Genomic DNA, 57,671 nt, shown 5'->3' with positions numbered 1-57,671 from the left:
TAAAGGCATGATCGAACGAGTTTGAAGTAAAACTGCCAACAAAGCAGAGAAAACCAACACACCACCTGGTAAATAAAGAGGAGCAAATGAAACTTCAATGCCCGTTTCGCCAAATAGGTCTTTAACAGCGATATTGACGGAGAGTAATAAAGCTTTAAAGTCTGCATTAACGCGACTTGCAACAAGCATCCCAGCTAATAAAAGGTAAGGAAACCAAGCGGTGATCAAGCCCATTGACTTACCCTTGTTGTTGTCGTCATTATCGTCCAAATTCATTTTTAATGACCCCAGCCACTCGCTTGGCCACGCTTTTTCAGGTTGAAAGTCCCAACTAGAGTTTGGCACTAAAAAGCCTTTTTTAGCCGCAGTAACCACCAATGCCAGTCCAATCAGCCCACCCACCAGAGAAGGAAACTCTGGCCCGAGAAATACCCCCGTAAGAGCATAAGGCACAGTAAACGCCACGCCAGCAAAAAGCGCAAAGGGAAGAATAGTTAAGCCTTCTCTCCAGCTTTTATTTTTACCAAAAAAGCGTGTCAGCATGATGACCATGAGCAGTGGCATCAATGTCCCTACGACGGCATGAATAATGGCCACATTGGAAGTAATCTGCTGTAAATAAACATCCCAAGTCGACCCATTGTTTAACAATGACTCAGAGATTTTATGAGTATCGAGACCTTTGCTAACTCCGACCAAAATAGGCGTGCCCACTGCACCAAAAGAGACGGGGGTGGATTGAATCATCATCCCCATCACCACAGCAGCTAACGCTGGAAAGCCAATGGCCACCAACAAAGGCGCTGCGACCGCTGCAGTCGTTCCGAAGCCTGATGCGCCTTCAATAAAAGAACCAAAGCACCAAGCGATAATAATGGCCTGTACTCGTCGATCAGGCGAAATATTCGTGAACCCATTGCGTATGATTCTAATCGCGCCCGTATGCTTTAGTGTGTTCAATAAAAATATCGCGCCAAATACTATCCAGAGAACTGCCACCGTGATACCTAGACCTTGTACCAGAGAAGCTAACACGCGAGTAACAGACATATCCCAAAACAAAATGGCAATAGCAATGGTTAATAAAAGTGGGATTGGCATGGCTTTTTTAGCAGGCCAATTAAAGCCAACAAGCAATAATGCCGCCACTAAAATCGGAGAAAATGCGATGAGTGCTAGAAGAGAATCGCTCATAAACTGTCCTTTTTATGTTGGCTCATACAAGGTGAATTAGACTCACTGAAAAGCACCGAAGTACCATAAAAAGTATAGCTATTTATTTATGATTATTTTTAAGATGAGCAAATGTACTGGTTTATTTTTTAGGATATCAGTTGATAGCGAAAAAGATTGACGTCAAAAATGGCATATTAAGATAAGAGCAAGGCAGGATCAGGTTGCCGTAATAAGCAGACTTGTTCGTACCTTCCCTAGCGACCCTAGGGGGTTATGCCATCTATCCACTTAGCAAACCACTGTCTAATAAGGTCAAGTCGCCTATCGCACCTATTCGTACTCGTTACCTGACCATATCTCACTATTGATAACGGCTCAAAAAATGAGACAGAATGAAAGAAGTGGCTTATTCGCCACGCCATGTTGGAGAAAGTGCCACCTCGCCCAACTCCCCAGACACCCACATCTCGCTGTCTTGAATGGTTACATTCAGTTGCATTGAGCGCGCACAAATGTTGGCTAATTCCACCACCTGATGTCCTGGAAAATGCAAGACGCGCAAATTATCAAAACGACTGTTTTTGCCTTTATTCTGCTGCCACCAAATATCGGCTTTGTCGTTGTAATTCACCACCACCACTTGCTGAGCGCGACCGCAGGCTTTACGCAAACGTTTTTCATCAGGCTGGCCCAATTCCACCCACAACAAAATCTCATCTGAGAAATTCTTCTGCCACAAATCGGGTTCTTCTTCCGTGCTAAGTCCTTTCGTAAAACTCAGCTGCTCATCCCCTACTTTTTCATCCGCCAACAGAGCAAAAGCGGCTAAACGCACCATCATACGCTCCTCCGTTTCCGATGGATGCAATGCCAAAGTGACGTCATAACCTTGGTAGTGATGTCTGTCCATGTCCGACACCTGAACGGACGCTTTATAAACCGTTGCTTTAATTGCCATAATTACTTCTCAAACAATAAGATGGAAAACCGCGCGCATTGTACAGCAAAATGACAAAACAAAGGGCGTCAAACCAAAAATTAAATTTTTGTTATTTGCATATAAGTGTTTGACATAAAGAAAATAATCAGGCTCAATAAAGAAGCTCAACGAGCACAATTACATCATTGGACTAAACAGAGAAAAGGAGAAGCAAGATGACACAATTCTATCTGAATAATCACCAAACTTCTCCTATGGCGACGACTTGTATTAAACAAGTGCGATCAACCTCTATCTGTACGCGTTCAATGTCTGTGTAATTGCATCATTGACCGCGGAATTTACGCGGTCACCTCTTTTAAATCCTCGTAAGTTCCGCTTTAAATTTTCTATTTGGAGAAACTTATGAGTATTATTGCCCTATTTAACGCCGCTAAAGATTACTTTGAAGCTCGTCGTACCAACCAAATATTTCGTCATTTAGACGACCATTATCTAAAGGACATTGGTTTTTACCGCGATAACGGTCGCATTCGCCCTCTCTCTAGCATCAACCATGACGACAACGAACTGCCGGTAAAAGCACCAATACCGCCGGGAGAGCAACCGAGCGACAGCTAACAAGATCGTCATCTGACCCCCATTCAGGTGACGGTAAACAACAGGCCATGATGGCCAATACGCCTTTCCTCCTTCATGATTAAGGAACGAAAGGCGTTTTTGTTTTGCTATTTTTTTTGCACTTCATGATCCATCAACAAATCCACTTCCGTCACTTCACCATTGGTCGCAAGGGATGTTTGTCGGATGTATTTTGCGGGGCACCTGTGATGCAAATGCATCCAATTCCAAACATGGGATTGATTTACCCCTAACTGCTTGGCCAATGCAGTTTGACTTCCAACGATAGCAACAGCTTTTGCAATGGCTGACATATAACCTCCTTATTTACAACCTTTGTTGTATCTAAAAACAGTTTTTATTGTTTGTCAAATACAGATAAAGTTGTAATCATCCTATTTATGAGTATTTCAAAACGTGTCAAGGACAAACGAATTGAATTGGGACTAACTCAAGTTGAGTTAGCAAGTCGTGTCGGTATTACACAACAGTCCTTACAGAAAATAGAAGATGGTCGTACCCAAAATCCACGAAAATTACTCAATCTCGCTAAGGCTTTAAACTGCGAGGCTGATTGGCTCTTAAATGGACAGCAAAACAAGATTCGCGAAGCCACAAAACACTACCAAAAGAGCATTAAACGACCATTACTTGAAGCCGCTCAACTTATCCATACCGATGACCTAGAAGAGCCATTATCCATTGCCAAACACTTCATCGAAGCGCCCGAAACCTCTAGCAGCAATGCATTTTGGTGTAAAGTTATTGGTGACAGCATGAACAGCCAAACTGGTTTATCTATACCAGACGGTTATCTGGTATTGATAGACCCAGAGCTGAACCCAATTCACGGAAGCTTTGTGTTGGTGAAAATCCATAAGGCACAAGATGTTACCTTTAAACAACTTGTTATGGATGCGGGCCAATCTTACCTAAAACCTCTTAATACCCACTATTTACCTGTTTCTTTAAGCCGCGACGATAAGATTATCGGAGTCGCTCGAGAAGTAAAACGATTGCTTATTGATTAAATAGAGTCTCATCAGAAATAAAAATGTCATAACGGTTGACTTAAATACAACTTAGACTGTAAATTATAGGACGTAAATTTACAAATCTAAAGAAACTAAAAGGAATTACACCATGTTAGTAGTGACTCGACGTCCAGGTGAAACCATCATCATTGGTAATGATATAAAAATAACGGTACTAGGTGTACAAGGCAATCAAGTGAGAATTGGTGTGAAAGCACCACGTCAAATCAGCGTACACCGACATGAGATCTATAAACGCATTCAAGAAAACCAAGCCTTAGAAGAATCAAATGAACCCTCATCAAACATTCCAGCCAAAATAGAATGACCTTGCAATTTTATTTTTTGCCTTCTAAATTAAAATAGCCCCAGATGTAGGGGGCGTATTTTCATTTTTGAAGGATTAAAAGATGACAGACTTAACACAATGTTTGAAAAGGAACCTCCCAATTTGGCCAACCCTGCTTGTCAGTGTGCTTCTAACAGCCTGCTCAACGTCACAACAACCCACTTCACTTCCAGCACCCGACATTGAAGGCAACTACACGGATAACTACAACACCCGTCAAGATATCAAGGCAACCGAATGGATCATTGCCGGTCAATCGGTATTTGATTATCAGTTAGTTAACAATGCAGAAGCTTATCTCACAGCAAAAAACAGCCCTGCAAACCCATACTATGCTGATAAATTTAGCCGTTTTGAATGGACCTATTATTTAGGGAATACTTGGTATTGCCAGCAGGTTTATGATGCTAATACGGCAGCCGATGCCAATAACTTTACGCTTTACCCTAAAGCAGACAACAGCAACCCAACCACTGGGGGATGTGGTCTAAATGGCTATAATTTTCCATGGAGTAAACTGATACCAAATTGATTCAGCAAACATGACGTCAATTTGATCAAGGTTGTCCAGCCCAAAAAACTTGAGCCAGACAGCCTTTTTTATGGTTGCGCTTTAAAGAGTTAACAAGGCATCATGACCCAAGCAATCACATCATTACGATAGCCATCATCACGTTTATACTCACGATAACCTGTCGACTGAGCAGCCCCTATTAAAAAAGAGTGGCCAGAGATAGTTAGCGCACAGGCCGTGGCACCTTCACTTTTCAGCTGCGCAACATCAATTTCTGGCATGAAGTGCTGACCAATAACATACGCGTCTGACGTACTAGAAAGTATCTCGCCTGTTTCCGTTGTAAACAAGGCAAAGCTGCCCTCCTTCACCACACCATTTTCCTTGGGCAGAATATCTTGCAAGATGGCTTTAAACTCCACACTAGAGTCAAATACAATCCCTATCCCCCCAACAATGTTCGCCGAATCATTGCTATCACGGATGGCGGCATTGTAAATGTAGGTTTTTTGTTGGTCATAACAATCAAATGGCACAAAGTCTGACACCCGATACGCGTAAATATCATCCAACTCATATACCGACTGTCCTGCAGACTGCGGCTCAATGGCTTGACCAATACGCTCTTTATATTGATCATCCGAAAACGCCACATAACGGCCTTGCTGATCAAACACATAAAGCGTGTGATATACCGTATAAAGAGAATGAATTTTCGCTAACGTGTGTTCAATGCGCGTTCGATCGACCGTTTCTGATGACAATTCTGATCTCAGTAATGAGTTCAACCCCCACCAACGACAATCATTGGCTCGTTCATACAAATTGCGGTCCATAATGTCTACCGCCAAACTGGCTTGTAAACGCATGGCATTTAACTGACCTGAAATAATGGTAGCGAACAAGGAACTTATCGAGTCAGCAAACACGCCATCTATATCGCGACCTATTTTCTTAATGGCCTCAAGCACTGGCATGAATTCTACCGCTTCCTTACGCGCCGCCGTTATAATGCCATTCAAAACGATTAACTCAAGATCATCATTAATCGCAGTGGAACGGTTTCGAATGTCCAATAAGTCATCCGATACAAGCCCAGTGATGATGTCGGCATCTGTGCCCATGGATGATGCCATTTCTTCCTCAGCGGAATTGGGCAAAGTTGCTCGGGTGTTAGACTCAATCTCATGAATGGAGACCAAGGAACTCATCAGCCAATCTTTTGGACCTGCATAGTCTTGATAAGATGTACCCTCGGCACAAACCTGCACCAATTCCTTTCCATTGGCCGTCACTAATTGTGGTTCTAATGCAACAGATAAGCGATCAGGCAAGTCTTTTTGGTAATTAAATGGCGCAAAAAGCACATTTCCCGCACCATTTAAGAGCAAGAAATGGTTCACTTCGTCTTCCGCTAATAAGTTATTGATGATGCCTTCTAACTCATTTTGAAAACGAAAGCTGAGCACAATCACACCAATCACAACCCCATTGTCCACCACAGCATTAGCGTACAAAAGATTGTCTTCATGACCCCCCATCAATTCAGAAACACCAAAATACTCCACATAATCATCAGGGTTATCTAGGGCTTGTTGGATAAAGGCGTCATTGACCTTGCCAGTTCGACTTGGCTGGCTTAATTCAAACACCACCTCTCTTTGCGGGGTTAATAAAAGTGCATTGTGATAAACAGAATAAATATCAATATAGGCTTGCAATCGCTGCTGCATAAACAAACGATCTTCTTCCTCGAGATTGGCTTTTTTCAAGTAGCGTACCACATCGTCATCGGTCGCTAGAAAGCCGATGTCGGCGGTACGTTCGAACAAGTTACGAATCAAAACATCAATCGCAACCTGACATCTTGACCAGTTCTGACCGATCACCTTGCGGGCATGCTCGCTGACCAAACTTTCAATAAGTTTTTCTTGCAAGCCATGAAACTGTTCTAGAGTCGTTTCCATATCCTCTAGAATGGTTGAAGCAACATCTAAGCTGTTAATTTTCCCAATTAACGCAATCTTTTCCCACCAAGTGCTCAGCGATTTCAGATCTCGATCATATTGATCTACTTCTTTAATAGCACGCTTCATCGCATCCTGGTGTTGAGCGAGAAATACATCCACAACTTTGGCACCTTATGAACAACTACAACTACAACTAAGTCATTGTTTAAGCAAATATATTGCCAATTACGTATATTTAAAATTGCCAAAAAGGCATATTTAATTTTCCAATTAGGTATATTCACATCTTAAAGACGCCTTGCTTCTAATACAATAATGAAATTGAGAATTTTAATCGCCATTCTTTCTCAACATACCTAAGACTACTACAGCCAGCCACAACAGCATGCACCATCTTCTTTACCTAATTATTTGATTTTCGCCACCCAAGACTTACATTGCACAAGACTAAGTATCTCCAATAAAAAACACACCTCACCACTGTTTACTTAACTAAACAAAATATAACAAAAGTTTAAAAAAATAGAATTATTTGTTGATTCTCTACACAAGATTGTTATAGCATTCATTAATGAATACCACATGTTTTTTAAAATTTCATTTTGAAAATACGGAAATGCTTTATGATTTATCTGCCCATCTTTTTTAGCCCTGCTCCCAACGAAATATTTTAGTTCTATTTCTTCGACATATTTAAATGATCTAATCAAATATAAAAGGAATAAAAAGTGAATAAATATTTCAAAATTATTTCAGTGCTTGTTTTGTCGCTCTCTTTGGTCGCATGTGGAGAACCACAGCTGGATACATCGTCCAATGAAGCCATGAAAAAATCAGCAAACGAAATAATGTCAATCTTATCTCCTGAAGACAAAAGTCAGTTTCAGAAAACCGTCACTGGTATCTACATGATGGCCAGATTTTCTGCTATGGAAAGTAATGTCTCAGCAGATGCAGTTGATGAAAAAGTAAATGAAATGCTAGATGGAAAAACAGCCGAAGAAATATTTGCACTGGCTGATGAACTTAACAAAGCCAGTCAGCAATAAATAGGTGATTATGAAATTATTTTATATTATTCCTGTGATGCTATTATCTTTATTTATTCCTGTGATGCTACTGTCTTTAATGACTGGCAGTAAATCTATTGTAGAAACAGAGATACAATTATCGGATTTGTTAAGTTCATCTAGTAAGAAAATCACAGGTGACCTGTATGTTAGTGTTGCAGCTTGCTCCTCTTATGAAGACTCTAGACTGGAATCAGAATCAGTAAAAAAATCTAAAACCACTGTCAATAAACTTTTTTTCGAAGCACAATACATAGAATGCCTTCAAAAGCAATTTGATTCATTTTCGCACTTTACAATTCCGATTACATTAGACAAAGACGATGACAGCCAATTGGCCTCAAATGATAGCCTCAATATTATATCAAACAAAAAAGAACTGTTGAAAATTGGCATTCCCCCATCCATAAATAATCGCATTAATAAAATTGAAAAGAATAGCCTTGGTATGAGCGATACTGATTTTTCAATCCATATCAAAATAGACAATGACCTAGCCGTTGATTATCCTTTTAAAGTGGTATCTGCTTATATTAATGATACTCCATATGTTTATGGAGTTTTGTCTGTCAAAGCAGGCAGTTATTTCGAAATAAAATTATCTGATGTTTCCGTTGGTCAGGCAAGATTGAACGGAGATCCACTCGTGTTACTTCACTAGATTGAATCACTACCAAACCAAACTATAAGGAAATAATCAAAACGAAAGCTCTTTCAATGATCGCATTAATATTTGGATCATTATCCATATATACCAGTAGGTGGTCTATTTATCGCTATGCTATGTACTGTGATGGCGATGGCGATGATTTCGTTCTGAATCGACTTTTATGTGGAATAACTTTTGGTATTAATATTATTAATACTGCGTTTTTAAGCCCCAGCATTTTAATTAGCCATGCGGCATCCTCTCAAACCACAGGTTTTAACGGTGTAGCAAACAATGCACCAACTGAACCGGGAGCCGTTTATTGCTTCTATGTTGGATTCCATATTGTTTTGTTTTGTGCTGCTATTGAATGGCGTTTTTTCCGAGGTGCTGCCAAACAAGCATCTGTGAGTGAATAAAATACAGATTTGTTTTATAAGCTTGCTTTGAAAGGTGATTATAAGCTATTTAACGCGAATTCAACTCCGAAGTGCACCACTCCCTAAATTATGCTGCGCTTCGTAGTTCGTCGAATACGACCGCTGATTATCTATAGATAAGCCAATTCATTATAAAATCAATTTCATTTACATTTTTCACTTTCTTCATACCACACTTATCACAACAAGGCCTTAGCTATCAAACTGCTTTCCCTAATTACCCGTTTCTTCGACAAGACTGAAGCTCAGAAGACTTGTCCGTACTTTCCCTCAATACCCATCCGAACCATCGCCTTCGATTTTTCCAATTTATCAAAGCCTCTTGGAAACGAGCTTGGCGTTTCACTATTTAACTTTTTAAGGAATAACTAAGGATTGTTGCCTTATTAGATTGTTTTTTTGACTTAAAACCCTTCTAGTTTTCACTATGGAACACGATGAAGGGAACAAATTGTAGCTCCATTAGCTCTAAGTTGAGGCTTGATGATGTAGTAGACATGACGGAACAAAGAAAAGGCGAGGTAGATATGAAAAAAGTAAGGTTGTCTTTGATCATAGTATTCAGTTTTTTGTTGAGTGCTTGTTCTACGTCCTTTGTTTATAACAATTTAGATTGGCTACTCTATTGGTATTTAGATGATTACATTACTCTAACGGCGGAGCAAAAATCCCAGTTAGATGATAGTGTGGAGACATGGCAATCATGGCATCGCACGGTAGAGTTACCCAAATACCATCAACAAATAGATCAACTCAGAAGACAATTAGAATCAGGCCCGCTGGATCAACAAGCTTGGCTGCTTGTGTTTGATCAAGTACAGCAAAGCGCTAAACGTTTACGCGAAAGAATTGCACCAGAACTCGCCGTGCTTGCCAAACAGCTCTCACCAGCACAAGTTGAAGAATTATTGTCAGAATGGCAAAAGAACACCCAAGAAAGGCGTGAGAGACGCGCCAACAGCAGTCCAGTAGAACGTTTGACCGAACGTCAAGAAGAACGCATCGAAGAAATCGAAGACAATCTAGGCATACTGACCCCAGAGCAAAAAGACATAGTTCGCACACATATAAAAAATTTAACCTCCACCTTTGAGTATCGAACCGCTTACCAAACTAGACTGCAACGTATTGTTAAAAATCTCTTTGAGCACTCAACTGATGAAGCATTCAGTGACAAACTCAGCGCCTTGATCATAGACCCAAATCAATACAAAACGACCGAACATATCGCTATATCAGTACAAAATAAAATCCAATATGCGCAAATGATGGCCGAGCTTAACCTTACGTTAAGTGCGCAACAGAAACAAAAACTGGATGAAAGCTTGGCTGACCTTAGCCAGACAATTCAAACTTTGGTGGAAGATTAAGACAATTTCCATTATTCCTTCAGTTATTACTAAAGCTATTTTTTGGTTTTCTGTCTTGGTTTTCTGTCTTGGTTTTATGATACGACAAAATCGGCAATTGGCATCATTTGGCGCATGGGATAGCTCATTTGGTGGGGATACCTCATTTGGTGGGGATAGAAATGAAAAAGCCCATCGAAGGATGCAATGCTGTTCACTTAAGGGGAGCAGCGTTGCGATCCACCGGATAACAGGTCTTGTCTATTTTTACCGTCCTAGGTCTAGAAGGCCTAGAACGGTAGTTTATACACAACTCTCCAATACCTGATCTTAGGTGAGCCAAGCGAGTTCCTGTCTTTGATACTGGCTATGCTTGAGCCATCACAATGAGCTGACTCGCAATATAGCAGTATGCCGCCTTAAAGCTTATTTCACTTGGGATTTCTGATAAGCAATGGCTGCCTGCCCAGCTTCACGCCTTATAACATTGTAGGCCAGCAATAAACTCCAAATCTCTTGATATATCAGTTCTACTTTCTTGCTTCTAAGTGTCAGAGCATTATTGTTCATAGAGCTTTTGATATCTCTAAAGCCTAATTCGATTTCCCAGCGTTCATGGTATAGCTTACTCACTATTTCCGTATCAAATTTCGCATAGGGTAAAGAGGTATAAAGCGTCTTCTCAACCTCATTAATTTTATAAGTCACAGCGCGGACATCCCAGTATTCAGGTAGGCTTGAATTGCGTTTTCTAGCCTGATCTGAGACCTTCATGCGCAGTAATTTATCTCGTGAGTTGTACTGTTCGACCTCCTCATAACCTCCCCCCCTTACGGGCAGGAATTAACCAATGGCGATTGTGATTGTGATTGTGATTGTGATTATTACGATTGATGCTGAGCAACAGATCGGCTCCCCAAAAACCTTTATCTAGTAGTGTTACAGAGTGGTCAGGGATACGAGACACAAAGTTCTCAGCCATTCGAATTTCACCTTTGCGATAGGAGCTAATCTGGGCATCAAGCATGATGTGAGATCTCGTATTCATAAGACAGACTAACCTTAGTATAGGATAAGGTGTTTGACGGTTAGTCGAGGTGTTACCAGACCCAAAGTGTTCTCGTAACTCGGGCGTGTCAGGTGTTCGGAACAACGCACCATCAACAGCGAAAACTTGTAGCCCATTCCAATCATCTGCTGGGTAACGCTCACTTCCCCAGTGATAACCTGTTTTACGAAATAGCCACTCAAGTGGCTGGGGGCCGAACCGCTGACGAGCGGAAGAAATACCGCTCTTAGCTAGTAAACAGTCATTCGCCAAGCCTTGCGAACAGATATTTAAACGTCGCGCCACATCTGCAATAGGCTCATCTCTGAAAAGTGACATACCTAACACTAACCAAAGTACCTGATCTGACCGTAATCGCCGCCTACGAATGGTTGCACTCTGAGTGAGCGTAAGAGCTGACTCGACCCATTCAACAGGAATGTTTTGAGTAAAAGTACTTTGGTCTGACAATTGATGTAGATCGTCGATTTCAAGCAAAGTTTGGTGAAGAGACATAAAAAAATCCAGTAGCCTGATGGTTACTGGATTTTAACTAATTATGCTGATTTTTTCTTAAGTGAACAGCATTGCATCAGGGATGGGCTTGGGGGTGTTTGGTTTGGGATTAACGAAGTTAAGGGCTAATTTTCATCTGACCCCAAATTCACAAATTTATAGCGGTAGCCGTCAGGTTTCACTTTTTATACCTTTTCGAGTTAAAGGCGTAAATTAGAAATGTAAATACTACACAACCTGGCACGAGTAATATAAAAACGAGATACTTCCACCAGGGAACCTCAACTATCAAAGCCGACTCTCGTGGATTTTTAGCTGAGTAGTACATGGTAACGGTTTTACTTTTAGCGAAATCGCTTACGAATTTTTTGGCACCAAGTTCTGATAAAAGGCACGGTGTAGTTTTGTAGTGAGTAGTATGACCTTTGTAGGCATACCCACCAACTTGATACTCGTACACTATATTGGGGCAATAGCTAGTCCCATTTGTTCTTTTACTAACTTTATAGCTAGATTCAATAATATGGGCTTTAGCTTCTCTCCATTCAATTGATAATGTAGTGGATATTGACTGAAAGATGGAAAAGGCTAGTAACCCAAAAAAAATTAAACAAAATAAGCAAAAAGCTGTTAATGCTATCCGTTTAAATAAATGCATGAAAAATTTCCTAGGTATAACATCTTAATACGAGTTTACAAATTCATTGATACTAAAAGACTTTCTCGTTTCCTACAAGTCCAAACAACAACTAAAGCCAATATCGGGGCTTTAGTTGCTTTTGGCTTAGAAGTCTACGAAGTTGCGTTGGGCGTAGTCTTTGACGAGGGTGATGTTGTCGTTTACCCAGTCGGGGGTACGGAGCTGGGCGATTTGGGTTTGGTAGAGTCGGATGGCTTGGATAATGTCGGTGACTTCACTCGCGGGTAGAACGACGACTTTAACTCTTTGAATCTCTATTTAATTATATTATTTTCAATTTCTTGATATGAGCCCCAGCCACCTTGAATAACTTCTTCTAAATCACCTGACAAGATGTTAAATGATACGATATATCTATCGTAAGCATATTTAGATATTTCATCCGAGTATAAAGATCCTTTATCTACTAGGCTAATTTCAAAATAGCTTTCATTTAGTTTTTTGCTTTTGACGTTTACATCTAAGTCAACAAGAACGAGGTTGTTTTTTATAATTTTAGGATATAATTTTATTATTTCGGCTTTCGCTCTTTCTGTAAAACTACTAATATCAATTCCTTCACCTGCTTGTGAAGTAAAAGAGAGCAATGAGGTCAATAAAAAAATAAGATTTTTCATAATCATTCTTAAATAGTAATAGCTTAACAGTGTATTTCGCGTTTACATATTCGCTGATACTAAAAGATTTTTTCGTTTCCTACCAGACCAAACAACAACTAAAGCCCACGATTGTGGGCTTTTTACTGCTTGAAGATTTGAGAGGTGGTTGTCCTGTTAAGCGAAATGGCGCAGATTTTGGAACAAAAGGCGGGACGCTCTTCTTTCTAGGGTGCTTCATGTCTTTGACTTCAACTGTGCCTTCATCAAAGTTCACGTCTTCCCATTCTATTCGGCAAATTTCACCTAAACGCCGAGTCGAAAAAATGGCGAACAACACAACCTCTTCCAATGGTGTGACATGCTTACTATTGCAGCCTCGGCCAGTCTTGGTTCTTCCACTGTAAGAACAAATTGCCTTAACCTCATCCAGAGTGGGTCGTCGTGTACGCTGAGTTGATCGGTCAACCACTCCCATTTTGGTACCAAGATCGATTGCATCATCAATTTCTTGAAGATCAACAGGCGTGGACCATGCAACACGAGCATATTTGGCTAGTACGCGAATATAGCTGGCATCTTGCATAACGGTGGCAGGCGCAGCGCCATCTTCATGGTAACGCTTGCGAAAATAAAGCAGTAAATCAGCGGCTTTCATATCCGATAAAACCACCTCGCCCAACATTTCTTCTTTACTCATCAGAAGCATCGTATTGTGTTTGGTTTTACCAAGAGGGTTTGGTGCATTCTCATGCTCAGCCAAATAGCGCGACATACCTTCAGCAACAGATAACTGAACAAGAGATTTGCCGCTGTCTAGTCTACGCTTGATTTCAGATTCACGAACATCGGCCCACAATTTAGCATCGCGCTGGGCATTACGACCTTCAAATGATTCACTTTCGCTGAATACTACATTGCCCTGTTTTTTGATCCGAATTTGGGCATAAACAACGTCTGTACCGTCTTTCTTTTTTCTCTTCCTGAAACTAGCCATATCACAATCCTGTAATTTTATGACATAATTGGGAATCATATTTATTAACGGTATTTAAGAAGGCATTTCGATGCCAGTGCTAAAAAAATAATTTTAGCACTTTGTTAGCACCGGACTCCTTAAAACGCCTATTTACACCCCAAATTGACCATATAAATGCTAAACAAAACCACCGACATTATAGCTTCTAAGCCAGAGAATACAAAGGATACACTGGATAGACGCTTCTGCGTTGCACCCATGATGGATTGGACGACGTCCGATTATCGGGTGTTTGCGCGCACCTTAACGAAGAACACCTTGTTGTACACGGAAATGGTAACCTCGGGGGCTTTATTACATGGCAATCATCCAGAGCGTTTTTTGCATTATGACGAATGCGAGCACCCTATTGCTTTGCAATTGGGTGGATCAAATGCCAAAGAGTTAGGTCAATGCGCGGCCATGGCCGAGCAGTTTGGCTATGATGAGGTGAATTTAAACGTGGGTTGTCCGAGCGATCGGGTACAAAACAGTTTGATTGGCGCTTGTTTAATGGCGCATCCTGACAAGGTCAAAGACGCCATGAAAGCCATGCAAGATGCCTGTGATATTCCTGTCACCATCAAACATCGCATTGGTTTAGACGATCAAGAAGATTACAGTGTGGTGCGTGACTTTGTGGGCGACATCGCCACAACGGGTGTGACCACTTTTATCGTCCATGCCCGTAATGCCATTTTGCAAGGCTTGAGCCCGAAGGAAAATCGTGAGATTCCCCCTCTCAAGTATCATTATTTGCATCAGTTAAAAAGCGATTTTCCAGACCTTGAAATCATCCTTAACGGTGGCATTAAAACCCTAGAGGAATGTCAGCAACACTTAACTGGATTAGAAGGCACAAAATTAGACGGCGTCATGGTGGGTCGTGAGGCGTACCATAACCCTTGGTTGTTGAGCCAGGTAGATCAAGCCATCTATGGTAATGAGGCACCGGTAAGTGATCGCTTTGCCGCCTTAGCGGCCTTTATTCCTTATGTGGAAGCAAGGTTAGCGAAAGGCGAACGCTTGCTGCACATGACGCGACACATTTTAGGTATTTTCCAAGGGCAAGCTGGCGGCAAGCAGTTCCGTCGCTACCTATCGGAAAAAGGTCACAAAGCTGACGCACAGGTTAACGTATTATTAGAGGCCATTGAATTGGTCAAACAACATCAACACAAAGGATAAGAGCAATGAGCAACAAGTTATCGCAACTAAAAGAGTTCACGACCATTGTGGCCGACACGGGTGACATCACGGCAATCAAAGACTTTTTGCCAGAAGATGCAACAACCAACCCTTCCCTAATGTTAAAAGCCGCTCAAATTCCTGAATACGCGCCTTTTCTAGAGCAAGCCGTGGCGTGGGCAAAAACACAAAGCGATGATAAAGCGCAGCAAATTCTAGACGCAGGCGACAAGCTTGCGGTGATTGTTGGTACAGAAATCCTGAAATACGTACCAGGTCGCATCTCAACGGAAGTAGACGCACGTTTGTCTTTTGATAAAGAAGCTACCTTGGCGAAAGCGCGTAAATTGATCGCACTGTATGAAGAAGCGGGCGTGTCTCGTGATCGTGTATTGATCAAAGCCGCTTCTACTTGGGAAGGCATCAAGGCCGCAGAAGAGCTTGAGAAAGAAGGCATCAACTGTAACCTGACTTTGTTGTTCTCATTCGCTCAAGCACAAGCCTGTGCCGAAGCCGGTGTTTACCTGATTTCACCGTTTGTTGGTCGTATCCTTGACTGGTACAAAAAATCAACTGGCCAAGACTACACAGCAGAAACCGATCCTGGTGTCTTGTCTGTGACAGAAATCTACAACTACTACAAGCAACACGGCTACAAAACCGTTGTGATGGGCGCCAGCTTCCGTAACATCGGTGAAATCGAGCAGCTTGCTGGTTGTGACCGCCTAACCATCAGCCCAGCCTTGTTGGAAGAGTTGAAGAAAGATGAAGGCAAGCTAGAGCGTAAATTGCTACCAGCGACTGACGTAACGCCAGCACCGGCCTCAATCACAGAAGCGCAATTCCGTTGGGCAATGAACGAAGATGCCATGGCAACTGAGAAATTATCAGAAGGCATTCGCAACTTCGCAGTTGATCAGCGCAAATTGGAAGACACTTTGGCGTCTATGCTATAAGCCAGATGTGATTTAGAAACGCGACTTAGGTCGCGTTTTTTGTTTGTCTCCATAACGCTGCTGATTATTGCTCTTCTGGCTATCAATGCCTTATTTTCCATATAAAACATTATAAAACAGGCCCAGCACACAGATGACGGAATTTGAAAAAATGCTCTCTGGACAGGCGTTTAACAGTCTGGAGACTGAGTTGAGATTAAAGCGCGAAGCCGCCCGCCTCGCTTGTGCAAAATACAATGCTCACCCCAGCAAAGGCAATCTTAGACACATTACTCGCTTGTTCGCACAATCCGAACAGGCCATCATTGAGCCTGGTTTTCAGTGCGACTATGGCAGTCAAATTCATTTGGGTAAAAACGTCTACATCAACTTTCATTGCGTGATGCTCGACAGCGCACCCATTTATATTGGCGATCAGGTGTTGATTGGTCCAGCGGCGCATTTTTATACCGTGGATCACCCAAGAGACGCAGCACAACGCGCTTCTGGCGAATGTGTTGCTCAGTCTATTAGGGTCGGCAATCGTGTATGGATTGGCGGAGGGGCTAAGATTTTACCCGGTGTCGAAATCGCTGATGACGCCATTATTGCTGCCAATGCCGTGGTGACACGCCATGTTGCACAAGGCGAGCGTTATTTCGGCTAAATTGCACAAATATTAATCAATTGTTAGCATATTCATTCAATTAAGCACCGAGTCCTGAACACTACTTCAAACTGGGTAAGTAATCAGTAATAGCAAAGGAAATGTCTTTTCAGCCGCTGTTTCTTTGACTATTTTCTATATACTGAACGAAAATTTTCAGGGGGCCAAATGCCATATTGGATCATTCTTTTCATCAGCTTATTATCATTCAATCTCTATGCAGACAGTCTGCATGAAAACAGTGATGATACGCCACTTAATGTTTCGCAAGTTGCCGAATTCAACGGCATACCTTGGGGCATTAGCTTGCTTGATGACCAATTTGCCATTGTCACCGTCAAACAAGGTGAAGCCTACAAGGTTAATCTGAATACGGGTGAAAAACAGGCATTAAGCAATTTGCCAAGCGTTGATAGCCGTGGTCAAGGTGGTCTATTGGATGTGGCAAAATTACCAGACTTTCAAGCAAACGATCCATCGTCTGCAAACAACTGGTTGTATTTCACTTATTCCAAATCGACGGATAAAGGCTCAGTAACCACACTGGCAAGAGCAAAGCTTAGCGGCACTCAATTGGTCAACTGGCAAGACCTATTGGTCAGTGATTCCGCTACCGACACCAGCAAACATTACGGTGGACGCATTGCCTTTGATGACCAACAACATGTGTTCTTCAGCATTGGCGATCGCGGTGTGCGTAAAAGCGCGCAAGACTTAAGCAATCACGCGGGCAGCATCATTCGTCTTAACTTGGATGGCAAGGTACCGGCAGACAACCCCTTTGTTTCTCACGCCAATATTCGAAATGAAATCTGGAGTTATGGGCATCGAAACCCGCAGGGATTATTCTATGACCAAGACACTCAAACGCTTTGGTCCAATGAACATGGCCCACGCGGTGGTGACGAGATCAATCTGATTCGCCCAGGCGCTAACTACGGCTGGCCAATTGTCTCCTATGGTAAGGAATATTGGGGGCCAATCAGCGTTGGCGAAGGCACAGAAAAAGACGGCATCGATAACCCAATCAAGGTGTACATTCCTTCTATTGCGCCTAGCAGCCTGATTAAGTACCAAGGGTTCTTGTTCTCAAACTGGAATGGCGACTTTTTGTCCACCGCTTTAGCGTTACGTCATCTTAATAAAATTCATGTTGAGCAAGATGGCAGCACCAAGGAAACGCGCTATTTAGAAGACTTGAATGAACGTTTACGCTGCATTGCGCAAGATTCAAAAGGCGTGCTTTATTTGGGCACAGATTCAGGTAAGTTGTTGAAAGTCACTGTTCAGCCCTAGCCAACTCAGTAACCAACTCAATAACCAGCTTTGTCTTTCCAAGTCTTTGGTGGAATAGCAATACTTTCCACCTAAAGACGACAGAGGCTTAAAGAGACTGTCCTGCTATTAAGATTTATCACAACCACCTTAGATTATTGCGACCAGCTGCTGCTGTCGTCGCCCCAGCTATCACCAGCATCGTCGCCCCAGCTATCCGCTGAGTCATCTCCCCAACTAGAGTCATCTCCCCAACTATCGTCGCCAGATTCATCCCCCCAACTAGCAGCTGAATCACTGTCCGGCTTGGCTTGAGAAGATGGCGCTGGAACCTGACCATCGTAAATTTCAAACTCACGATTTTGTAAGTAGATGTCACGAATGAAACTGTAGCGATCACCAATGATAAGGGACTCAGTACTCAGTAGCCCGGCTCGTGTTTCCACTATATCGAGCACGAATAAACCCGTTTCTTCATCCGAGTTCACATTCAAACGACTGATGCCATCATCGTAAGTCAAGTCCACCGCAAGACCAGCACCGTCACGCACCGTCGATGGCCCAAAGAAAGGCAACACCAAATAAGGCCCAGAAGACACCCCCCAATAGGCGAGTGTTTGCCCAAAGTCTTCATCGTATTTTTTTAACCCCATTTCACTGGCAACATCAAAAATGCCAAACCAACCCGCGGTACTGTTGATGATGAAACGCCAAGTGGAAGAGGCTGTTTGATCCCATTTTCCTTGCAACAAATTATTGGTGATGTTGCCAATTTCCCCTAAATTAGAGAAGAAGTTGCTTACCCCTTTCTGCACCGGGTTCGGCGTAACCCTTTTATAGCCCTTGGAAAGAGGTTTTAATACCGCACCATCTACCGCGTCATTAAAGGTGAACATGGCACGATTAAAGCCTTCCCAAGGATCTTCTTCTGTTGCCGCCCATAGTGATTGGCTAAGCAATAACAAACAACCAAAGATCAACACATTGATACGATTAAGCATGTTTCCTTCCTACTGATGAAAATACAGGCCAGAGCCTACATTCTAGTCAATTCTTATGACACTAATTTTTTGACGTCTTGCCATTGTTTGGCAAGACGTTTTGCCGAAATGGGTTCCAAGGTTCCGACCGATTGCGCAAATAATGAAATCCGATACTCTTCTAACATCCAACGGTATTTCATGAGTTCGGGATCATACAAGGCTTTCTCATCATGAGCCTTTTTCTGTTTTGCATAGGTTTGCCACAAGCCTTCTAACTCAGACACAAGCTGATTCTCTTTGTTTAAGTGGTTTTGAAAGCGCTCCAAGCGCACTTCAATGCCTTTGAAATAACGTGGCAATTGCCCCAACCAAAACAGTGGCGTATTGCCGATAAAACCGGGGTAAATCAACTGCCCAAGCTGGAACTGAATGTCACCGTAAATGCGTGTCCAAGGCAAAGGAATATTGCCTTTCATGCGTTTCGCTACGCCTTGATAAGAAGACAAGACACGATACAGCTGTTCTGCCATGTCATTGGCGACCGCAATCAAATTGCCTTTGTGGTCGGCCACGCTCTCTACAAACTCCTGCTTCTGTCGAGGCAAAGGACGTTGATCCAAAAACACCTTGTTCAGAATGGCATCCAGCAGATCTTCCAACAAAGATTCTTTGGGTCCCAAGGGGGCAAATATCAACATGGACTCTTTGAGTTTAGGCAGATTCTTTTTCAAATAACGCATTTCTTTGTTCAAGGTCAGCTTGAGCAAGGTAATCACACCCTTACGATGGGTTTCAATAGCGGTACTCTGGTCATCAAACATTTTCAACGCCACGGTTTCACCCTGCGACACCAGTGCAGGAAAGGCGGTTACCTTAATACCCGCTTGCTTGATTTCTTGCCGTTCTGCAATGCCCTGTTCCGGCCATTCGGTAAGACCTTCCTCTTCATGGGCCTTGGTGCCGAATTTCGCAAAACTCTCTTCGACCAGATCGCTAAACTGGCTTTGCAATTGCGCCAGATCTTTACCTTGTCCTAACACCTTGCCACGCTCGTCAACCACTTCTAGATTAAGCGTCAAATGAGAATCCAGTTTATCGACATTCCATTCGTTTAGAGGAATATCAATCAAGGTTTCGCGTTTAATCTGCAAACTGAGTTGTTCTAGCAAATCCCCTTTTTCTTTCGATAAATTAGGATAAATGCGATCCACAAACTGGGGAATCGGCACAAAGCGACGGCGCAGCACTTTCGGCAAAGCGCGAATCAAGGCTTCACAACGCTCCTTGATGTAACCCGGCACCGCCCAGCCTAAATCTTCAATACTTAACTGACGTAATAAGCCAACAGGCACTTTAAGTGTCGCGCCATCCGTGGTTTTACCCGGCTCAAATTTATAATCAATCGGCAGAGCTACGCCATTTAAACCAAAAGAGTCAGGAAAGGCTATGTCATCCACCGCCACCTGTTGATTGATCAAATCCGCTTTGCTCATTAACAAAGCATCGGGCTGAGTTTTCACAAAATGCTCAAGGCTTTTCAGATTACGTACATTCTCTGGTAAACGCTGATCATAGAATTGAAACACCGCTTCGTCGTCGACCAAGATATCACGCTTTCGCAGCTTGGCTTCCTGCATTTCCACATCATCGATCAGGGCTTTGTTGTGACGATAAAACGCCAGCTTAGTCCGCAATTCTCGCTCAACCAAACCTGAACGAATGAAAATCTCACGGGCTTCTTCAGGCTGCACATGACCATAATCCACCCGGCGTTTTGGCACTATAATCAGTCCATACAAGGACACTTGTTCATTGGCCATGACACGGCCTTGATTACGCTCAAAATGCGGATCGAGATACTGACGCTTCACAAAAGCCCCCGCGTATTCTTCAATCCAGGCAGGGTCAATGCGCGCCACCACACGGGCATAAAGCTTACTGGTTTCCACCAGCTCAGCCGCCATCACCCATTGAGGCGGCTTCTTAAACAAGATGGAACCCGGAAAAATAGACAACTTACGCGAACGACAGCCCAGCATGTCTTTGCTGTCGTCCATCTTGTTGGCCACCTGAGTGAACAAACCAGCCAACAAAGAGCGATGAATGGCTTCGTAATTACGCGTATCACTGGCTTTGTCTTTGAAACCCAGTTGCTTACAAGCAATCATGATCTGACGATGAATGTCACGCCATTCACGCATGCGCATAAAATTTAAAAATTGTTTACGACAGAATTGGCGCAATTGATTTTGCGATAAGGCTTGGCGCTGAGTTTCAAATCGCTCCCAGAGATTTAAGAAAACAGCAAAATCCGAATCTTCGTCCTTGTCTTGCGCGTGAGCCTGATCCGATTGAGTTTTCTTATCTTGTGGACGTTCTCTTGGGTCAGCAATGGACAAGGCACTGACAATAATAGACACATCAGATAACACACCATAATGCTCGGCCGCGATCAGAATACGACCTAATTTTGGATCAATCGGCAATTTCGCTAACTGGCGGCCAATGGGCGTTAAACGATCTTTTTTCAGGACGCCTAATTCGGTTAACGCACGATACCCATCATTGATCATGCGTTTTTCTGGCATTTCTACAAAAGGGAATTTCTCCACAGCGCCCAGTTTCAGGTTGGCCATTTGCAAAATGACCGAGGCCAAATTGGTACGAAAAATTTCCGGATCAGTAAACTCAGGTCGATTGTTAAAATCCGCTTCATCGTACAAGCGAATACAAATCCCTTCTGCCACACGACCACAACGGCCTGCCCTTTGGTTGGCACTGGCTTGACTGATTTTTTCGATGGGTAGCTGCTGAACTTTGGAACGCACACTGTAACGACTGATACGGGCTAATCCTGGATCAATCACATAACGAATGCCCGGCACGGTCAAGGAGGTTTCGGCCACGTTAGTTGAAAGTACAATTCGTCGCCCTGAGTGAGGTTTAAAGATGCGTTGCTGCTCGCTGGCGGTTAGTCTGGCGTACAAGGGCAAGACTTCGGTAGAGCGCAGTTCAGCACGGCGTAAAATCTCAGCGGTTTCGCGGATTTCACGTTCTCCTGGAAGGAACACCAAAATATCCCCCGCGCCACGATAACCTGAGCCTTTTTCTTCAGCGATCAACCACTCCACCGCATCTAAGATGCCCTGCTCCATACTTTGATCTTCGTCCAGCTCGGAGTCGGCTTTGCTCAACAAGGGCTGATAACGAATTTCCACCGGATAAGTTCGGCCAGACACTTCAATAATGGGCGCATTATCAAAATGCTTAGAAAAACGTTCCACATCTATGGTGGCCGAGGTGACGATGACTTTTAAATCAGGACGCACCGCCAACACTTGTTTAAGATAGCCCAACAAAAAGTCAATGTTCAAGCTGCGTTCGTGAGCTTCGTCTATGATGATGGTGTCGTATTTATAGAGGCGTTTGTCTTGCTGAATTTCCGCCAGCAAAATACCGTCTGTCATCAATTTGATCAGGGTATTGTCACTGCTTTCATCGCTAAAACGCACCTGAAAACCCACTTGTTCTCCCAATTCCACTTGCAGTTCATCACTGATGCGTTCCGCTACGCTGCGCGCTGCTAGGCGTCGTGGTTGCGTATGACCAATTAAGCCAGCTTGACCACGGCCAGCCTGCAAACACATTTTTGGTAATTGAGTGGTTTTTCCCGAGCCTGTTTCCCCCGCGATGATGACCACTTGATGCGCTTCAATGGCGTTGATGATTTCATCGGCACGGGCGGCCACAGGTAAGTTTTCATCGTAACGGACGTCTGGCATCGCGGCCAAACGAGCGTCATAACGTTCACGGGATTGCTCAACTAGGTCGGCTAACTCATTGGCCAGTTTGTCGAACGGCAGTCCGTCTTTTTGCCGCTTGTCTATTTGCTCTTGCTTACGGTGAATACGATGACGATCTTTGGTCATCACAAGATGATTTTGCATGGTGTCCAAACAAAGTTCCTAATTGATTAGGTGTTGTCAGTGCGCAAAGAAAATGAAAGGCGCACACATTCTATCGATATCGTTGGAAATTCTAACATTAATCCCTATGAAGAGGTTATAGTGAAGCAGCGCTAAACCGCTTACATAACAATTTTGACACAAGCAGTACTTCTCAATTCACCAAAACAAAAAGGATAATGCTATGTCTCATCAAGTATTCGACGACAATTCTCTGACCATAGGCAATACACCGCTGGTTCGATTAAACAGAATTGGTAATGGCAACATTTACGCCAAGTTGGAAGCGCGTAACCCAGCCTTTTCCGTGAAATGTCGTATTGGCGCTAACATGATTTGGGACGCAGAAAAAAAAGGTCTACTCACCAAGGGCAAATCCATCGTCGAACCGTCCAGTGGTAACACAGGTATTGCTCTGTGCTTTGTGGCGGCCTCTCGCGGCTACCCTATTACCATTACCATGCCAGCCAGCATGAGCTTGGAACGTCGCCAAGTAATGAAGGCCTTGGGGGCCAAGATAGTATTAACGGAACCTGCCAAAGGCATGAAAGGCGCGATTGAAAAAGCGCAAGAAATCGCCCAAGACGACAACTTTGTGTTGATGCAACAGTTCGAAAACCCTGCCAACCCAGAAATTCACGAACAAACTACTGGCCCTGAAATTTGGCAAGACACCAACGGAGACATTGATGTATTTGTGGCGGGTGTCGGTACGGGCGGCACCATTACGGGTGTGAGTCGTTATATCAAACACACACAAGGCAAAGCCATTATCAGTGTGGCAGTCGAACCGACCAGTTCCCCGGTAATTACACAGACCTTAAAGGGTGAAACACCCACCCCTGCACCACATGAAATCCAGGGTATTGGCGCAGGTTTTGTGCCGAAAAACCTAGACTTATCTGTGGTCGATTTAGTGGAACAAGTTAGCAACGAAGACGCGATTGACATGGCCAAACGCTTAATGCGCGAAGAAGGCATTTTATGCGGTATTTCTTGTGGCGCCGCTGTGGTTGCCGCTGAGCGTTTAAGCCAGCAAGCAGCATACCAAGATAAGAAAATCGTTGTGGTATTGCCGGATTCCGGCGAACGTTACTTATCAACCGTCCTGTTTGAAGGCGAATTCGGTGACAATGAGTTAGTGCAATAATGAAATGCATGCCCCCTGTGTGAATCCTTTTCAAACAGGGGGTAGGTCGTCTTTGCTGATGATCTTTAAGGCTCAAACTGCATCACTCTGTTGTTCTGCATAAATCTGCGCCACCACTTCACCACCGTCAAACACACACAATTCGCCTTGCTGCATTTGTTGCCAAGTTTCATCCTGTGTCAAAGGCTGTGTGGCAATCACAGTGACCACATCTTTGTCTGTGGTCACTTCTTTGAAATCCACTATGACATCTTCGTCAGAGAGACTGGCTTTTTTAAATGGTGCACGACGAGTAATCCAATGTAATTTGGTGGTACAAAAGCAATAAAGACGCTGGCCATCAGACAGCATCATGTTAAACACACCGCGCTCTTTGAGTTGTGATGCCAATGCCGATAATGCCCGAGCCAGACGTTCTACATCCGGTTCCCCCTCGTCAAAACGCCTTTGCAGTTGCTCAATAATCCAACAAAACGCCCGTTCTGAGTCTGTGTTGCCCAGTGGATGGGTTTTCTCGATTGATAATTCTTGTGCCTTTGCCAATTGTCCATTATGGGCATAAGACCAGGTCTTGCCCCATAACAAGCGGCTAAAAGGGTGGGTATTAAGCAAACAGACTTGGCCCACATTGGCCTGACGAATGTGAGTAATAACGATGTCACACTTGAGTGAGGTTTGACTCATCACTTCGGCCATATCGGAATCGGCACTGGGTCTTGGGTCATGAATGGCCCAGACATCCCCATCTCGATACATGGCCATACCCCAGCCGTCTTTATGGGGGCCAGTACGACCACCACGGGCACGCAAGCCCGAAAAACTAAAACAAATATCCGTCGGCACGTTGGCACTCATGCCTAACAATTCACACATCTTGGTTTATCTTCACTCTCTTTCAATTATTGTTAGACTTACGGAGACGGCGATACAATAGTATACCGCCGACAATAACAGCAAGACCCCCTAGGTTTAACGCAGCGTATAAAATCCAATCGCTGGACGTCATTTGCTCAGCATCTTCTTTCAGTGTCGCCTGCAAATCTTCGTCAGATGCTGTTTCCTCGGCGCTTTCCTCAGCCATAACTTGATCCACTAGGTCATCGTCGTCTTCAACCACGGACACTAGAGGAGCGACAGCGACGGCCATGGCTTCACGATTTTCAGAATTGATTGGCGTCACCAATAAACTCGGCAATCCTGACTGTCCGTCTTGCGATACATTGGCTTTCGCCCCCCCATGACGGTCAAGGTGCCATTGCGGCGTGGTGTATTCAAAACGTAATCCTGTTTGTGTCACAGCCAACAAGCTTGCTTGCACCAATAAATGATCATCAGGGGAAACCGGCATCACCTTTTCCCAGTAACCTTGACCAATTAACGGCATCTCTTCACGACGCTGCGAGCCATCCTGCTCAATAAATTCTAACATCACGCTAGAGCGCAACAGATTCAATTTCAAATTCACCGGCTTAGCCGTCAATGCCACCAAATCGTCACTGGGTGTGGAACCGGTAAATTCAATGGCTGGATGCACAGTAAAGAACTGACTCAACTGGCGTTTAAACGTCTGCCCATCCACCGAGCTGACCAATTCATAATTACCCGGCTCAGAAATGCCTTCTAGACGTACTTTAAATTGGTTGTTGGTCATCTTCAGATCGTAACTTACAACAGGTTCTTTTTGCTCACCATTCAGACGATACAAAGTCTGTTCAACCTTTAACAAATCCAACAACTGGCGATCTTGCACCAGTACCCCCTTTTGGAATAAGCCGATAGAGGAAAAAATTGGTTCATTGACAAAAATCACCGGGGCAATCTTGGTGGCTTGCGCGCCCAGATCCGTGATCACTCGGACACTGCTTCGTGCCAAATCCACATTCTTCACTTGCCAAATGCCGGGCAGTGGATCTTGCACACTAATGAGGGTGTAATGATCTGCTGCCGACACAGCGACCTTTTCTCCCCCTACCAGAGGCAAGGTAGAATCATCCGGCAATATTACTTGTGGCTGCTCACCTTTTTCATGGAACACCACCAAGGTCAGTTCATTAATCGCCTCATCCACCGCAAACTGATCCCCTTCAAATGGCAATTCATCAGAGGGTGAGGCTTGTGAAAATATGCGCTCAAAGGTGTCCAGCAAATCTTGCGGCACCGCCACTTCGGTATGTGTAGCGTTAGTACGTAAGGACAAATTTTCGAGCAACAATTTATCTGTGTAGCCCGTCATAGAAATAGTATGTAAATGGATATTAAGCGACTCAAGTTGCTGTGCTAACTCGTTCAGAATACGTTCACGGGAGGCTTTATTTACCGCTTCGTCTAAGCTGATGTCGACCATGCCGTCGGTCACTAGGATCCAATGACGATCAAAACCCGGTGCTAACTCGCCAGAATCCGGTGTTTCTAACAAGAGTTTAATGATGGCTTCAAGATCGGTTTTGACATCTTGCGTGACATAACTGTTGACGTAACTGGCTACCCGTGCTTTGGTTTGTGCATTGACTGGCGCTTCAGGCACTAACACACGTGGTGCTTCACCAAACAGCCAAATGCCCAAAGTGGCTTTGTCATCGGGTGCAAGATTGGAAATGAGACGTAATGCCTCGGCCGTAAGCTTATCAGGATCACTGATCAACATACTGCCAGAGGCATCCACTATGACACGAAATTGCGCATCAGCATAGACAACAGGTGTTGCTAGACCTAACCCAACCATTAACAACAGAGCACGTATTTTCAACCATTTCAAAACGCTGAACTCCTTTAATCACACTGCTGTCATCTAGGATGTTATGCCTAACTCAAATCATAAGGCTCCGGCATACCGTGCACCCATTTGATAATATGAGTGTCCCAGTCTTCTTCATCCACCGTATTTTCATTAACAGCATAGTGTTGAACAGTCAGCCCCTGACGGAGCATTTCTTTGTTGCTACCGATGAGCAAAGGATGCCAGTTAGGCAGTTCCTTCGTTTCATGCAAAACACGATAACTGCATGTGTCTGGCAGCCAGTGAAACTCATCAATCTGATCGGGTGTCAGCGTAATACAGCTTGGCACAATAGTCTGTCTTGTTTCGTAAACCTTGCACTGACAACGGGTAATATCTAACTGATGACACGAAAGATTAGTGTAATACACCTCTTCCGTGTCTTCGTCCTGTAACTTTTGCAAACAGCATTTGCCACACCCATCGCAAATGGATTCCCATTGCTCAGAAGACATTTTTGCCAATGGCACTGTCTTCCAAAAAGGCTCGTAACGCTTGGCGATCATAACTAATAAACGGCCTCAGTTGGCGTTTTGTATAGATCCAACAAGTAATCGTCTTTCACAGGTGGCAATTGCAGATAAAAGCCTTGCTCACGAATGGCGTCAATGACCGTCTGCGCCTCAGCGCGCGCCAATTTTTTTTCAGCGGTCAACAGCATGGTCATGGCACTGACGCCTTTACCAAAACGCTCCATCAACTCCTCAGGTACTTTTGACAATCCACTTGTCTTTTCAACATAAATGTACATTTCATCGCGCTTTGAGGAGCGAAATACTTCAATAATTAATGGCTGTTTCATAGGTTTCTCTTGGTTGCTTGAGCAACCCAATTAAGCGTTTTTAAACTTGTCTAATATAGGATTCACAATCACTTCTTTGCGCCAACCTGTCATGGCTGGATTCTGCCAATCCATCGCTGAACCATCAAACAAATGGCGCACGATTGGCTCCAGTAACTTACGTTTCATCATAGCTTCTGGCGCAATTCCCAAGGTTTCAGCACGACCTCTCACGTAGGCTTTTACCGCTTTGGTCAACTCCCCCGCCTGTGAAGGCAAGGGCGCTTCCAAAGCTTGCTGAAATTCATCAGTCGATAACTGCTTGACGAGAGCCACCTTCTCTAGAATGGTATCACCGTACAATCGCTGCTGACGACCCGTTATCTCTTCTGCATTTGACATGGCTTTGTGATGCATCGGCATGCTTTTCGCCAAGGCCCACAAGGTGCGATCTTTCAAAACTTGACCTTTTGGCACGTTTTCTTGACGGGCTTGCTCATCACGCCAGATAAACAACAAACGCAACAGTGTCAAACTTTGTGGTGTGAGACGCCAAGCTGTCTTGATACCTTGCCAGTTTTGCTCTGGGTCGGCATTTAGCTGGAACTGCCACTTTAAGGATTCACAATCTTCCATAACCCATGCAAGCATTTTTTTGTCTTGCAAACGCGCCACTTGCAGCGGATAGACTTTGGCCAAATACACCACATCCAACGCTGCGTAGCGTTTTTGTGCATGGGTAAGCGGTCGCTGTGTCCAATCCGAGCGTGTTTCATCTTTTGCCACTTCAATGCGCAAGTATTCGTGAATCAGTTTCACATAACTTAATGACCATTGTGCACTGGCATAGGCTTCCCCCACTTGGGTATCGTAGAAGGGGCTTGGTAAGACACCTAACAAACGCTCAAACACATCCAAATCTTCAGAGCAGGCATGGAACACCTTCATCACGGAAGGCTTTACCATTAAATCTTTCAAGGGTGACCAATCATCAATACCAAGTGGATCGATCAGTACCGCTTGCTCCCCTTCACTGATTTGAATCAAACCCGTGATAGGAAAATAAGTGGTACGACGGATGAATTCCGTATCCACCGCAATAACAGGCAATTGCGCCCAATAGTCACACCAACGGGCTAAGGATGCATTATCCTCGACCCAAACAATATTCAATGTCTCTTCGAGATCATTCATTTTAGAGTGTCTTCCGTCCCTCTAACGCGAGCGCCAGAGTATTACCATCAACGTATTCCAGCTCACCACCCATTGGCACACCATGAGCAATACGACTGACATTAATGTTCAATGCTTTTAATTTCTCGGCGATGTAGTGACAAGTCGCCTCACCTTCTACCGTCGAATTCGTGGCAATGATGGCTTCTTCCACCTGATTTTTCACCACCAAATCTTCAAGACGATCTAAGCCTAATTCTTCGGGGCCAATGCCATCTATGGGTGATAAATGCCCAAGCAACACAAAATAACGCCCCCGATAGGCCCCCGCAGATTCAATGGCGACCACATCAGCAGGTGTTTCAACGATACACAAGCGTGTCGCATCACGTTCTGAGTCTTGGCAAATTTCGCACTCCGACTCTTCCGTCAAAGTACGACAACTGCTACAGCGCCCCACTTTGTCCAAAGCGTCACGAAGTGCTAACGCAAGCTTATCGGCGCCTTGATGATCACGCTCTAAAAGATACAAGGCCATTTTCTGCGCCGAGCGCGGCCCGACACCGGGCAAACAACGCAAGGACTCAATCAATTGTGAAATCAGCGGACTAAACAAGTTGTCGGCTCCTAGAAAGGCATTTTAAAACCGGGTGGTAAAGACATTCCTGCGGTCGCTGCTTCCATTTTTTCTTTCTGACTTTGCTCTATATTGCGCACCGCGTCGTTCATGGCGGCGGCAATCAGGTCTTCCAACATTTCTTTGTCATCTTCGAACAAAGAATCGTCAATGGACACACGTTTTACATCGTGACGACCCGTCATGAGTACTTTCACCAAACCCGCACCGGCTTGGCCTTCGACTTCCATGTTGGCAATTTCTTCTTGGGCCTTTTGCATGTTTTCTTGCATTTTCTGCGCTTGGCGCATCATGTTACCCATTCCACCTTTAAGCATAGTTTTCTCTCCAAATTAAGCTTTAACTTTTACCGAATCATAGACCAATTGTGCTCCCATCGCGGACGATAAGGCTTGCACAACGGGATGTGAATTCAAATGTTCAATGGCTACCTGCAACGCTTCTGCGCGTTTGCTGGCGGCAAATTCTTCCGCCGTCACCCCTTCGGTGTCGGCCACGGTATCAATAATTAAGGGCACTGACATGGCGAAAAAGTCACTCAGCGCCCCTTGGATTTGTTCATAACGGACTTGATTCAGCATGTGTCCATATTCTAATGGCACCTGCAAACGAATCCCCTGATCACTGGCGTCCACCATGCTGGAATTCATCAGAATGTTTTGCACCAAGCCCGTCAAAGGCAAACGTGGTGCAACTAGCCACCAGGTCTGCATGGTCAACTCATTATAATGATTCAAAGGCGGTAATGGCATACCTAAAGCAGGCTGCGCTATGGTGTCCGGCACCTTTGCTAAACGAGGATCTGACGGTGATTCCGTTTCAACTTGCGTATCCGCAGCATCCGTCTCGGTAATTAAGGCTTCGACCAAATCCGCAGCGGGGTTAAACGGATCTTCCACATCCGCAATCGCTCGCTCTTCGGCTTCTTCTTCGTCTTCTTCCTCATCTTCGTCCACCGCTTGATTCATGGTGTGCGACGTTTCTAATAAAGACTCCACTCTTGCCGAGGTAGCCTGCTGTTTTGCTGGTGGCAAGTCTGTCGCTTCGGATTCATTAATATGAGCAGGCTCATCCGCCACTGAACTCACTAAAGCTGAATCCGCTTCAGCCGTTTGTACCTCATCGCTAGGCGCCTCTTCCCAAGGTGGGCGCTCGGCAGCAGACAAAGCTTGTTCAGCATGCGTCTCTTCACCAAGCTCTGCACTCGCCTCTGCATTCAGATCGTCTTGTTCACTCGGCTTGTTATCCGCTTGGTTGCGACTGTCTTCTGTAAGCGCTGCTGATGAAGATTCGGGATCAATCTCTGGAATTTCTTCTGTCGGCTCTACCGCCACAGATTCCACACGCGTTGCTGTCGCGGATTCATGCTCGGCTGATGAGCTTGCTGAGCTTACGTCAGTGGGTTCAGGTGTTTTTTTTTCTGCTGTTATCGTTTCTGCAGGCGGTGTCTCATGACTCACTGTCATAGGCGGTGCAGGGCGAAAGGCAATCAAACGCAACATCAACATTTCAAATCCTGCACGAGCAGAATGCGCCAAATGCAAGTCACGACGACCAATCAACAAACTTTGATACATCAGCTGAATTTCTTCCGGACGAATGCTTTGTGCTAATTGTTGAATGCGCGCTAAATCGCCAAGCTGATCCGTCAAAGCGTCTGGCACTTGCTGCTCAATCGCCACACGATGTAATGAATCCAGCAAACTGCCACAAATGGCAGTGAAATCCGGTTGGTAATCGGCTAAGGCTTCAATACGGGACAAGACTTGAGCAGCATTTTTTGCTGCAACCGATTCCAACAAATCCAGTATTTGCGCTTGATTGACCAAGCCCAACATGGCGGTCACACCCGACTCAGAAATATTACCGTCACCAAAAGCAATGGCCTGATCTGTTAAACTCAAGGCGTCACGCATACTGCCATTCGCGGCTTGACCAATTTGCCAAAGCGCTGGCTGATCAAAACGGATTTGTTCGCTGTTCAATACCGTTTGCAAATAATCCACCACGCGCTGCGGTGACATGTTCTTCAAATTAAACTGCAAACAGCGTGACAGAATGGTAACCGGTAGCTTTTGGGGATCGGTCGTGGCGAGCAAGAACTTCACGTGCTCAGGCGGCTCTTCCAAGGTTTTCAATAAGGCATTGAAAGAGTGAGTCGACAGCATGTGCACCTCGTCTATCAGATAGACTTTAAAGCGCCCGCGAGTAGGCGCGTATTGCACATTTTCCAGTAGCTCACGGGTGTCTTCGACTTTGGTTCGAGACGCCGCATCGACTTCGATCAAATCAACAAAGCGACCTTCAGCAATTTCTCGACAACTGTCACAAGTCCCGCAAGGTTCAGGGGAAATGCCATTGGTTTCACAGTTTAAGCACTTTGCGAAGATACGAGCAATGGTGGTTTTGCCCACACCACGCGTACCTGTAAACAAATAAGCATGGTGCAAACGCTGCTGTCGCAAAGCGTTCACCAAAGCTTGAAGAACATGGTCTTGCCCCGCCATTTCAAGGAAGGTCTGGGGGCGCCACTTACGTGCTAAAACTTGATAACTCATTTTGAATTCTGGCTATTAAAAAGCGATTTTTCATTGTACGGCAGTCGACGCCATTGGGAAACCACTGATACACGAAAGAAAGCCCAAATAGGCATTTTTCATTCGCTTAAGTTTGCTTAAAGATCAAGTGTTTGCAGTTAAACAAAAGGCCTACTGAATCAGTAAGCCTTGAGTGAACAACAAACTCGACCTTTAAGAATTCGCTTGTTTCGCTTCGCGAATCTTACGCTGACGCTCTTTCTCAGCGGCTTTTTCTTGGCGGTGTTTTTCAACCGCATCCAATACTTCTGCGCCAATATGCTCTTCACCACGCTGACGCGCCAATTGCACTTGGCGCTCACGTTCGATAAAACGCTGTCGTTGTTTGTCTGTGTACTTATCAAAACAATGTACGCAACTGACGCCTTGTTGGTATCGCTCGTCCTGCTTCTCTTCTTCCGTAATCGGCATACGACAAGCATGACATTGATCGTACTCACCCTTTTCTAGATCGTGATTAACCGACACACGATTATCAAAAACGAAGCACTCTCCTTCCCATAGGGTGTCTTCTTTTGGCACGTCTTCAAGGTATTTTAGAATGCCACCTTCCAAGTGATACACTTCTTCGAAACCTTGCTCTAGCATGTAAGCAGTGGATTTCTCACAACGAATCCCACCAGTACAGAACATAGCCACTTTTTTCTGTTTTTTAGGATCCATGTTTTCTTCTACATAAGCAGGAAACTCACGGAAAGTATCAGTTTTAGGATTGACCGCATTCTTGAAAGTCCCAATCTGTACTTCGTAATCGTTACGCGTATCCACCAACACCACATCTGGATCTGAAATCAACGCATTCCAATCTTGCGGTTTAACATACGTTCCCACCACACGCTTAGGGTCAATGCCCTCTACGCCCATGGTGACGATTTCTTTTTTCAGTTTTACTTTAGTGCGGTAAAACGGCATGTCTTGGTCGTATGACTCTTTATAAACGATATTTTCCAAACCCGGTTGCTGATCCAACCAAGCCAACATGGCATCAATGCCTTCGCGGCTGCCCGCTACGGTTCCGTTGATGCCTTCGCTGGCCAACAGCAAGGTGCCACGCACAGCATTGTCTTCAAGGACGTTCAATAAAGGTTCACGAAGGGATTCGTAGTTCGGTAACTCAACGAATTTATAAAGGGCACAAACAACAATGTTTGACATGTTTTCTATCTCCTATGCGATCTGGAACGTAAAACCAGAGCAATTAATAACGGCGCGCATTATAGAGAGTTATCTCACCTATTTCGAGCTTAGCAGGCTAAAAACTGCATAGATTTTAGAGAACAATCGGCCTCAACCTATCTCTATTGACCCGGATCAACACACTGCCCTGTAGAATTATTGACGCGAAACCACCCTGCAATACTGTGACGAGTGCGCTTGGCCGCCAACACCTCATGAGGAAAAGCTTCGCTGAGAAAGATGGCCAAACGGCCTTGTTGAGGTAAAAAACGTCCTAATTCATACTTTGTATCACGCTCATCATACAAAACGAACTCGCCACCGTCTTGTTGTTGCCAATCTTGATTCAAATACAAAACAGTCGACAAGACTCGATTGCTGCGCCCATGAAAAGCGTCCAGATGCTTTTCATAAAATGCTCCAGCCTCATAACGAGCAAAATGCGCTTCATAGTCAAACAAGCCCAAAAACAAACGACGATTCAACACCACACGCAAGGCTTCCATTGCGCTGAGAAAATCTCGACGAATGGGCCGATCCGCATCAATCCATTGAATGCTATCGCGACGCGCATCCAACCTCACTTGGTGATCTTGCTGACGACCAACCCCAGCTTGCAACATGGCCGCATTTTCAATGTTCTGCGCTTCGGCCATCAAAGCTTGAGTAAAATCACTAGCAAAGAAATCATCTTGCACACTCCAGCCTTGAGTTTGTATATCCTGCAACACATTGGCAAAAGGCTCTTCTCGACTGAAAATCGGAATCGAATTTTCAACGTACAAGGTAGAAGCAGATAAAGTTTCTTGGGGCATGGATTAATCACTTTCAAACAGGCAAAATGGCCAATCGCCCTATAATACGTTAGCAAGGCCATTAACACACCCAAATTTGTTTGCTATGAGTCAAGCTTTTCAACTTCGTGATTATCAAGTACAAGCCGTCGATGCAGCCCTAACGCATTTTCGTCACTCAGACGATCCTGCGGTCATCGTACTGCCAACAGGCGCGGGCAAGAGCTTGGTAATTGCCGAACTCAGTCGCCTCGCCAAAGGGCGCGTGATCTGCTTGGCGCACGTGAAGGAACTGGTAGAACAGAATCACGCTAAGTTTATCGCCACTGGCGCAAACGCTGGCATTTATTCTGCCGGTCTCAAGCAAAAAGTCAGCGACGACAAAACCGTGTTTGCCAGCATTCAGTCTTTATCTGCCAATCTGCAGGCGTTTGATCAGCCCGCCAGCTTGGTCATAGTGGACGAGTGCCATCGTATTGGCATGGGCGACAAAGGACAATATTTAAAGACGCTAGCGCATTTTCAGACCTTAAACCCAAAGGTCAAAATTCTTGGTTTAACTGCCACCCCTTATCGTCTTGGCAGTGGTTGGATTTATCACAAGCATTACCATGGCTATACGCGACCTGTAGACAACCCCTTTTTTACGCACTGTATTTACGAACTCCCCCTGCAACACATGGTGAAACAGGGTTATTTAACACCGCCTATTCACTTTGACGCCGCCATCGCCCATTACGACTTTAGCTTGCTCACAGAAAGCCTTGATGGCGAACAGAGTACCGATGACATTGCGCTCAACGAACTAATACACAAATACCCTCGCGTTACCCAAGCCATCACAGAGCAAATCTTACAGCTCAGTACCGATCGACAAGGCGTGATGATATTCGCGGCCACCATTGACCATGCAGAAGAAATTCTGGGCTATTTACCTACAGAACAAAGCGCTCTGGTAACAGGCAAAACCAAACAAAAACAACGGGATCAAGTGATACAAGCCTTCAAAGCCAAACAGGTTAAGTACTTGGTCAATGTGTCTGTGCTCACCACAGGTTTTGATGCACCTCATGTGGATGTGATTGCCATTTTGCGCCCGACACAATCCATTAGCCTGTTCCAACAAATTGTCGGACGTGGCCTGCGCTTAAGTCCTGGCAAAAAAGATTGCTTGGTATTGGATTATACCAATAATGGTTACAACATTTTCCAACCGGAAATTGGCGACAAACGCCCTACCAATGATTCTGTTGCTGTGCAGATCCATTGCCCTGAATGCGATTTTGCCAACACCTTCTGGGGACGAAAAGACAGTGATGGTAATATCATTGAACACTTTGGTCGTCGCTGTCATGGCTTGCTCGACACACCTGATGGTGAACAGGAATGCCAATATCGTTTCAAGTTCAAGCGCTGCCCCCATTGCAATGAAGAAAATGACATTGCTGCTCGCCAGTGCCAACATTGTGGTGAAAAACTGCTCGATGCTGACGATATATTAAGAAGTGCACTGAATCTAAAAGACAACAAGGTGCTGCGTTGCGCCGGCATCACACCAGAGCTCAATCGCGCTGACAACAGCATCAAAATCACCTATCACGATGAAGACGGCTTAACCCTAGCGGAAAATTTTAAATTCCAGTACAAAAAGTCACGTCAGTCTTTTAATGAACTGTTTGCTCGTCGAATTGCCAGCGGCAGCCAAGTGGTTGAGTTCGATAAAGCAGAACAAGTGGAAGCTTTTTTTGACTATTTGCCGACGCCGGATTTCGTCATTGCCAAAAAGAAAAAACAGCATTGGCAAGTCACCGAGCGGCTATTTGACTATCAAGGCCCTTATAGAAAGGCCAATCAACTTATTTGATACAAGGCCAATCTTTATTTAACAAAAGCCAATCAGCTTAGTTGATACAAAGCCAATCAGCTCGGTTAGAAAAAAAGACAATCAGCTTAGTTGATGCAAAGCCAATCAAGGCCACTCTCTATTCAACAAAAGCCAATCAACTTATTTGATACAAGACCAATCAAGGCCACTCTCTATTCAACAAAAGCCAATCAACTTATTTGATACAAGGCCAATCAAGACCACTCTTTATTCAACAAAAGCCAATCAGCTCGATTAGAAAAAAGCCAATCAAGGCCACTATTTATTCAACAAAAGCCAATCAGCTTAGTTGATACAAGGTCAATCAAGGCCACTCTCTATTCAACAAAAGCCAATCAGCTTAGTTGATACAAGGCCAATCAAGGCCACTCTTTATTTAACAAAAGCCAATCAGTTTAGTTGATACAAGGTCAATCAGTTTAGTTGATACAAGGTCAATCAAGGCCACTCTCTATTCAACAAAAGCCAATCAGCTCGGTTAGAAAAAAGACAATGAGCTTAGTTGATGCAAAGCAACTCAATTGGGTTAGCGAAAAGCCAATTAATTGTGCTCACTTTAGCCCGCCGTTTTTCGCACCGCATTCTGATAGGAGACCTCAAAGGGTAAGTTGAGGCTGTTGATTTGGTCCAGAGCTACTTTACCCAACTGCCCTTTTGGCAAGCTTTCCAATAACACAAACCAATAATTCGCCACCATATTTTGGGCGAAAATGTGAGCCGTTTTGTCATCCACTCCCACTTGCAAAAAGCGTTTCACAATACCATCGGTAATCACACTGATTTGCTTGGTATGAAACCCACCTGTCACCACACTGTCCAATAAGACTTCACGGGTGAATTCCGCATACTCATCGTAAAAAGAAAACAAGACTTGCGCCATTTGCGTTAAATAGGCAATGGGCGAAATACAACTTGATTGTGCTTGCGCTCCAGCACGCAAAGCCGCATCCATTTCATCAAAAAAGATGTCTTTGACCAAGGCCATTTTATCGGGAAAATGAACGAACAAGGTGCCCACCGCAATGCCTGCTTGCTGACTTAAATATCGGGTACTGGTGGCCGAAATGCCTTGAGAAAGAAAAGCCTGCTTGGCAATGGCTTTGATTTTTGAACGGGTTTGCTGTTTTTGTTGCTGACGAAGACTCACTGGATCATGCCCTTCAATGAATGACTCAACAAGCCTAGCCTATCTGATATTTAATGACGAGCAGATTTTCATTTATAAAACAGGATTAACGCACAGTATTTACCCTAGGCATTTTGCTGCGCTCTAAGCGGGCCTCTAAATCTTTCATAAAAGACTCAATTCGCTCTGCATTGACACCATAATCACCACGCCCTACACGAGAAGACGAACGCATATCAACCCGCACTTGGTCGCTGTCCATTTGTAAAATACGAATCGCTACATCATCACGGAAACCAAAAATCGGTGTACGTGCCGTCGCTTCAATCATACCGGCGGCAGGGTATTCAGCGACCACCTCCCAATCACGATCAGACACAATATCCTCAACCACGTAATACACCTGCTCTTTGCTCAGATCGGTAAAAACAGGCTTCACCTCGGGATAATATTTGTTCTGAATGGGTGCCCAGTCAAGGTTATAAGCGAGGTCATTTTCGTTGGAGCTGCGGATAAAATTTACATTGAGGAAGGCGGGAGGCATTTCTGTGTCTGTGGTAATGTCATGAATGTTTGGCAAGCCTGAACGTTTTAGGTAAAAACCAATCCACATAAAGCTGTAAACCAGCGACACCGTCAAGACTAAACAGAAAAAGCGCTGGGTGCCGACATTTCTCTCTTTACGACAAGCGCATAAGGAGACGATCGCCAAAACAGACAACACCAAAGAAGCGTACACACTTTCACGCAACATGGAGAAGCCAGTTATAGGCTCAAAAATTCCTACCCTTACACCTGCGATTGACACAAATGCCATACACCCAACTAGCATTAGAAGAATATACAACACTGGAGAGATATAACGACTCATAAATAACTCTGAAACATTAAAATAATATCTCACACCTTAGCGCGCGAATGAGACAAGGAACAGCAAGAAAATACAGCTTCCATTTCATTCCTCTGTATTTGCATATTTTTCTTCAAGCTTTCTTAAAGAAAGTGTAAATTTCCTTATACTGTATTAACTTAACCACTACAAAAAAGGCATTGCAAGCACACTTTTTAGCATTTTCACTAACCAATTCGCTCACTTTTATCTGTGCTTATCCACTCACCCTCTATCCCAAAGCGCCCCATCGCAAGATAGACAAATCAGTCAAAAACTTCATAATAGCGCAGCATTTCAGACTGGAAAGCTTATTCATGAAATCCCTTTTTCCATTTCACGCGGTGGATCGTCTCAGGCAAGATTGCCAAGTGAACGCCATGCGACCTTTTATTGCCCGTGGCGCCAATGCTATTCGTTGCCCATCCTGCCTAATGGCAGAATCCGCTTGTTTCTGCCATAAAAGAGAAGCTCTTGAATCCCCGGTGGAATTTATCTTGCTTTATCATAGAGATGAAATTCACAAACCCACCAACAGTGGACGACTCATTGCCGATCTATTTCCGCAACACACCAAGGCATTTCTGTGGCACAGAACCGAGCCAGAGCAGGCTTTATTGGATCTATTAGAGGCGAGACAACACAGCATCAGCGTACTCTTCCCTAATACCAGCACGGCACAACAACAAGGCAGAACGCCACGCCCAATGGCAGACATTCAAGACCCAACACAGCAACCACATACTTTTGTCTTGCTCGATGGCACCTGGAAGCAAGCCAGCAAAATGTTTCATCAAAGCCTATGGTTACACAAGATACCGCATTTTGAGATTCAGCAAGCCGCACAACGCTCTTTCCTGGTTCGTCATGCCAAACACGAGAGGCAATTTGCCACTGCCGAAGTCACCGCCATGTTGCTGCACAACCTAGGATACGAAGACCATAGTCTGGAATTATTGCACTATTACCAAGCTTTTAACCAAGCTTGTTTAAGAAGCCGCAAACGCGGTAATGAAAATGAATAAGCGTAAAGCAATCATGCAAAGAGAAATGTAATTAAATTACAGCAATGCCGCACCACTAACTGATCGTTTTCTAACCAAAAAACCTAACTTATCACTGCCTCATCAATAAAGTAACCCACCCATTTGAATGGAATTGCAGTGCCTGTTTTTTCTTTTTACCGATCAAAATGGGACCATTGTCCAAGAACAAAAAGGCTTTCCATGTGCGCTTGAAAACACCCCAGTTCAATTCAAAAATCAGCTCATTATGACAACAAAAATACACACTCGTGTCTTCTCCCCAATGGCCACAATGTGCCAACGCTTCCGCTGGCAAGTCTGATGCCTCACTGTCCCAAATTTTTTCCCACTGAACCTTATTAATTTCAAGGTTTTTTGGTGTTTTATTCGGCCAATCCTGCTCCGTAAAATGCTCCGGATGCAAATGCTCTTGGCTAATGTAATCACGCCAAATTTGCTCCGCTTTCGACTCAGTTAAGTAGTGAATTTGCGCCAAATCTTCAGGCTGTACCTTGGGGTCTTGACGATGAAAAATCCAACGTTTGGTGAACTGAGATAATGCTTGGTACAAGACAAGATTCCTTACAAAAATAAATAGATGAAAAAAACTAAACAATCAGGTGAAAAAGGATCGTTTGTTCAATTGATCAGGGTTCACTAGTATTACTCTTGTTGTAATAAAACAACATTTTTTATTAACGACATTCCATTAGGAATGTTTAATCAAGCATAGGAGAATATTATGGACTCTCAAAAACAATACGAAGCACTACTTGCTCAATGGGGCTACAAAGACACCACAGTAGAAGATTACGCTCGTCGTCAAAAACGTGCTCGTCAAGCCAAAGCGCTTGTTGCCTTTGTTAAAGCCACGCTTGCTTCTATCAAAAAAGTCAGCCTGCGTTCTCATTCCCTAGGCCAAGCTAATTAATAGCCGCTTAGGTTAAACCTCATATAAGAAATGCCATTAGCGTAAGATTATACCTTAGATATTTTCTCTTAAGGGGAGAAAAATAATAAATCCCCCCTCCCTTCCTTTCTTGCCAATGTGTTCTCATCTTACCTTTTTCCACCAATATAGATTTATTGCTCTGTTCTACTTTCTTCATAACAAATAAATTCGTTATCATCGCACTAGATTCATAACCTAAATAAGTTGTTTTATGACCTATTCTTACAAGGCTGTTTTATTTGACTGCGACGGCGTCATCGTCGATACGGAAAACCTCTCAAACGATTTATTGCGTGCCATGCTGAAAGAGCAAGGTTTAGAGTTAGACGACCAAACGATGCACGATCAATTCACTGGTTTTACCAATCAGGAAAACCTTCGTCATGCCGAAGCCATGCTGGGCAAAGCCTTGCCCGCCAATTTTGATCAAGACTATCGAAACACATTTCAAGCCTTAATGGATGAAACATTAGAACCCATTCAAGGCGTGCCAGAACTACTCAATAAAATTCAAGTGCCCATTGCCATGGCAACCAACGCCAGACGGCAAGAAATGAACTTCAAACTCAACAAAATAGACTTAGCAGAACGCTTCAAAATACGTTTTTGCGTAGAAGACGTCGACCAGGGCAAGCCAGCTCCAGATCTTTATTTAAAGGCCGCGGCTGCCGTCGGTGTCGCACCAGAAGACTGTATTGTAATAGAAGATTCGGTGGCGGGGATTCGCGCGGGTCGTGCTGCAGGTATGCGCGTATTTGCTTTCAGTGAAAGCGTACCGGCCGACCTGCAACTGGCCGCAGGCGCAACAGAAGTATTCGACACCATGCAACAACTGGAAGCCTTACTCAATCTAAGTTAGCAAGGCTTCGTCATTGTCAGTGCATGGGTCTATTCGGCAAACGTCGCAACTTAACCAGACACAGCTTGCAACTGCTTAAGCAGACTCTTAGGCAACTCTTTAATTACGAGCGTGCCTGAGTCGGCATCAAACTCGATGGATTCACCCAATAAATCACTGTCAAAACTCAAGGTCAAAGCACGAGAACTGCCCGACAAACGGGTTAGCTTTTTCAACGCGGCCTTCTCAACGAAGATTTCCTTCTCCATTTTGAAACTGTCAGAATCAGCAATCTCTAAGAATTTATTGGCTTGCTCTATGGAAAATCGTGATTCCACTTGCGAGACAATCTCCTTGATCTCCAGGGGCTCGCGCTCTTCTGCTTTCGCTTGACAATGCTCAGACACCTCTTTTTTAAAGGCATTCGCTTGCTTTGCTGGAATGCCTTCGGCCTGACAAAAGGCCGATGTCAAATCCACCAGCTTGCGGGTTTCTTTGGCCGCCGCTTTTGGCTCATCACAACCAATGAAATGGGTAAAATACTCACTTTCAAACTTAGGCGCGCGACCAAAACGAAACGCAATATAACGTCCTTCATCAGCTGATTGCCAAGCGGTGAGATTAATACGCAGCGCCATGTGCAGTTTTTCCATCTCGATTTGCTCAATCTGCGACAAACTCAAATCCGCATTTAAGCCAATGCCTTTCTTGCGTTTTAGCATAACGATGTACAAAAAATGCGTGTCGTGCAATTCATAATGATTAAACCACAACAAGCCCCCTTCCGCCTCATCCACTGGCTCTAAATGCCGCAAATACTCTGCCGCACAATCTTTGGTGAAGGCAGCAAAATCCGCAAAGTCATGGTCTTTAAAATGCTTGTACAACAGACCGGGCAACTGTGAACCCTCTTCACTGCCTAGCGGATTGGCAAAACGACCCGTATTCATACCGGAACGATTGAATAAATTGGTCACTTGTGCCGACAAGGCCTCGGCTTGGCCGTCTATGGGGTTTTCATTTGGGCGCGCAATCAAAATCGCCTTGCGTTCCCCTTCGTGCTTTTGAATCTCATGCACAATTAAGTTGCTAATAGACACCCGCTACCTCTTACGTTTAATATGACTGTTTGATGATTTGTTCATTGAACCTGTAACGCCTTAATTAACAAAGAAATTTTTCATAACGCAAACACTATGATAAAGCCTAAAACTACAAAAAAAGAGACACGAAAAGAACTCGAGTCCATGGTCGAGGAATTTATCAGAGCCAAAGGAAAAATTCAGCAAGTCGATATGGGCGAATCCGGCTTGGTTGATGGCAAGTATAACACGAGTCATATCGGCTTTAATGAGCCAAAGCAAGAACGCACTCCACTTAACCACGTGGTGGCTGCCATCCAACAGAAAAAACAGCAGAACACCTCACCAAACACCACTAAGCCTGGCAAAGCTAAGCCAAAGAAAAAAATCATTTACGACGATTTTGGCGAGCCTTTGCGCTGGGTTTGGGAAGATGAGTAAAAAACAAGAAAGCCAATTAAGCCTTTTGTGTTTCCACTGTCTTATTGCCATAATGCAACCCATAGCAGATTCCAAAAGGAGAGAGTATGTCGATTCGTTACTTACACGCCATGATTCGTACCGATAAACCTGAGCAAAGTCACACCTTTTATACTCAAGGTTTGGGCCTGATTCAAACACGCCGGATGGACAGTGAAAAGGGCCAGTTTTCATTGATCTATTACGCCAGTGAAGAAGGTGCCCCTGAAATCGAACTCACACACAACTGGGACGACAGAAGCTACTTAGGCGGTGATCAATTTGGTCATCTGGCTTTTCAAGTAGACAATATTTATCAAGTGTGTGAGACCCTACAGAAGATGGGCGTCACCATTCTGCGTCCACCCCGTGATGGTCACATGGCCTTCATTAAAGACCCCAATAATATTTCCATTGAACTCTTGCAAAAGGGTGAATCCCTAGCGCCAGCGGAACCTTGGTCGTCTATGGAAAATACCGGAAGCTGGTAGACAATCCTCTAGTTGATGAAAACGGTAGAAGTAAAAAAACAGACGGTATTTGCCGCCTGTTTTTTTTACATAAGATCACAAAGAAGCGGTTAAATCGAACAAAAACACCCCTCACATCATAACACTGATACAAAAGCCACCTTTAACCAAAACACTGATACAAAAGTTGCCTTTAATCAAAAAAACTGACACAAAAAGCGCCTAGAGACGTACCTTTTATTTAACTACTCTGAGAATAACAAATTTCAAGAGTAATTATTTTATGAAAAAATTAATCGTCCACATCACCCTAGCAGTTAGCCTAATTACCTTTGGCCATTTCGCAGTGGCAGAGAGTTTGTACGCATCAAATGTTAAGGCTCGCCTTTACGACGCTGATCGTGACGGCGTGATTGATGCGCGCGATCTCTGCCCAGATACAGTGCAAGGCTCAGCAGTCAACAATAATGGTTGCCCTGCTCAAAAGGTTAAGGTTTTATCGGTTGAATTAAACATCCAATTCGATTCAGACAAAGCCAACATAAAACCAGAATTTTACACTGAACTTAAAAAGTTAGCGGCCTTTCTAAAAAAACACCCGGCCAGTAACGTGGTCATTAAAGGTCACACAGACAACTTAGGATCAACGAAATATAACCAAGTGTTATCACAAAAGCGTGCCACTGCTATCAGTGACGTTTTAATCGACAGTTTTCGTATACCTGAGCAGAATGTAAAAGGCGTCGGATATGGTGAAAACCGTCCTGTCGCCTCTAACGACACAGAAGAAGGTCGTAGTCAAAACCGCCGAGTTGTCGCAGAAGCTCTTGCAAAAGAGCCATTTGCCAACCAACGCTGGACCATTTACAGCGTTGACCGAAGCGCTAATATCGCTTACAACCGCAACTTTTAAGCTTTTTTCAGATTTGGCTTAATCTGTTGCACATTCCCTTTAGTTATATTTTTTGGGGCTGTTTTACAGCCTCTTTTTTTTGTCTTGCTAATAAAGACACCAACTGCCAACAACTCCTCTCACTGCTCGACTCTTAATGAGATCAACCAATTGCCCAAATCCTCAACTCCATATTGGCAATATGACAATAAAGCGTGTTGCGGGTCGAGGGAATTAGTTAAGGGGTATGACCCTAAGGTATCTCTATGATTTTCAAATAAATAACAATTAGTTAAAAAAAAACCAACCCCATCATTACCACAGATGCCGGTTTTAAACTGCCTTGGATAGAGTTAGTAAATAGCCTAGATCGGGATGATGTTGGGCGAATACGTCGACTAAGAAAGCCAAAAGGTCGGCACTCAATCAAGACGGATCAACAAAAACATCAAAAACGTCATTACCTCCTGCTCGCGGAGCAAAGGGGGCGTGGTTGTTGGTTTCATCACTGCCAAAGAAAAGGCGGCATTTGTGGTGTTTTTTATTACATAAGATTACAAAGTCACTTTTTTATCAAATGATTGATACAAAAAGCGTCTAGAGACGTATTTTTTTTTAATTACTCTAAAGAGTAAGAAGTATTAAGAAGTGTGGTTTTATGAAGAAGTTGGTCATCCACATCAGCATAGCAAGCTGTATGCTTGCCTTTAGTCATTTGGCAGCTGAAAGTCTGTTCGCGTCGAATATTAAGGCACGCCTTGCTGACGCTGATCGTGATGGCGTGATTGAAGCACGTGACCTGTGCCCGGACACGGTACAAGGGGCCGCAATAGACAATGATGGTTGTCCCGCGCAAACGACCAAGCTCTTGTCCGTTGAATTGAACATCTTATTCGATTCAGGCAAAGCCGACATAAAACCCAAGTTTTACTCTGAACTCACAGAATTAGCGACCTTCTTGCGTAAGCACCCTAACAGTAATGTGGTCATTGAAGGTCACACAGACAGCTTAGGTTCCGCTGAATCGAACCGAGTGTTATCACAAAAACGCGCTTCTGCCATTGCTGACGTATTAATCGACAGCTTTCGTATAGCAGCAGATCGCGTAAAAGGTGTCGGCTACGGCGAAACCCGCCCTATCGCCACCAACGACACGGCCGAAGGCCGTAGTCAAAACCGCCGAGTTGTGGCAGAAGTATTTGCGAAAGAGAAATTTGCCAAACAACGCTGGACCATTTACAGCATTGAACAAAGCGCTAATAACGCTTACAACCGCAACAACTAAGCCTTTTCAGATTTGGCTTACTTCGTTGCACATTCCCTTTAGTTATATTTTTTGGGGCTGTTTTACAGCCCCTTTTTTTGTCTCGACCATTTGTGTTAAAACGCCTAATAGACGCAAAACCATTGAGACATAAAGGGTTTTAGCCTATTCTTCTGTCCATTCTGAAATTATTAAACTCTTACGGACATGAAGCGATATCGTAGGGAAACCAAATGAGCACACATAGACGCCCGCGCACGATTCAAATATATTTACCGAGTGGTGACCCTTCTGGGATTCGCATTGCCGAACAAACCACCTCCATTATTCGTGTTATTGAAGTTCCTCGCAGTGACCTAGCCGACTTTCTCAACATGCCAGAAGCTCGGCAAGTGGCTTTGTATTTCTTAGTATCGGGTGATACCAAGGACGAAATCTACGTTGGTCAATCGGGTGATGTGGGCGCTCGTCTGACGCAACACCATAAAGAAGAAACAAAAGATTGGGAACGGGCATTGGTACTTATTTCGATGACCAATAATCTGACACAAACCCATGTACTCTATTTAGAATCTTTATCCATTGAAAAAGCCAAACTGTGCCAGCGCTATGACTTACTTAATGGCAATAAGGGACAAAAGCCTCACACTCCGATTCCACTCAAAGCCGACTGTGACGAAATACACGAGATAGGTAGCTTGCTGCTTGCTACCTTGGGTTACCCTATCTTTGAACCCTTAACCGAACCGAAAAACTCAAAAGCAACAGAGACCTTTTACTGTACTCGTGCAGGGGTCGACGCCAAAGGTGTCTATACCAATGAAGGCATGGTCGTCTTAAAAGGCTCCTCTGCTCCCATGATCACGCAACGCAAAACCGAACAACGCTTCTACGACAAACGCGACGAATTAATCACCAAAGGCATCATTAGTGTCGAAGAAGAGCGCTTTGTATTTCAACGAGATTACCTGTTCCAAACCCCAAGCGGTGCCTCCATGCTGTTACTGCTCGCCACGTCTAATGGCTGGCTGGATTGGAAAACCGAACAAGGTGTGACTCTTCATGACCATCAGGGTAGGAATTTGGGGTAATAAGCAAGAGGCGAATTGAGGAAAATACAGATAATGTCATGCTGGCATCCTTTCCAGCAATAATTCTGATATCAAATACTAACTTGGCTAAACTGGGCTTGTCTGTTCTTCTTCCACCTGCTTCGTTGGTAGGCAACTCGATACCAGATCAAAGTAAGAGATATTGCTCCATACGTTATGATCACTGACCACAAAGATATTCTTTTTGGCTCTCGTCAATGCAACATTTAACAAGTTGGGTTTACTGCCCGCCCATTTCGCTCCGCCTGTGTTAGAAGGACCACAACCTAGCACAAAGATGACAATATCGTTTTCTTTTCCTTGAAAGGTATGAACCGTCCCTACGTTCTTTAACCATGTTTCATAGTCTTTCAGTTTAATGGAATGGGAATGACAAAATTCGATGCGCTTTTTTAGAAACGCTGCTTTTAGCTCTTCCTTCACGGCTTTAAACGGCGAAATAATATAAATAGCCTCCAGATTAATATCACCGTTTATAAGTGTTTCAACCAATCGATAGGTATCGCAAAACAACTCTTCTTTATATTGTTTGACAGTACACTCCCCTTTCGAGTCAATCCAATGATTAGTAATACCAAACACCGTTTGAGGCTGAATCTTCACGTCAGGCAAACCGTGTATCATGCGGTTATCGTATGCAATTTTATTAGACAAACTAAACATGGGTTCAATACAGCGTCTATGCACCCAAAGAGGAATACCAATCCATTGTTCTTGATCCATTACAGTTAACATACAGCCAAATTTATTAGCCCGATCGGCAACAGACTGAACGGACGTCAGCAAAGGAGACCAGTTTACCGCTTCCTTCCCTAAATATCTCTCAGTTATCGTTTCAACCAACCTAGGTGGCGTAGTAAATACAGGCTCAATCTGTAAAGGGTCACCTACGACTAAAACACGTTTAGCACGCATAATAGCACCAACAGCTTGCTGCGGTGGTGCCTGACCTGCTTCGTCAATAAACAACCATCCGAGGGCTTCTTCCGAAACACCAGAAAGCATTCGTCCAACAGAGGCAAAAGTGGTAGAGGCCACTGGCACTAACATAAAGAATAAACGCCACATTGCCTCGGGATCTGGAATTTTATCTGGTCTTTTTAAACCATCAGTAAGATCAAGTACCTGCTTTCTAAAATGTGATACCTGTAGCGCTTTAAACAACCAAGCCTGATGAAGCGCCATTGCGTTAACAAAGACATTGGACCTAAGCTTATTAATCAATTTACTTTGCCAATAGGCATTACGCTGCAAATCTGGATCGTCAATATTGGTCTCACTGTCCGGTACAGAAACGCCCTCATAGAAGCCTTTGAGCCTGTCAGGCTCTGCCAACAAAGAAACCTCTTTATCTTTAGATGTTTTGATCTTAGCGTTCAGAGACTGTATGAGTCTGGCTTGCTGTTTTTGCTGCTTAACTAAACTCAGTTTGTTTTCTTGTTCCTCAAATTGTCGTTCTAGGATTTGCTCTTGCGTCAATTTCAAAGCGGCTAATCGCTCAATATATGGTTTATACTTCTTTCGTTGTAATAACCGCCACCACCAGCTTGGCTTATCTACAACATGGGCCCGATAGCCTTGCTGAGCGAGTTCGGATGAACTAGAAAGTTCGGCTAGGTAAGCCTCACTCTCATTAACTTGTTGTGTTATACGAGTATAGTCTTTAGAGGCTTTTACCTGCTGTCGTTGTAACTCTTGCCGTTCTCGCTGTAATTCTCCATTTTCCAGCGTTTTAATAACCACTTCGAGAGACTTTAAATCTTTCAGGGCGGATTCTAGCTCCGCCACAGACTGATTAAATTGCTTCTTTGCGATAGCAAAACTGACTGTTTCAGGTGCTTTTCCCTCTATGGCATATGGCATAACAGCGCCACAAATTTAGAAAATTACGCTCTGGCGGTCGGTCTCGTTCCTGCTCAGAGTCCTTAGGAAAGGGGGAATCAAAAAAGAATCGGCTGCAAAAGTTATCCCGATTCCCTTTTCTCCCGAGCACCGCCGAAATCGCCCCCCAACAATACTCCGTCTCCTGCATAGGTTGATAATGATCTTTGATCTTTTTGGCATTCAATTGATTAGCAACGGGTCGCAAGTAACTTAGTTCAGAAAATACTTCGTCTATAGATTGTATTCTCGGTAACTCACGAGAAATGTTCTCTACAGCACTATTGTTCGAAGACGCTACCAACATTTCAAAACCAGCAAGGTGAGGATGAGGAAAACCGTCTTTTGTGAGAGTCACCTACACTTGCAAAAGAAGCAAGCACTTTGGCTCTTTCAACCAAATTATGAGCAATCATATCCCGCAGTAAGGTTGTTTTACCTGTCCCAGGAGGGCCGTTGACGGATAACAAACCACCCTTTTTAAGCTCCCCAATAGCAGTATTAATCGCATACTGCTGCATTAGCGACATATTATAATTCGGATTGGATGGCCATCGACCGTAGGGCATGTTATCAACAGAGACTCTTTGCTTAATGTTTGCTAAACCGTCAGCCGTATACAAATCGACCACTTTATTCGGTTCGATAGACAAATATTGACGGAGCGCAATGCCAGCTTGCCCCTTTAAAAACGAATTTTGTGCATATTCTAAATCGTCGAAATAAAAGCTATTTAGAATCGGCAAATCCGCTTCAATCTGCTCATCCGCTTGACTCTCATCAGCAAAATCAGATTCCGTCTCTTTTTCTATGTCGGAAGAAACGACAACAGTTTGATCAGATAGATTTACGTGGTGGATATCATTTTGCTCTAATCGCTTTTGATAAGGGTTTTGCGTAGGGTACGATTCAGTAGGATTAACTTCTTTACTCATTTCTAAGGAAGATGGTCTTTTGGCGCTACGTTTATCTTTCCATTCCAATATAAACGCAGTCTCGTTAACCAAACGAATGCCTGCCCACTCTTCTAGCTCTATAATTAGTTGAGCAATAATCAAGGCATTGATACATTCATGTTCGCTGTGCGGATGGCCTAGATGTCGGCTTAAACGAGATAAAGTTTCTTTAAAGGCTTCGGCTTTCTGGTCAAAACTGGATGCCGTTAGTGCATGCAAGCAACCATCCTTTAAACAAGCTAATGCCCACGGTAAAGTACTTATCGAGGCATTTTCCCAATTGGGCACACCATGTTTATCCAAAGGCAAACGAACAAAACACGAGTTTCCTTCCAGATCTAAACGTTCTTCAATTTCGCTTAAATCGTTTGCATCTATTTCATTATTTGAAAGCTTTTCATCACAGAGTTTATTGACGACATTAAGGTCAAAAACACCAATATAAAGAGTAAAAGCTTGTGCATTAGCAATATCCAACCCAGCCTGAGCAATAGGTGACAACCAAGGTAAAATGGCATCTTTCTGATCGTTTAATTCATAAAGACTGACTTTAACTTGCTCGTTGTTTTTTTCTTCTAACTTATAAGGCTGGAAAAACTCGATCTGATGCCAACTGGCTAATATATTTTTTGGACTTACTGTCACTGAGTATCCTTTTTATATCCTTAAAAAAAACGCAAGCTTGGTGCTTACGACTCACTTCCGAGACTTCATTAGGGGAACAAATCACACCGCCTGCACCACAAAGGCATCAGTTAGATTTAGCTGGGTGTTTTTGCTGTCAGCGAGTTTAGCTTTTAGCTGATCGCAGAGGATCATTAGTTCGCACACCCTATTCACTATCTGTATTTAGGGTTACATCGAACATTTTTAAATTTTACGCAATCCTTGCTGTATAGAAGAAAAAGCGCTTTGATATAAAGTCTCAATAACTGAAACACTATTCAGATCTAAAAACATGGGGTTAAGATACACTTAACCCCATTTTAACATTAGATAAATATCATAAACTAATTATATAATTAAATTTATTTTTCTTAACACTAAATTTTTTCACATAACAATGGATAAATTTGATAAACATCACCTATTGAAACATCACCCCATACATCACCAATGAAATAATCTCTGCGAATCCTTAGTGAAACTGCATGGCAGCCTCCTTGATTATCTTGTACAACAACTTCATAATCGGCTGCTTTGCGAATAGGGAGATTAGTTAAACTATCTCTATAGAGAGTCCAATCTCCAGTTTGAATAGGAAAGCTAATGACTTTTTGTGATTTGACTTTTCGCCCCATTACATCAATAAAAGGAACCCCACCGCTAAAGTAAGAAGTTGCTACTTCACCAACCATATTTTGCTCTACTTGATTTTGAGCATAATTTGTTCTTGGCACTTCAGCATTATGTAAATCCGAAAGCACACGTTCTCTTAGCTTTTCATGCCCTTTTTGAATTTCAGCTTTGATAATCGATTCCGTTTTTGGCATTTCAGTCCTATACTTATTAATCATATCTGAATTTGGTAGAAAAGCATGCCAATCATTTAACTCTTTTTTAAGAGTTTTTAGAGAAGAGTACATTTTCTCTTCCAAGGGCTCAGGGGTAAAGTATTTTTTACTATCTGGAATATCAAAAATAGTTGCCTGATTATAATAATCAGATAAGAATTTCGTCAAAAAATTACTTTCTGTAGTCATCCTCGCATTTTGATAGGCATCAAAATAAGAATCAAATGTTGGCTTTAAGCCTTTGAAATAAGCTTTACTCGATAATTTTTCTACCACTTCAACACTTACTACTTTTTTCCAATGCTCTTTACGAACATTATTTGAACCTTTCACCTGAGTATAAGCACTAATTCGTTTTAACCTATCTATGCTAGAATTCACCTCAACCATTAACTCTGAAACCGAATCCTCAACCTCATACTTACTATGAATCTTAGAAATAACATCCTCGTATTTTGCAATATCAAAAGAAGGGGCTTTGCTTTTTATTTTTGCAACCCCTCTTTTAATCTTTTTATAAGTTGACGCTTTTCTAGAATTTGATCTGGCAAAATCCAATTTCATATCGTCAAATGAAGCAAACGAATCTTGATTCTTAAAATCGTAGCTCAAGCTCTTATACTTATATATATTCTCTCTAAGATCATTAATATCTCTCAAAGCTCTAAGGGATTGTTCATCAAAGCTATCTTTATAAAGAGAAAAAACAGGAACATTTTTGTTATATCTCTTATTCATTGCTTTAATTTCATTATTCAATTTTTTCAAAGCAGCATCACTGTTAATTTTTTCATTCTTATCTAATGCAGACTGAATCATTGACCCACAACTGAAAACATCTTTATCAAAATTAGAACTCCCTTTGATTTTAATATCTAAACATCGAGAAAAATTTGTCTCAAAATTATTAGCACTAACGGTTAAGCTAACAAAGCTCAAACAAATAAGCAGAAAAATCCGATTTAAAATGTACACCTTACATCAATCCTTCAAAAGTTTAAAAATGTATACTATATTTTGGTATCATAAATTGCAATTTGGAAAAAGGGTTATTCACATAATTTATCTTGTATTTATTAACCCCTTGGCACATTCACTGTGTTTGACAATGAGTTCATTTACGTCCAACCCCAGAATCTGTCTGTGTTTCACTCGCCATTGACCTGCCACCATAACGTGTTCCGCTTGATCTGCACCACAAAGCAATAAGGCGGAAATAGGGTCGTGACTGCCCGAAAAGCGTAGTTCGTCCAACTTAAAGAAAGCCAAGTCGGCTTGTTTGCCCGGAGCAATGTCTCCTATGTCATCACGCCCCAACAGTCTGGCAGAGCCTTTGGTGACCCAGCCGAATACGGTTTCTGGGGTAATGCGCTCGGCACCGTATTTGAGTCTTTGCAAATAGAGAGCCTGTCGCGCTTCGTACATGAGGTTGGACGCATCATTAGACGCTGAGCCATCCACGCCCAAGCCCAGCGGCGCGCCCGCCTCGATTAAGTCCAAGGTAGGGCAAATACCGGAGGCCAAGCGCATGTTGGACACAGGACAATGGCAAATGCCTGTGCCGGCTTGCCCTAAACGACGGATTTCGTCGTCATTAAAATGGATACCATGGGCCAACCAGGTACGATCACTCAACCAGCCCACGCTATCGAGGTAATCCACCGTACGCAAACCGAACATCTTTAAGCAGAAGGCTTCTTCGTCCAAGGTTTCCGCCAAATGCGTATGCAAACGTACGTCTTCTTGTTCGGCCAATTTGGCACTGTCGATCATGATGTCACGGGTAACGGAAAAAGGAGAGCAAGGGGCTAAAGCAATCTGAATCTGTGCACCCTCTTGCCGCTCATGATATTGCTGAATGAGGCGCTGGCTGTCGGCCAAAATGGTATCGCCATCTTGCACCGTATGACGTGGCGGCAGACCGCCTTGGTCTTCACCTAAACTCATGGAGCCGCGGGTCAAGATGGCACGCATGCCCAGCCTGCGCACGACTTCCACTTGTACGTCAATGGCGTCTTCCATGCCAGTGGGAAACAGATAATGGTGATCCGCCGCTGTGGTGCAGCCCGACAAGAGCAACTCGGCCATGGCCACTTGCGTCGCTAAGGAAAGCGCCTCTGGGGTGAGCCTTGCCCAGACGGGATACAAGTTTTGCAACCAAGGAAATAACGGCACATTGACCACAGGCGCCCAGGCACGGGTTAGGGTTTGGTAGAAATGGTGGTGAGTATTAATCAAGCCCGGCAAGACCACTAAGTCGCTGGCATCAAACACTTCGTCCACTGGCTGACTGGGCATTTGGCCCTGTGCCAATACGTCGACAATACGATTGTTTGCAATGACAATACCACCACTGGCGTCAAGATCATTGGCAGTGAAACAGGCGAGTGGTTGTTTGATCCACAAACGAGCAGCAGAATGATGGGATTGAAAAGCAGACATAAACAGGCTCCTTGAAAGGATAAATGGAATAGGATTCCGTCAAATAGCCAGCTCAGTTATTACCCTGTCTGCTGATCCAGGGAGAGCGTCCAGAATAGGCCATGATTGCGCTGGCATCAAGAGGATTTCACCATGGACAGTGAAAACATTCCTTTTTAAGCTTCAAGCGAGTGTTATGGGATGAGTTCATTCATCGGCGTAAAAAGCGCTCTTGGCAGGTTTTTACGGCATTTCTAGTAAATGGGGTATCGGCGAAGGGTTGGTTTAGGTTTGGCAAGACTGGAAGTTGGTTTAAGTCGGTAAGATTATCTCGGGTTACCGACTTAAACCTAGGCTCTAATGTCAGCTTAGTAATTGTATTTACCAGCGCTATACAATGCTTGCGCTTTTTCCCAAACATCACCAACCTGACCATTGCCCACAGGTTTGCCATCCAGTTCAACAACAGGAGCAATCTCTTTACTTGAGCTGGTTAGCCAGATTTCATCTGCGTTACGCACTTCGTCCATGCTCACAACACGTTCTTCTACTTTGATAGAAGCATCTTTGCGCAGAATATCCAGTAACATTAGACGTGTGATACCTGGAAGGATTTGGTGATCTAATGGCGGTGTAATCACCACGCCGTCTTTTACGATGTAAGCATTACATGCGCTGCCTTCGGTCATTTCGTTGTCAGCGTTGTATAGGATAATTTCGTTGTTACCCGCTGCATGGCCCTGTTGGAAATGCATCACGTTACCCAGTAGCGCAGTAGACTTGATGTTACAACGCTTCCAACGTAGATCTTGCGTTGAAGATACCTTGTATTGCTTAGCAGAGGCTTTATCTGCTTTTGGTGCAGGGGCAATCTCAAATGCAAACGCATACACTGTCGGCTCAACATTCTCAGGGTACGCATGAAAACGTTTAGAATCGGTACCACGAGAAACATGAAGGTAGATACCTAAGTCACCACCGCCATTTTCAGCAATAAGCTTGTCGCACACGGCGCGCCATTTATCGTGAGAGTAATCAAGTTTGATGTCAATTAAGCCCATGCCTTCGTTCATGCGATCGATGTGCGGCCCAAAACCAACCAGTTTACCGTCATAAGATGGAATCACTTCATAAATGCCATCACCAAACAAAAAACCACGATCCATTGGTGAAATTTTAGCTTCAGACATTGGCATGTATTCGCCATTTAGATATACAAGACTCATTATTATCTCCAATTTTTATCAGCGGACCATTAAAATGATTATCACAGCCGCTTTAACGCTATTTTAGTAACTAACAAAACCCGTGAGTTGACGTAACTTAAGCAACATATCTTCCCCGTCGGTAAGGGGTAAGCTATCTTCCGTTAATGTGTTTTCTCGCGTAACGCCATCGACACTGCCTTTCTTAGAAAGGTAAGAAAGCACTTCTTTATTATCAAAACCTGCCAAAAGATCTTTGCCTGACAGCCAGCCAAGCACGGCGACCAATGCATGGCCGCCCCAGTTCGAGACATCAGCGACCACCAATTCACTACAACGAGTGACGGCCGGTGTGATGTCTAGGCTTCGTAACGCTGGGCGAACATTGCCCATACCAATTTCATTGCCACCATCGCCAATGGCTATCGTCGGGCAACCCGCTTCGAGCATAATTTCATCAAAGCTCGCGGAATTAGGCGAAATGGATTCCCCCCGCATGTTGTAGTAGCCAGCATCTTCTGCTTGACCGGGTCGCTCGATGGAAATGACCAATTGCGGATTGTACTTTTCTAGAATACTAGCCGCTTTTGTTTTACGCTCTTCGATAGAGGTTTCGCCAATGGGTAACTGTTCAATGGTGAAGTCGGTTGAAATCGCCGACGCCAATGGATCACCACACACCATAACAGGTTTTGCACCAAGCGCTTCGAATGCCCGATACAAAGAAATTGCCCCGACAGGACCATCGGTCTCAAACGTCCCCGCCACAGGGAAGCCAGTACCTATCAACACATAGCCATCACATTGCTGCATCATCATGGCCGCACGTAAACAATACCCTTTTAGCATAGAAGCTTGAACAGTTTTCATACCTCTAGGGTTGCGAGCGACCAGCAGATCTTCGATCTCTGCGCTGAGTTTTACCGCCTCTAAGACGCTGTCTTGAATACTTCTCTGAGTTGTCATTTGCCAATACTCTCGCTTAATCATTTATCAAATATGAACTAACTCAGCAGACTCTTCGCGATGCTTTGCCAGCATATGAAGGTTGTGTGCATCATCAATTGTGATCGCTTCAAAGCTCACTTTGGAGCCGGGTGTCAGCTGCGCTAATTTGCCCGTATCCAGAGACAAAACAGAGCCAATTTTGGGATAACCACCTATTGTTTGGCGGTCATTCAATAAGATGATCGGCTGTCCATCTGCTGGCACTTGAATCGCGCCATGACATATTCCTTCCGATAAAATCCCATCGATCGAAGGTTTTATTTCTGGCCCTTCCAAACGGTAACCCATTCGGTCACTACGATCCGTTGTGGTGTATTTACTAGAAAGGAACTTAGCCACTTGAAGGTCAGTAAAGGCATCCTTCTGGTAACCTAAGATCACGCGCAAGGTCACTTCTTTTGAGTAATCGGGACGCTGCTCCTCGGGCAATGTCAGAATCTCAACCACTGTGTTTTCAGAGCATTCAAGAAGATCATCTTTGCCAAGCTTGGCACCGGCTTTTTCGTTAGCAAGACCGCCGATACCTTCTCGTACCACAGTCGCAGTACTACCAAAGCTATGCGGAACATTCAGCCCCCCCGCCACGGCAAGATAGGCTCGGCTACCGCTAGTGGCGAATCCGAGTTTGATCTGATCACCAACTTTCACTGCTAGGGTTTGCCACATAGGTTGTTCTTCGCCATTAATTGAAATAGGCATGTCCGCACCAGCAAGCGCGATAAAAGTGTTTATCTGCGCTTCTAGAACCAAGCCACCGAAGCTAACCTCAAGAGCGGTGGCTCCGATGTCGTTCGAGCATAGACGATTTGCCCAACGAAAAGCTTCCGCATCCAATGGACCACCAACGGTTAAGCCTATACCATGCTGACCGTAGCGACCGGCATCTTGAATCAGGGTCATTATACCTGGCTGTTTAACAATGAAACCTGTGTTATTGGCTGCCTTTATAGAATCAGTCATCCAGTTCACCTCCAAGCGATAAAAAGTCATCTCGGCTAACGGACTGGAAATGAACCACGTCCCCTACTTGAACAGGCATACTGGGCTCTTGATCTGGGTTAAACATTCGTTGCGGACAACGGCCAATCAAATTCCAACCACCTGGAGAGACCGCTGGATAGACCGCAGTCTGACGATCTGCAATCGCAACCGCACCGCGAGGCACACGTTGTCTTGGCGTGGCAAGACGAGGCGCAGCAATGCGTTCATCCACATCCCCTAAGTAAGCGAAGCCTGGCGCAAAGCCGATGGCATAGACACGATAACCTGTCGCCTGATGAAGATGAATGACTTCCTCTGTTGCTAACCCTGCGCTACGCGCTAACGCTTCTAAATCTGCCCCCACCTCGGCACCATAATACACAGGCAAGGTGACAATGCGACCACTCGTACTGGATTCGTTGGTGAGTTGAGACTCAAGTTTGCGAATAGATTGGCGCACCTTAAGATGATCACAGCGGAAAAGGTTGAAAATGATGAGAACACTTGCGTATGACGGCACAAGATCAATCAATAGTTCACCAAGATCTGCTTTTAACAGCCTAGTTACCTGCTCTACTCGATTAGCAACACCCTCTTCGCCATGTGTGCCTACATAAAGTATCAGGGCATTTTCACCTGCGACTTCGACCCTCATGAGTAGATCACCTTACGAATTTCTTCGATGGCTTGCACACCCTCTTCGTTATCGCCATGAACGCAAAGCGTATCGGCATCTACTTTTAGCGTATGACCACTTACCGTAGTCAAGGTACCTTGGTCATTCAGTTGTTTCACTTGCGCAAGCATTTTCTCTCGAGAATGCACAGCACCCGCTTTACTGCGCGCTAGGAGCTTACCATCGTCGTCATAGCAGCGATCAGCAAAGGCTTCAAAGAGCACTTCAATGCCCGCGTTTTTAGCTTCAACACGGTGCTCTTCACTTTGCGGTGTGGCTTGCAGCATAAGTTTTACAGGGCGGTGGTAAGTTGCAATGGCTTTCATGATCGCCGCTCGGACTGGCGCTTTCGCCATCATGTCGTTGTAGAGTGCGCCGTGTGGCTTAACGTATTGAATCTCAATATCTTGAGACAAGGCCATGCCATCCATTGCCGCAATTTGATATTGAACAAAGGCAATAATTTCGGTTTCACTGCAGTTCATCGAACGACGACCAAATCCAACCAAATCTGGGTACGCTGGATGCGCACCCACTTCGACTTTGTGTTCTTTCGCCAATGCTAATGTTCGTTGCATAACCACTGGGTCTCCGCCATGGAAACCACAAGCAATGTTAGCCTGATCAATATGTGGCATGACTAGATCGTCCATGCCCATTTTCCAAGAACCGAAGCTTTCCCCTAAATCACAATTAAGTTTCATAGTCAGACGCCTCGAATTACAGAATCGCCAGACGGCTGTTTGGAAGATCGGAAATCAACATATGGCCTGGGCTGTGCGTTATACAGAACGGCGGTTTCGCTTGTTCTAATGCCACTTGTGGCGTTACGCCACACGCCCAGAAAACAGGCACTTCACCTTCTTTGATGGTCACCGCATCACCGAAGTCTGGAGAGTTGATGTCTTTGATACCAATTGCTGCAGGATCGCCAAAGTGAACAGGTGC

56 protein-coding genes and 1 pseudogene (2 of these 57 cut by a window edge) are annotated in these 57,671 nt (G+C 44.1%); 23 read left to right on the top strand and 34 right to left on the bottom strand.

Annotated features, from left to right (window positions below):
* A protein-coding gene (locus tag ACXAH2_RS08805) for an L-lactate permease (RefSeq protein ID WP_475077951.1) crosses the window boundary here: on the bottom strand, positions 1–1,194 show its 5' portion. 507 nt of this gene lie to the left of the window's left edge; 1,194 of the gene's 1,701 nt are visible here — the first part of the coding sequence; its start codon is at positions 1,192–1,194; its stop codon lies off the left edge, out of view.
* A 388-nt stretch (positions 1,195–1,582) separates the two neighbouring features.
* Positions 1,583–2,134 (bottom strand): YaeQ family protein, encoded by a 552-nt coding sequence (locus ACXAH2_RS08800; RefSeq protein WP_475077950.1) that lies wholly within the window; start codon positions 2,132–2,134, stop codon positions 1,583–1,585.
* 387 nt (positions 2,135–2,521) lie between these two features.
* Between ACXAH2_RS08800 and ACXAH2_RS08795 the strand changes: the two genes are divergently transcribed.
* The gene (locus ACXAH2_RS08795; protein WP_475077949.1) at positions 2,522–2,737 is read left to right on the top strand and encodes a hypothetical protein; all 216 of its coding nucleotides are present in this window, start codon (positions 2,522–2,524) and stop codon (positions 2,735–2,737) included.
* Between the two features lie 107 nt (positions 2,738–2,844).
* Here the strand turns inward: ACXAH2_RS08795 and ACXAH2_RS08790 are convergent, their stop codons facing one another.
* Positions 2,845–3,051: a YdaS family helix-turn-helix protein gene (locus tag ACXAH2_RS08790; protein ID WP_475077947.1), complete on the bottom strand. Its 207-nt coding sequence runs from the start codon at positions 3,049–3,051 to the stop codon at positions 2,845–2,847.
* Between the two features lie 87 nt (positions 3,052–3,138).
* On the opposite strand from ACXAH2_RS08790, the gene ACXAH2_RS08785 reads away from it, so the two are divergent.
* The 3 genes from ACXAH2_RS08785 (at position 3,139) to ACXAH2_RS08775 (ending at position 4,652) form a co-directional block, all read left to right on the top strand.
* Entirely contained in the window at positions 3,139–3,768 is a 630-nt protein-coding gene (locus tag ACXAH2_RS08785) for a LexA family protein (protein WP_475077946.1), read from the top strand.
* 112 nt (positions 3,769–3,880) lie between these two features.
* Positions 3,881–4,099 (top strand): carbon storage regulator CsrA, encoded by a 219-nt coding sequence (gene csrA, locus ACXAH2_RS08780; RefSeq protein ID WP_475077944.1) that lies wholly within the window; start codon positions 3,881–3,883, stop codon positions 4,097–4,099.
* An 82-nt stretch (positions 4,100–4,181) separates the two neighbouring features.
* Entirely contained in the window at positions 4,182–4,652 is a 471-nt protein-coding gene (locus ACXAH2_RS08775; RefSeq protein WP_475077942.1) for a hypothetical protein, read from the top strand.
* An 89-nt stretch (positions 4,653–4,741) separates the two neighbouring features.
* On the opposite strand, the gene ACXAH2_RS08770 is transcribed toward ACXAH2_RS08775, so the two are convergent.
* A complete protein-coding gene (locus ACXAH2_RS08770; RefSeq protein WP_475077941.1) occupies positions 4,742–6,763 on the bottom strand; it encodes a hypothetical protein in 2,022 nt (673 codons plus the stop codon).
* Positions 6,764–7,332: 569 nt separating this feature from the next.
* Here ACXAH2_RS08770 and ACXAH2_RS08765 point away from each other — a divergent pair.
* The 4 genes from ACXAH2_RS08765 to ACXAH2_RS08750 all read left to right on the top strand — a co-directional run bounded on the left by ACXAH2_RS08765 (position 7,333) and on the right by ACXAH2_RS08750 (position 10,133).
* Positions 7,333–7,653, top strand: a complete 321-nt coding sequence (locus ACXAH2_RS08765; RefSeq protein ID WP_475077939.1) for a DUF6694 family lipoprotein — start codon at positions 7,333–7,335, stop codon at positions 7,651–7,653.
* Between the two features lie 10 nt (positions 7,654–7,663).
* Entirely contained in the window at positions 7,664–8,335 is a 672-nt protein-coding gene (locus tag ACXAH2_RS08760) for a DUF7424 family protein (RefSeq protein WP_475077938.1), read from the top strand.
* Positions 8,336–8,391: 56 nt separating this feature from the next.
* Positions 8,392–8,742: a hypothetical protein gene (locus tag ACXAH2_RS08755; protein ID WP_475077936.1), complete on the top strand. Its 351-nt coding sequence runs from the start codon at positions 8,392–8,394 to the stop codon at positions 8,740–8,742.
* Between the two features lie 548 nt (positions 8,743–9,290).
* Positions 9,291–10,133, top strand: coding sequence for a DUF6279 family lipoprotein (locus ACXAH2_RS08750; RefSeq protein ID WP_475077934.1), 843 nt, complete (start codon positions 9,291–9,293; stop codon positions 10,131–10,133).
* A gap of 193 nt (positions 10,134–10,326) precedes the next feature.
* Here the strand turns inward: ACXAH2_RS08750 and ACXAH2_RS08745 are convergent.
* A pseudogene (locus ACXAH2_RS08745) lies at positions 10,327–11,676 on the bottom strand (IS4 family transposase).
* A gap of 178 nt (positions 11,677–11,854) precedes the next feature.
* Positions 11,855–12,334: a DUF3592 domain-containing protein gene (locus tag ACXAH2_RS08740; RefSeq protein ID WP_475077933.1), complete on the bottom strand. Its 480-nt coding sequence runs from the start codon at positions 12,332–12,334 to the stop codon at positions 11,855–11,857.
* 147 nt (positions 12,335–12,481) lie between these two features.
* Between ACXAH2_RS08740 and ACXAH2_RS08735 the strand changes: the two genes are divergently transcribed.
* The gene (locus ACXAH2_RS08735) at positions 12,482–12,604 is read left to right on the top strand and encodes a hypothetical protein (RefSeq protein WP_475077932.1); all 123 of its coding nucleotides are present in this window, start codon (positions 12,482–12,484) and stop codon (positions 12,602–12,604) included.
* A gap of 26 nt (positions 12,605–12,630) precedes the next feature.
* Here ACXAH2_RS08735 and ACXAH2_RS08730 read toward each other — a convergent pair whose 3' ends face one another.
* Both ACXAH2_RS08730 and ACXAH2_RS08725 read right to left on the bottom strand, forming a co-directional pair.
* A complete protein-coding gene (locus tag ACXAH2_RS08730) occupies positions 12,631–12,993 on the bottom strand; it encodes a hypothetical protein (RefSeq protein ID WP_475077930.1) in 363 nt (120 codons plus the stop codon).
* A gap of 79 nt (positions 12,994–13,072) precedes the next feature.
* On the bottom strand, positions 13,073–13,969 hold the full coding sequence (locus ACXAH2_RS08725) for a hypothetical protein (protein WP_475077929.1): 897 nt from the start codon (positions 13,967–13,969) through the stop codon (positions 13,073–13,075).
* 156 nt (positions 13,970–14,125) lie between these two features.
* On the opposite strand from ACXAH2_RS08725, the gene dusA reads away from it, so the two are divergent.
* The 4 genes from dusA to ACXAH2_RS08705 all read left to right on the top strand — a co-directional run bounded on the left by dusA (position 14,126) and on the right by ACXAH2_RS08705 (position 18,076).
* On the top strand, positions 14,126–15,178 hold the full coding sequence (gene dusA, locus ACXAH2_RS08720) for a tRNA dihydrouridine(20/20a) synthase DusA (protein ID WP_475077928.1): 1,053 nt from the start codon (positions 14,126–14,128) through the stop codon (positions 15,176–15,178).
* Positions 15,179–15,183: 5 nt separating this feature from the next.
* Entirely contained in the window at positions 15,184–16,134 is a 951-nt protein-coding gene (gene tal, locus ACXAH2_RS08715) for a transaldolase (RefSeq protein ID WP_475077927.1), read from the top strand.
* Positions 16,135–16,267: 133 nt separating this feature from the next.
* A complete protein-coding gene (locus tag ACXAH2_RS08710; RefSeq protein ID WP_475077925.1) occupies positions 16,268–16,780 on the top strand; it encodes a DapH/DapD/GlmU-related protein in 513 nt (170 codons plus the stop codon).
* Positions 16,781–16,948: 168 nt separating this feature from the next.
* The gene (locus tag ACXAH2_RS08705) at positions 16,949–18,076 is read left to right on the top strand and encodes a PQQ-dependent sugar dehydrogenase (protein ID WP_475077924.1); all 1,128 of its coding nucleotides are present in this window, start codon (positions 16,949–16,951) and stop codon (positions 18,074–18,076) included.
* A 134-nt stretch (positions 18,077–18,210) separates the two neighbouring features.
* On the opposite strand, the gene ACXAH2_RS08700 is transcribed toward ACXAH2_RS08705, so the two are convergent.
* Together ACXAH2_RS08700 and hrpA are read right to left on the bottom strand one after the other, a co-directional pair.
* Positions 18,211–19,056 carry an MlaA family lipoprotein gene (locus ACXAH2_RS08700; RefSeq protein WP_475077922.1) on the bottom strand — a complete coding sequence of 282 codons (846 nt, stop codon included), beginning with the start codon at positions 19,054–19,056 and terminating at the stop codon, positions 18,211–18,213.
* 53 nt (positions 19,057–19,109) lie between these two features.
* Positions 19,110–22,985 (bottom strand): ATP-dependent RNA helicase HrpA, encoded by a 3,876-nt coding sequence (gene hrpA / locus ACXAH2_RS08695; protein ID WP_475078049.1) that lies wholly within the window; start codon positions 22,983–22,985, stop codon positions 19,110–19,112.
* A 202-nt stretch (positions 22,986–23,187) separates the two neighbouring features.
* On the opposite strand from hrpA, the gene cysK reads away from it, so the two are divergent.
* A complete protein-coding gene (gene cysK, locus ACXAH2_RS08690) occupies positions 23,188–24,153 on the top strand; it encodes a cysteine synthase A (protein WP_475077920.1) in 966 nt (321 codons plus the stop codon).
* 72 nt (positions 24,154–24,225) lie between these two features.
* Here cysK and ACXAH2_RS08685 read toward each other — a convergent pair whose 3' ends face one another.
* From ACXAH2_RS08685 to ACXAH2_RS08640, 10 genes are all read right to left on the bottom strand, one after another.
* Positions 24,226–25,026 carry a class II glutamine amidotransferase gene (locus ACXAH2_RS08685; RefSeq protein ID WP_475077919.1) on the bottom strand — a complete coding sequence of 267 codons (801 nt, stop codon included), beginning with the start codon at positions 25,024–25,026 and terminating at the stop codon, positions 24,226–24,228.
* Between the two features lie 22 nt (positions 25,027–25,048).
* Positions 25,049–26,908: a VWA domain-containing protein gene (locus ACXAH2_RS08680; RefSeq protein ID WP_475077917.1), complete on the bottom strand. Its 1,860-nt coding sequence runs from the start codon at positions 26,906–26,908 to the stop codon at positions 25,049–25,051.
* Between the two features lie 47 nt (positions 26,909–26,955).
* Positions 26,956–27,435, bottom strand: a complete 480-nt coding sequence (locus tag ACXAH2_RS08675) for a YcgN family cysteine cluster protein (protein ID WP_475077916.1) — start codon at positions 27,433–27,435, stop codon at positions 26,956–26,958.
* 2 nt (positions 27,436–27,437) lie between these two features.
* On the bottom strand, positions 27,438–27,731 hold the full coding sequence (locus ACXAH2_RS08670; RefSeq protein ID WP_475077914.1) for a YcgL domain-containing protein: 294 nt from the start codon (positions 27,729–27,731) through the stop codon (positions 27,438–27,440).
* A 30-nt stretch (positions 27,732–27,761) separates the two neighbouring features.
* Positions 27,762–28,904, bottom strand: a complete 1,143-nt coding sequence (gene rnd, locus ACXAH2_RS08665) for a ribonuclease D (protein ID WP_475077912.1) — start codon at positions 28,902–28,904, stop codon at positions 27,762–27,764.
* A 1-nt stretch (position 28,905) separates the two neighbouring features.
* Positions 28,906–29,499: a recombination mediator RecR gene (gene recR, locus ACXAH2_RS08660; RefSeq protein WP_353668678.1), complete on the bottom strand. Its 594-nt coding sequence runs from the start codon at positions 29,497–29,499 to the stop codon at positions 28,906–28,908.
* An 11-nt stretch (positions 29,500–29,510) separates the two neighbouring features.
* Positions 29,511–29,837 carry a YbaB/EbfC family nucleoid-associated protein gene (locus ACXAH2_RS08655; protein WP_475077910.1) on the bottom strand — a complete coding sequence of 109 codons (327 nt, stop codon included), beginning with the start codon at positions 29,835–29,837 and terminating at the stop codon, positions 29,511–29,513.
* Positions 29,838–29,852: 15 nt separating this feature from the next.
* Positions 29,853–32,078: a DNA polymerase III subunit gamma/tau gene (gene dnaX / locus ACXAH2_RS08650; protein WP_475077908.1), complete on the bottom strand. Its 2,226-nt coding sequence runs from the start codon at positions 32,076–32,078 to the stop codon at positions 29,853–29,855.
* A 192-nt stretch (positions 32,079–32,270) separates the two neighbouring features.
* Positions 32,271–33,272: an oxygen-dependent tRNA uridine(34) hydroxylase TrhO gene (gene trhO, locus ACXAH2_RS08645; RefSeq protein WP_475077907.1), complete on the bottom strand. Its 1,002-nt coding sequence runs from the start codon at positions 33,270–33,272 to the stop codon at positions 32,271–32,273.
* A 143-nt stretch (positions 33,273–33,415) separates the two neighbouring features.
* The gene (locus ACXAH2_RS08640; protein WP_475077906.1) at positions 33,416–34,108 is read right to left on the bottom strand and encodes a 2OG-Fe(II) oxygenase; all 693 of its coding nucleotides are present in this window, start codon (positions 34,106–34,108) and stop codon (positions 33,416–33,418) included.
* Positions 34,109–34,193: 85 nt separating this feature from the next.
* On the opposite strand from ACXAH2_RS08640, the gene radD reads away from it, so the two are divergent.
* Positions 34,194–35,951 (top strand): DNA repair helicase RadD, encoded by a 1,758-nt coding sequence (gene radD, locus ACXAH2_RS08635; protein WP_475077905.1) that lies wholly within the window; start codon positions 34,194–34,196, stop codon positions 35,949–35,951.
* Positions 35,952–36,528: 577 nt separating this feature from the next.
* Here the strand turns inward: radD and ACXAH2_RS08630 are convergent.
* Complete coding sequence (locus ACXAH2_RS08630) at positions 36,529–37,119, bottom strand: TetR/AcrR family transcriptional regulator (protein WP_475077904.1); 591 nt, start codon at positions 37,117–37,119, stop codon at positions 36,529–36,531.
* An 85-nt stretch (positions 37,120–37,204) separates the two neighbouring features.
* Positions 37,205–37,969, bottom strand: a complete 765-nt coding sequence (locus ACXAH2_RS08625) for a DUF1499 domain-containing protein (RefSeq protein ID WP_475077902.1) — start codon at positions 37,967–37,969, stop codon at positions 37,205–37,207.
* A 335-nt stretch (positions 37,970–38,304) separates the two neighbouring features.
* Here ACXAH2_RS08625 and ACXAH2_RS08620 point away from each other — a divergent pair, with 335 nt between their 5' ends.
* A complete protein-coding gene (locus tag ACXAH2_RS08620; protein ID WP_475077900.1) occupies positions 38,305–39,012 on the top strand; it encodes a tRNA-uridine aminocarboxypropyltransferase in 708 nt (235 codons plus the stop codon).
* Between the two features lie 91 nt (positions 39,013–39,103).
* On the opposite strand, the gene ACXAH2_RS08615 is transcribed toward ACXAH2_RS08620, so the two are convergent.
* Positions 39,104–39,583, bottom strand: coding sequence for a DUF2947 family protein (locus ACXAH2_RS08615; RefSeq protein WP_475077898.1), 480 nt, complete (start codon positions 39,581–39,583; stop codon positions 39,104–39,106).
* Between the two features lie 171 nt (positions 39,584–39,754).
* On the opposite strand from ACXAH2_RS08615, the gene ACXAH2_RS08610 reads away from it, so the two are divergent.
* Together ACXAH2_RS08610 and ACXAH2_RS08605 are read left to right on the top strand one after the other, a co-directional pair.
* Positions 39,755–39,943 (top strand): hypothetical protein, encoded by a 189-nt coding sequence (locus ACXAH2_RS08610; protein WP_475077896.1) that lies wholly within the window; start codon positions 39,755–39,757, stop codon positions 39,941–39,943.
* Between the two features lie 232 nt (positions 39,944–40,175).
* Entirely contained in the window at positions 40,176–40,823 is a 648-nt protein-coding gene (locus tag ACXAH2_RS08605; protein WP_475077894.1) for an HAD family hydrolase, read from the top strand.
* Between the two features lie 50 nt (positions 40,824–40,873).
* On the opposite strand, the gene ACXAH2_RS08600 is transcribed toward ACXAH2_RS08605, so the two are convergent.
* The gene (locus ACXAH2_RS08600) at positions 40,874–41,902 is read right to left on the bottom strand and encodes a nucleoid-associated protein (protein WP_475077892.1); all 1,029 of its coding nucleotides are present in this window, start codon (positions 41,900–41,902) and stop codon (positions 40,874–40,876) included.
* A 96-nt stretch (positions 41,903–41,998) separates the two neighbouring features.
* Here ACXAH2_RS08600 and ACXAH2_RS08595 point away from each other — a divergent pair, with 96 nt between their 5' ends.
* The 5 genes from ACXAH2_RS08595 to ACXAH2_RS08575 all read left to right on the top strand — a co-directional run bounded on the left by ACXAH2_RS08595 (position 41,999) and on the right by ACXAH2_RS08575 (position 46,060).
* Positions 41,999–42,325: a hypothetical protein gene (locus tag ACXAH2_RS08595; RefSeq protein WP_475077890.1), complete on the top strand. Its 327-nt coding sequence runs from the start codon at positions 41,999–42,001 to the stop codon at positions 42,323–42,325.
* Between the two features lie 86 nt (positions 42,326–42,411).
* Positions 42,412–42,834 (top strand): VOC family protein, encoded by a 423-nt coding sequence (locus ACXAH2_RS08590; RefSeq protein WP_475077888.1) that lies wholly within the window; start codon positions 42,412–42,414, stop codon positions 42,832–42,834.
* A 262-nt stretch (positions 42,835–43,096) separates the two neighbouring features.
* The gene (locus ACXAH2_RS08585) at positions 43,097–43,726 is read left to right on the top strand and encodes an OmpA family protein (RefSeq protein WP_475077886.1); all 630 of its coding nucleotides are present in this window, start codon (positions 43,097–43,099) and stop codon (positions 43,724–43,726) included.
* 637 nt (positions 43,727–44,363) lie between these two features.
* Positions 44,364–44,990 (top strand): OmpA family protein, encoded by a 627-nt coding sequence (locus ACXAH2_RS08580; protein ID WP_475077885.1) that lies wholly within the window; start codon positions 44,364–44,366, stop codon positions 44,988–44,990.
* Between the two features lie 212 nt (positions 44,991–45,202).
* Positions 45,203–46,060 carry a GIY-YIG nuclease family protein gene (locus ACXAH2_RS08575; RefSeq protein ID WP_475077883.1) on the top strand — a complete coding sequence of 286 codons (858 nt, stop codon included), beginning with the start codon at positions 45,203–45,205 and terminating at the stop codon, positions 46,058–46,060.
* A gap of 87 nt (positions 46,061–46,147) precedes the next feature.
* Here ACXAH2_RS08575 and ACXAH2_RS08570 read toward each other — a convergent pair whose 3' ends face one another.
* From ACXAH2_RS08570 to ACXAH2_RS08525, 10 genes are all read right to left on the bottom strand, one after another.
* Entirely contained in the window at positions 46,148–47,944 is a 1,797-nt protein-coding gene (locus ACXAH2_RS08570) for a DEAD/DEAH box helicase (protein ID WP_475077881.1), read from the bottom strand.
* A 326-nt stretch (positions 47,945–48,270) separates the two neighbouring features.
* The gene (locus ACXAH2_RS08565; protein ID WP_475077880.1) at positions 48,271–49,563 is read right to left on the bottom strand and encodes a hypothetical protein; all 1,293 of its coding nucleotides are present in this window, start codon (positions 49,561–49,563) and stop codon (positions 48,271–48,273) included.
* Between the two features lie 398 nt (positions 49,564–49,961).
* Entirely contained in the window at positions 49,962–51,407 is a 1,446-nt protein-coding gene (locus tag ACXAH2_RS08560) for a hypothetical protein (RefSeq protein WP_475077878.1), read from the bottom strand.
* A gap of 87 nt (positions 51,408–51,494) precedes the next feature.
* Complete coding sequence (locus ACXAH2_RS08555) at positions 51,495–52,874, bottom strand: 8-oxoguanine deaminase (RefSeq protein WP_475077876.1); 1,380 nt, start codon at positions 52,872–52,874, stop codon at positions 51,495–51,497.
* Positions 52,875–53,221: 347 nt separating this feature from the next.
* Entirely contained in the window at positions 53,222–54,079 is an 858-nt protein-coding gene (locus ACXAH2_RS08550; protein WP_475077874.1) for a D-amino acid aminotransferase, read from the bottom strand.
* Positions 54,080–54,142: 63 nt separating this feature from the next.
* Complete coding sequence (locus tag ACXAH2_RS08545; protein ID WP_475077872.1) at positions 54,143–55,024, bottom strand: DUF4392 domain-containing protein; 882 nt, start codon at positions 55,022–55,024, stop codon at positions 54,143–54,145.
* 27 nt (positions 55,025–55,051) lie between these two features.
* Positions 55,052–56,026: a 5-oxoprolinase subunit C family protein gene (locus ACXAH2_RS08540; RefSeq protein ID WP_475077870.1), complete on the bottom strand. Its 975-nt coding sequence runs from the start codon at positions 56,024–56,026 to the stop codon at positions 55,052–55,054.
* Positions 56,019–56,702: a 5-oxoprolinase subunit PxpB gene (gene pxpB, locus ACXAH2_RS08535; RefSeq protein ID WP_475077868.1), complete on the bottom strand. Its 684-nt coding sequence runs from the start codon at positions 56,700–56,702 to the stop codon at positions 56,019–56,021. Before pxpB ends, ACXAH2_RS08540 begins: the two co-directional genes overlap by 8 nt.
* Positions 56,699–57,427 carry a 5-oxoprolinase subunit PxpA gene (locus ACXAH2_RS08530; protein WP_475077867.1) on the bottom strand — a complete coding sequence of 243 codons (729 nt, stop codon included), beginning with the start codon at positions 57,425–57,427 and terminating at the stop codon, positions 56,699–56,701. The genes pxpB and ACXAH2_RS08530 overlap by 4 nt, the downstream gene beginning before the upstream one ends.
* Positions 57,428–57,443: 16 nt before the next feature.
* Positions 57,444–57,671, bottom strand: the final stretch of a protein-coding gene (locus ACXAH2_RS08525; RefSeq protein ID WP_475077865.1) for a putative hydro-lyase. Its footprint extends 564 nt past the window's final position; 228 of the gene's 792 nt are visible here — the last part of the coding sequence; its start codon lies off the right edge, out of view — the gene reads right to left on this strand; the stop codon is at positions 57,444–57,446.

It is taken from the genome of Marinomonas sp. ABL3_031 (assembly GCF_056161265.1).
This window is presented reverse-complemented; position numbering and strand designations above follow the sequence as displayed.

Bases quoted from the DNA above. Each gene is read 5' to 3' on its own strand.
- ACXAH2_RS08730 (WP_475077930.1), bottom strand. From the start codon at position 12,993: ATGAAAAATCTTATTTTTTTATTGACCTCATTGCTCTCTTTTACTTCA.
- trhO (WP_475077907.1), bottom strand. From the start codon at position 33,272: ATGTCAAACATTGTTGTTTGTGCCCTTTATAAATTCGTTGAGTTACCG.
- ACXAH2_RS08570 (WP_475077881.1), bottom strand. From the start codon at position 47,944: ATGCCATATGCCATAGAGGGAAAAGCACCTGAAACAGTCAGTTTTGCT.
- ACXAH2_RS08595 (WP_475077890.1), top strand. From the start codon at position 41,999: ATGATAAAGCCTAAAACTACAAAAAAAGAGACACGAAAAGAACTCGAG.
- hrpA (WP_475078049.1), bottom strand. From the start codon at position 22,985: ATGCAAAATCATCTTGTGATGACCAAAGATCGTCATCGTATTCACCGT.
- ACXAH2_RS08705 (WP_475077924.1), top strand. From the start codon at position 16,949: ATGCCATATTGGATCATTCTTTTCATCAGCTTATTATCATTCAATCTC.
- tal (WP_475077927.1), top strand. From the start codon at position 15,184: ATGAGCAACAAGTTATCGCAACTAAAAGAGTTCACGACCATTGTGGCC.
- ACXAH2_RS08545 (WP_475077872.1), bottom strand. From the start codon at position 55,024: ATGACAACTCAGAGAAGTATTCAAGACAGCGTCTTAGAGGCGGTAAAA.
- ACXAH2_RS08610 (WP_475077896.1), top strand. From the start codon at position 39,755: ATGGACTCTCAAAAACAATACGAAGCACTACTTGCTCAATGGGGCTAC.
- ACXAH2_RS08655 (WP_475077910.1), bottom strand. From the start codon at position 29,837: ATGCTTAAAGGTGGAATGGGTAACATGATGCGCCAAGCGCAGAAAATG.
- dnaX (WP_475077908.1), bottom strand. From the start codon at position 32,078: ATGAGTTATCAAGTTTTAGCACGTAAGTGGCGCCCCCAGACCTTCCTT.
- ACXAH2_RS08620 (WP_475077900.1), top strand. From the start codon at position 38,305: ATGAAATCCCTTTTTCCATTTCACGCGGTGGATCGTCTCAGGCAAGAT.
- csrA (WP_475077944.1), top strand. From the start codon at position 3,881: ATGTTAGTAGTGACTCGACGTCCAGGTGAAACCATCATCATTGGTAAT.
- ACXAH2_RS08580 (WP_475077885.1), top strand. From the start codon at position 44,364: ATGAAGAAGTTGGTCATCCACATCAGCATAGCAAGCTGTATGCTTGCC.
- ACXAH2_RS08710 (WP_475077925.1), top strand. From the start codon at position 16,268: ATGACGGAATTTGAAAAAATGCTCTCTGGACAGGCGTTTAACAGTCTG.
- ACXAH2_RS08775 (WP_475077942.1), top strand. From the start codon at position 4,182: ATGACAGACTTAACACAATGTTTGAAAAGGAACCTCCCAATTTGGCCA.
- ACXAH2_RS08785 (WP_475077946.1), top strand. From the start codon at position 3,139: ATGAGTATTTCAAAACGTGTCAAGGACAAACGAATTGAATTGGGACTA.
- ACXAH2_RS08555 (WP_475077876.1), bottom strand. From the start codon at position 52,874: ATGTCTGCTTTTCAATCCCATCATTCTGCTGCTCGTTTGTGGATCAAA.
- ACXAH2_RS08685 (WP_475077919.1), bottom strand. From the start codon at position 25,026: ATGTGTGAATTGTTAGGCATGAGTGCCAACGTGCCGACGGATATTTGT.
- ACXAH2_RS08585 (WP_475077886.1), top strand. From the start codon at position 43,097: ATGAAAAAATTAATCGTCCACATCACCCTAGCAGTTAGCCTAATTACC.
- ACXAH2_RS08795 (WP_475077949.1), top strand. From the start codon at position 2,522: ATGAGTATTATTGCCCTATTTAACGCCGCTAAAGATTACTTTGAAGCT.
- ACXAH2_RS08550 (WP_475077874.1), bottom strand. From the start codon at position 54,079: ATGAGTCTTGTATATCTAAATGGCGAATACATGCCAATGTCTGAAGCT.
- ACXAH2_RS08575 (WP_475077883.1), top strand. From the start codon at position 45,203: ATGAGCACACATAGACGCCCGCGCACGATTCAAATATATTTACCGAGT.
- ACXAH2_RS08750 (WP_475077934.1), top strand. From the start codon at position 9,291: ATGAAAAAAGTAAGGTTGTCTTTGATCATAGTATTCAGTTTTTTGTTG.
- ACXAH2_RS08800 (WP_475077950.1), bottom strand. From the start codon at position 2,134: ATGGCAATTAAAGCAACGGTTTATAAAGCGTCCGTTCAGGTGTCGGAC.
- dusA (WP_475077928.1), top strand. From the start codon at position 14,126: ATGCTAAACAAAACCACCGACATTATAGCTTCTAAGCCAGAGAATACA.
- ACXAH2_RS08675 (WP_475077916.1), bottom strand. From the start codon at position 27,435: ATGATCGCCAAGCGTTACGAGCCTTTTTGGAAGACAGTGCCATTGGCA.
- ACXAH2_RS08740 (WP_475077933.1), bottom strand. From the start codon at position 12,334: ATGCATTTATTTAAACGGATAGCATTAACAGCTTTTTGCTTATTTTGT.
- ACXAH2_RS08700 (WP_475077922.1), bottom strand. From the start codon at position 19,056: ATGCTTAATCGTATCAATGTGTTGATCTTTGGTTGTTTGTTATTGCTT.
- ACXAH2_RS08625 (WP_475077902.1), bottom strand. From the start codon at position 37,969: ATGAGTCGTTATATCTCTCCAGTGTTGTATATTCTTCTAATGCTAGTT.
- ACXAH2_RS08640 (WP_475077906.1), bottom strand. From the start codon at position 34,108: ATGCCCCAAGAAACTTTATCTGCTTCTACCTTGTACGTTGAAAATTCG.
- ACXAH2_RS08540 (WP_475077870.1), bottom strand. From the start codon at position 56,026: ATGACTGATTCTATAAAGGCAGCCAATAACACAGGTTTCATTGTTAAA.
- ACXAH2_RS08760 (WP_475077938.1), top strand. From the start codon at position 7,664: ATGAAATTATTTTATATTATTCCTGTGATGCTATTATCTTTATTTATT.
- ACXAH2_RS08530 (WP_475077867.1), bottom strand. From the start codon at position 57,427: ATGAAACTTAATTGTGATTTAGGGGAAAGCTTCGGTTCTTGGAAAATG.
- rnd (WP_475077912.1), bottom strand. From the start codon at position 28,904: ATGAATGATCTCGAAGAGACATTGAATATTGTTTGGGTCGAGGATAAT.
- ACXAH2_RS08725 (WP_475077929.1), bottom strand. From the start codon at position 13,969: ATGGCTAGTTTCAGGAAGAGAAAAAAGAAAGACGGTACAGACGTTGTT.
- ACXAH2_RS08670 (WP_475077914.1), bottom strand. From the start codon at position 27,731: ATGAAACAGCCATTAATTATTGAAGTATTTCGCTCCTCAAAGCGCGAT.
- ACXAH2_RS08590 (WP_475077888.1), top strand. From the start codon at position 42,412: ATGTCGATTCGTTACTTACACGCCATGATTCGTACCGATAAACCTGAG.
- ACXAH2_RS08605 (WP_475077894.1), top strand. From the start codon at position 40,176: ATGACCTATTCTTACAAGGCTGTTTTATTTGACTGCGACGGCGTCATC.
- pxpB (WP_475077868.1), bottom strand. From the start codon at position 56,702: ATGAGGGTCGAAGTCGCAGGTGAAAATGCCCTGATACTTTATGTAGGC.
- ACXAH2_RS08790 (WP_475077947.1), bottom strand. From the start codon at position 3,051: ATGTCAGCCATTGCAAAAGCTGTTGCTATCGTTGGAAGTCAAACTGCA.
- radD (WP_475077905.1), top strand. From the start codon at position 34,194: ATGAGTCAAGCTTTTCAACTTCGTGATTATCAAGTACAAGCCGTCGAT.
- cysK (WP_475077920.1), top strand. From the start codon at position 23,188: ATGTCTCATCAAGTATTCGACGACAATTCTCTGACCATAGGCAATACA.
- ACXAH2_RS08755 (WP_475077936.1), top strand. From the start codon at position 8,392: ATGATCGCATTAATATTTGGATCATTATCCATATATACCAGTAGGTGG.